Genomic DNA, 57,542 nt, shown 5'->3' with positions numbered 1-57,542 from the left:
AACGAAGGCGGAGGGATTCGGGATGGACCCTTCGAAATGAGGACAGCAGGCCCCGGAGCGGCGGCCTGCTGTCTGGTGCGGGGTGTCACTAACCGGTCAGGCGCAAGCGACCAATCGCGCGGCGTTCGCAGTCACGTCGTCGGCGGCGGCGTTGGCGGCGAGTTCAGCGTGAACGCGGTCGCGGTAGCGCGCGAGCTCGCGGTCGGTGTCCGCGGCATCCCAGCCGAGGTGCGGCCCGATCAGCCAGGCGATCTCGGGGGCCGCGGCGAGGCCGCGATCCTTGGATTCGATGGAGATGCGGGTGCGGCGGGTGAGCACGTCGTCGAGATGCAGTGCGCCCTCGTGGGTTACGGCGTAGACGATCTCTGCGGCGAGGTATTCGTCCGCGCCGGCGACAGGTTTGCCGAGCGCGGCATCGGCGGCGATCAGGTCGAACAGATCAGAGATCGCGGAGCCGTAGCGGCCCAGTAGTCGTTCGACGGTCGCGACGGACAGTCCGGCACGTTGTGCGACGCTGGCCACCTCGGCGGCCAGTTCCTGATAGCCGACCGCGCCGAGCAGCGGCAAGTGCTCGGTCACCGACGGCGCCGCGCCGCGACCGAGGCCCTCGACCGCGGCATCGACGACGTCGGCGGCCATCACTCGATAAGTGGTGTACTTACCGCCCGCGATCACCAGCAGGCCCGGAACCGGTTCGGCCACAGCGTGTTCACGTGACAACGTGGCGGTGTCGCTGGATGCGCCCGAGAGCAGTGGACGCAGCCCCGCGTAGGTGCCGACGATGTCCTCGCGGGTCAGCGGCTCGCGCAGCACCGCGTTGATGTGGTCGAGCAGATACTGCACATCGGCGTTGCTTGCCGAGGGATGGTCCTTGTCCAACGACCAATCGGTATCGGTGGTGCCGATGATCCAGTGGTTGTCCCACGGGATCACGAACAGCACGCTCTTCTCGGTGCGCATGATCAGGCCGGTGTCCAGATCGAGGCGTTCGCGCGGAACCAGAATGTGCACGCCCTTGGATGTGCGGACGTGGAACGGGAATTCGACGCCGGTCAGCTTGTTCATCTCGTCGGTCCACACGCCGGTCGCGCTGATCACCCGGCGTGCGCGCACGGTGTATTCGCGACCGGATTCGAGATCGGTGACGTATGCGCCGGTCACGCGAGCGCCATCGCGCAGCAGACCGGTCACCGCGGTGCGGGTCAGCACCGTTGCGCCGTGTCGGGAGGCGGTGCGGGCGAGGGTCATGGTGTGGCGGGCATCGTCGACCTGTGCGTCGAAGTAGCGGATGGCGCCGGTCATCGCGTCGGCGCGCAGTGCGGGCGCCAATTCCAGTGCCCGCGTGCGCGACAGGTGCCGGTGCATCGGCAGCGCCCTCGCTCCACCCATCGTGTCGTAGAGCGCGACACCGGCACCGATGTAGGCGCGCTCCCACACCCGATGCTGTAGCGGCAGCAGGAACGACACCGGCCGGACCAGATGCGGTGCCAGTTTGCGCAGCAGCAGGCTGCGTTCCTTCAATGCTTCACGCACCAGCGCGAAGTCGAGCTGCTCGAGGTAGCGCAGCCCACCGTGGATGAGTTTGCTCGAGCGGCTCGATGTGCCCGCCGCGAAGTCCCTTGCCTCGACCAGGGTGACCGAAAGCCCGCGCGCGGCGGCGTCGAGGGCGGCGCCCGCGCCGACGACACCACCACCGATGACCAGGACGTCGATCTCATTGTCGCCCAACGTATTCAGTGCGGCTGTGCGGTAGGCGGGGTCCAAACGAGCGGACACAGCGGTTCTCCTTGATTCGGTGATATCCAGTAGTCGGTAGCGGATTGTCGCGACGTTTCAGTCCTCGATGTCGATCCAATCGAGGGTGCGCGAGACCGCCTTTTTCCAGCGGGCGTAGCCGCGCTCGCGCGCGTCCTCGGTCCAGGTCGGGTTCCAGCGCTTGTCCTCGTGCCAGTTCTGCACGAGTTCGTCTGTGCTGCTCCAGAATCCGACGGCGAGCCCGGCGGCGTAGGCGGCGCCGAGAGCTGTTGTTTCCGCGACCACCGGACGCGACACCGGAACGTCGAGGAAGTCGGCCTGCAACTGCATGCACAGTTCGTTGGCGGTGACGCCGCCGTCGACGCGCAGCACGTCGAGCCGCACCCCGGAGTCGGCTTCCATGGCCTCGACAACGTCGCGGGTCTGATAGCAAATGGATTCGAGGGTGGCGCGCGCGAGATGGGCATTGGTGCTGTAGCGCGACAGGCCGACGATCGCGCCGCGCGCGTCCGATCGCCAGTAGGGGGCGAACAGTCCGGAGAAGGCAGGCACGAAATACACGCCACCGTTGTCCTCGGCTTGGCGGGCCAGCGATTCGCTTTGTGACGCACCGGAAATGATGCCGAGTTGATCGCGCAGCCATTGCACGGCAGAGCCGGTGACCGCGATCGAGCCCTCCAATGCGTACACCGGCTTCTGATCACCGAATTGGTAGGCGACGGTGGTGAGCAGACCGTGTTTGGAGCGCACGATTTCGTGACCGGTGTTGAGCAGCAGGAAGTTTCCGGTGCCGTAGGTGTTCTTCGCCTCGCCGGGACGGAAACACACCTGGCCGACGGTGGCGGCCTGCTGATCGCCGAGCACACCCGCCAGTGCTACTGCGCCGCCGAACGGTCCATCGGCGCGTGTGGTGCCGAACAGTTCGGGATTGGAGGAGGGCACAATCGTGGGCAGCATCGCGCGCGGAACCCCGAACAGCGACAACAGCTCCTGATCCCAGTCGAGGGTTTCCAGGTCCATCAGCATGGTGCGGCTGGCATTGGTGGGATCGGTGACATGCACGCCGCCGTCGATGCCGCCGGTGAGATTCCACAGCAGCCAGCTGTCGGTGGTGCCGAAGATCGCCTCGCCCCGTTCGGCGTCGGCCGCGACACCGGCGACGTTGTCCAGGATCCAGCGCAGCTTGCCACCGGAGAAGTAGGTGGCCGGCGGCAGACCGGCCTTGCGGCGGATGACCTCACCGTGGCCCGCGCGTTCCAGTTCAGCGGCGATGCGGTCGGTGCGGGTGTCCTGCCAGACGATGGCATTGCAGTAGGGGCGGCCGGTCCTGCGGTTCCACACCACGGTGGTTTCGCGCTGATTGGTCACCCCGACCGCGGCGAAATCCTCAGCGCTCAGATCGGCCTTGGTGAGGGTGCTCTGAATGACCGCGCGTGTGCGTTCCCAGATCTCGGTCGGGTTGTGTTCCACCCAGCCCGGTTGCGGAAGGATCTGCTCGTGCTCGAGCTGGTGGCGGGCAATCTCGTTGCCGCTGTGGTCGAACACCATGAAGCGGGTGCTCGTGGTGCCTTGATCGATAGCGCCGACGTATTGGCTCATGACCGCGCCTCGCTGGAGCTCGGCTGGGTCATGCTCATGGGCGCTGAGTCGATGATGCGCTCGCTCATAGCCGTCCTTTCGGGGAAAAATGCTGGGAGAGAACCTATTCAGAACACGAATTGCGCGACAAGTCCGGCGAGTGCGCCACCTGCCAGTGGGCCGAATATCGGCACCCACGCGTAGGCCCAGTCGGAGTTCTTGCGACGGGGTTCGGCGGAGTGCTCGGAGACCAACTGTTCGTCGGTGTCGAGCGACGGGCGGTAGCCCGCGGCGACACCGGCCGGGACACGAGCGGGTTGCGCGGGTGCCGGTTTGTTGACGGGCAGTAGTGCGTGGGCGATGCGGGGGCCGAGGTCGCGGGCCGGATTGATGGCGTATCCGGTCGGGCCGCCGAGTGAGGCGCCGATGGCTACGACCAGCAGTGCCGCGGCGACCGGGCCCAATCCGGTCGGGGTATGGCCGAAGGCGAGGATCGTCAGGACGAGGGCGAAGGTGCCGATCACCTCGGTGGCGAAGTTCCACCGGTAGGCGCGGATCGCGGGTCCGGTGGCGAAGACTCCGAGCTTCTTCTCTTCGTCGGTCTCGGCGTCGAAGTGCCGTTTGTAGGCCAGATAGGCGAGATTGGCGCCGACGAACGCACCGAACAGTTGCGCGCTGAGGTAGGCGAGGGTGTTGATGGCGGTGACGTCGATACCCGGCGCGTACTCATCGGCGCCGCTGAACAGGATGCCTATGGTGACCGCGGGGTTCAGATGGCCGCCCGTCTTGTAGGCGAGGTACACCCCGGCCATGACTCCGAGTCCCCACCCCATGCTGATCAGCAGCCAGCCGCCATCGAATCCTTTGGACTTCGTCAGCAACACATTCGCCACTACACCGACTCCGAGCAGCACCAGCATTCCCGTGCCGAGTGCTTCACTCAGGAATATCGATCCGAAGTTCATCATTGAGCCTCCGTTCGCCGTCTCGGCCGCAGCCGCGACCGCCGATTCGACGCTACGCAGGGATTTCTCGAGCGCACATACTTCGCGTTCGACAATGCTGAACGGTCGCGGTGTCAGCGCAGCGCTCAGACGGCTACTGTTCGGCCGTCGAGGAGGTCTATATGGCGCAGGTCACAGCGGGTAGGGATGGTGTTGCCCCGCGATTACTGCGCGTTCGACATTGTCGAACCAGACGGTTCGGAGTTAAGTTTCCGGTTATGCCGGGCTCCATCCAATCGATCGAGCGAGCGGCGGCCATCCTGCGGCTGCTCGCTCGCGGTTCCGGCCGCCTCGGCGTCGGGGACATCGCGGGCGCGCTCGGTCTGGCCAAACCCACCGCGCACGGCATCCTGCGCACCCTGCACGGAGTCGGGTTCGTCGCACAGGACCCGGCCACCGGCAAATACCAACTCGGTGCCACGCTGCTGCACCTGGGCACCAGCTATCTCGATGCCAACGAACTGCGCTCACGGGCGATCAACTGGGCTGACGGGCTTGCCGCGCGCACGGGGGCGTCGGTGCGCATCGGCACCCCTGCCGAGGCGAAGGTGGTGGTCGTCCACCACGTCTTCCGTCCCGACCACACCGAACAGGCTCTCGAAGTCGGTGAACTGCTTCCTGCGCACGCGACCGCGCTCGGCAAAGTGCTGCTGGCCTACGACACTGACCTGGCCGCGGCGGTGCGCGCCAGCGATCTGCCGTCGCTCACCCGCAGGACCATCGTCGATCGCGCTACCCTCGCCCGTGCGCTTGCCGGGGTGCGGCGGGCCGGATGGGCCGGTGACACCGAGGAATTCAGACCCGGCGAGGCGGGCATCGCGGCACCGATCCGTGCCCACGGTGGCCTGGTGGTCGGTGCCATCGGCATCAGCGGCCCCGTTGATCGACTTTGCGACTCGCAGCTGCGGCCGCGGCCCGCACTGGTCGCCGATGTGCTCGACGCCGCGCACGCCGTCTCGCGTGATCTCGGTGCCGGACACTGAGCTCCCGGCGCGCGACCGCAAGTGGTTCACCGGCGGCGGTGATGCTCCGAATGCGCTCTGCTCGAACACAACCCGCGTACTCGGCAACCATCCTGACAGGAAGTAGCTGCGGATGACCCAACGTTTTGTGCTGGCGATCGATCAGGGCACCACCTCCACCCGGTGCATCCTGTTCGATCAGCGAGCCCGCCTCGTGGGTGTCGCGCAGCGTGAACATCAGCAGCACTATCCGCGGCCGGGCTGGGTCGAGCAGGACGCGATGGAGATCTGGCGCAATGTCGAGCGCATCGTGCCGCAAGCGTTGCGCGATTCCGGCATCACCGTCGATCAGATCGCGGCCATCGGCATCGCCAACCAGCGCGAGACCACCGTCGTATGGGATCGCCGCACCGGCATCCCGGTGTGGCGCGCCATCGTGTGGCAGGACGTGCGCACCGAAGAGCTCGTGGGTGACTTCGAGGCGAAACCCGGGTCCGACCGTATCCGCGAACTGTGCGGGCTGCCGCTGGCCACCTACTTCGCGGCACCACGCCTGCGCTGGCTGCTGGATGCCCTTCCGGGCCTACGCGAGCGCGCCGAACGCCGTGAAGTCCTCTTCGGCACCATGGAAACCTGGCTGATCTGGAACCTGACCGGTGGCATCGACGGCGGCAGCCATTTCACCGACGTCACCAACGCCAGCCGCACCCTGCTGATGAACCTCGCGACCCTCACCTGGGACAAGGAGTTGCTCGACTTCTTCGGTATCCCCGCGGCGATGCTGCCCGAGATCCAGCCCTCGACCGGCGACTACGGCAACACCCGCCGCGTCGTTCCCGGCATCCGCATCGCCGCCGCCCTCGGTGACCAGCACGCCGCCCTGTTCGGTCAAACCTGCTTCGCCCGTGGGGAAACCAAGTGCACCTACGGAACCGGCGGATTCCTGATGATGAACACCGGCACCGAAATGGTGCAATCCACCCACGGCCTGCTCACCACCATCGGCTACCAGATCGACCCCGAACCCGTCTACGCCCTGGAAGGCCCGATCGCCGTCACCGGCTCCCTTGTCCAATGGGTCCGCGACAATATCGGCCTGGTTGCCAGCGCCCCCGAAATCGAAACCCTCGCTCGCACAGTAGAAGACAACGGTGGCTGCTACATCGTCCCCGCCTTCTCCGGTCTCTACGCCCCGCACTGGCGCAGCGACGCCCGCGGCCTCATCATCGGGCTGACCTCCTACATCACCAAGGGGCACCTGGCCCGCGCCGTCCTGGAAGCCACCGCATGGCAGACCCGCGAAGTCGTGGACGCCATGAACGCCGACTCCGGCCTGCACGCGCGCACCCTGCGGGTAGACGGCGGCATGACCTCCGACAACCTGCTCATGCAAATCGTCGCCGATGTCCTCGACATCCCCGTGATGCGCCCCTTCGTTCCCGAAACCGTCTCTCTCGGAGCCGCTTACGCCGCAGGGCTCGCCGTCGGCTACTGGCCCGACCTGGAAGGTCTGCGCAACAACTGGCGCCTGGCAGGGCAGTGGGTGCCGCAGATGGATCCGGAATCGCGTGCAGAGGAATACGACAACTGGAAGCGCGCCGTGGCCCTCACCTTCGGCTGGTCGCGTTCGAAACGGGCCCGCGGCCTGCGGGAGTCCTGAACTGTCGTCGCGAGCACCGACGTGATCGGGCCGCGAGCAGGGCTACACCGAGGGCATCAAGGGCGGCGGGCAGTTCCCCTCCGGCAAGCAGGCATGGCTGTACGCCTGCCAGGAGGGTGTGCGTCAGCCAGGCTGATCGGCAGTCGCGGCGGATCGAGGCCGCGCGCACATGCGGTAGCCAGCCCGACGAAAGATACTGTTGGGCAACAGATTTGCCGTTGATGCTGTGATGGATGGGCGGGGCGGTCAGAATCAAGGGGTGACCGAATACCTACTATCGACTGCCCGGCGCGATGAACTCGCCGCACTTCTCGACGACGACATGCGGTTTCGGGCCGAGTATCCGGCGGTGGCGGACTACCTCGACACGGCTCCTCGGTTGTCGGGAAGCGGAGATGACGAGGCCGATCGCGAGTTCGACATTCGGCTGCTGCATTACATGACCGGCGGGCCCAGCGAAAACCCGTACTGGGACATCGTTGCACCCGCAATCACGGATGGCGCCTTGGCGAGCGCGTCCCGCCGAGTGGTGAACGGGGGCCGGGACAACGGGAGCGCTCGGCTGGGCTACGCGCAGACCGTTCTACAGGCTGCCTACGCCTACGCGATTCCCGCGCCGCAGACGCTGCGCTGGATCGTGGAGATGTGCGACGGGCGCCGCGTGCTCGAAGTCGGTGCGGGTCGCGGATACTGGGCCGATCAGATTGCTCGGACGGGGGGCGAGGTCGTGGCATTCGATGCCGAGCCGCCCGGCGCCGCCGACAACGTGTCCTTTCCAGTCGCCCCGGGACAGCCCGCCACCTGGTGTGACGTCGGTGACCTCGGCGAGCTGAAAGCACTGCGCGCCGCGGGCGAAGAAGGCGACGGCGCGCTGTTGTTGTGCTGGCCGCCTGGCTGGGGCAACACCATGGCCTCGGAAGCGCTCGCGTCCTACCAGCGGGCCGGCGGCGATCGCGTCATCTATATCGGTGAACCGCGCGGCGGGAAAACGGCGGACGACGCGTTCTTCGAGGCTCTCGATGCCGATTGGCAGTTGCTCGACCAGGATTCGGACTTCGTCGCATGGTGGAATCTGGACGACACCGCGCAGTGCTGGCGCCGGCACTCCTGATTTTCGGCGTTTCGGACCTGTGTATACACAGTGACCTATACACTCGGCTCACGTTGTTCGAAAGGATATCGCGATGCCGGAACCCGCATATGTCTCTATCGCCGGCGAGATCGCGAAGCAGATCAGGACCGGAAAGCTTTCGCCTGGTACCCAGCTGCACAGTTATTCGGAACTGGCGGAGCTGTATGGCGTCTCGGGTGTTGTCGTCCGTCAGGCGATCGCACTGCTGCTCAGTCAGGGGCTTGTCCGTACTGTTGCGCGCAAGGGAACTTTCGTGTCGGAGCGACCCGATCTGGTCCGGGTATCTCCCGAGCGACAGTTCGAAAGTGCGGAGGGTTCTTTCGGTAACGAGTCGGATCGTCCTGTCCGCGTAGATCGCGACGTTCGCAGGGTTCCAGCGGGCGGCTTCGCGGAGGTGCTCGGCATTGCTCCCCACGACGAGGTAACGCATGTGATCACCCGAGTCACCGAGGACGGGCGACCGATCTCGATCTCCGATACCTACCAACCGGTCGACCACGTCCAGAAGGCTCCCGCGTATCTGGAGGAGACGATCGCCGACCGCCATCCCGCCCCGGCGCACGCGAGGTGGCTCGGTACCGCCGCCGGTGAACTCGTCAAGACCGTGCACCAGAGATTTATCAATGCGGCCGATGAAGTGGTGATGATCTCGCATGTCAGCTACCCGCGGGATCGCTACAGCGCCTTCGTGTTCCGCATGAGACTCGATCACGACCCGGAGGTGGACGGCTTCACATAGCAGACCGATCAGGAGTGGGCCCACGATCGCTCCGGGCCTCGAAAAGAGTGGCTCCCGGTGGTTCCAGCCACCGGGGCCAAGACACCGAAGCGGTTCCAGCCGCTTCAGCCTCCACACACCTCAGAAGATTGGGCCCCCTGAAGCATGTCCAGCGTAGCTGGCCGGGATGCGATGAAACGCGCGATCGGTTTCCTCCGGCGCGACATCTCCGGCGACGACCGGGAGGTCGACGAGAAAGCGATCAACGATCTCGCGGCGGCGCAAGGCTACCGGGTCGACACTGTCCTGACCGTCGGCCCGGATGTCCCACACCCGTTCGGCCGGATCCTGGTGGCGGTCAGTAGAATCGACGCCGACGCGGTGATCACCCCGAGCCCCGCGCACGTGGCCGACTTCACCCGCGCGCTGCTCGTGGTGGCCGACCTCATCACCGTGACCCCGCAACAAACCCTGCGCCGCGGTGTCCGCCACAGCACCGAAACCGAACGTCCATGACGAGCTGGCAGTGGATCCTCGTCATGCTGGTCGGCATCGCGGTCACCGCCGTTGCCGCACTGATCGTGGCGTCGGTCCGCAGTGAACGCCAAGATGAGCCCAACCCCAACAAGTCTCGCGACCGATTCGACGGCGAGATGTTCTGCGCGCTCGGATGGCCGACGGCCGAGGTCGCGCTGTGGGACGCGGCCGAAGCCTTCAGTATCGACGAGGCACACACGCTGATGCGCGCACACCGAGACTGTCGGCTCGAATCATGCCCTTGGAAGCGAGTCGCCTTCCGGAACCTGGTGGCCGCGGGACGGATAAAGCCCGACCTCCGATCCGAGAGGTACGCGCGATGATGGCGCGCGCTACTCGGTGTCCTTGAACTGGAGCAGGCCGAGGGAGTTCTTGCTGGGGTCCTCGAACCATGCCGCGAGTGCGAAGCCGACATCGGCGACGCCGTCGACGGTGTTCAGGTCGGGGAACTCCAGGACCTCGACACCGCGGGCGCGCAGATCGGCGACCTCGGCGGCGATGTCCTCGACGCGCCACACCACCTTGGTCGCTTTATCCGCCGTTCCGACAATGCTTTTGGTGACGACCAGCCTGCTGTCACCACCGGACCGGAATGTGATGAATTGTGCGGGATCCTCGATGATGACCTCGAAACCCAACTGGCGACCGTAGAAATCTCTGGCGGCCTCGAGATCGGTCGCGAGCAACATAGGATCCACCGCGTGCTTATTGAGCATCACAAACCTTTACATCATTGTTCATCGGGTGTATTCATCGCCGCAACCAATCGCCGAGCCTAGCGGTCAGTGCCGGCATGACGATCCATGTCATGATCGGGATGGTAACGCTCATCGTCAGCGCCATCCCGAGCGGAAGCGGCCAACCGCTGGTCAGCGGTCGCAAACCGACGGTGAGACCGAGCACGACCGGATAGAGCACGCCGAAGGTGATCAGCGCCATCTTCCAGCGTTGCGGCGGTGCGGGCGGGGCATAGCCGGGATTGACGAACCAGCCCTCCCAGCCGTCGACCGAGCGCACGGTCGCCGTGGTGCCGTCGTCGAGCAGCTCATCGATTCGCGCGGCGATCAGCGTTCGCCGTTCGGAGCCCATCCACGCCGCGTGCTCGGCGTAGCCGCGATACCGGAAAATAACCTCATAGACCCCGCCGCCGTCGGGACGCAGCACATCGACGCCTAAATGGCCCTCGAATCCTCTTGCTGCCGTATTCATCTCATGCAGTAGAGCCTCGAACTGGTTCACCTTCTCCGCTGGCACCGTCCTGCTGATACGAGTGCTGACGGGCTCGGCGACCTCACCGCCCACCAAACTGAACCTCTCACCCATGAAGCATCGGCCGTGTTCAGGCCACGACCGCAATTAGACAGCAGAATCGAATCCGCAGACGGTTTTCTGCTCACGGCACAAGAGGCGGCTGCTTGCGGTCAAGGCGCCGCGCGCCGCCTACGCCGGGTAGGCCGCGATTTGTCCACCGGCGCATTCGAATCGAGTATGAACAGCTGCCGTTCGGTCACGACCGTGGCGTCGAATCTTGTGAAACCTGTACGAACTTCAGTGATGTTGTGACAGTGCGTGAGGTGCCCACGAGGTGTGTCAGTCCCCACGCCAGCAAGCCGGACGCAGCATAGAAGGCACCGAGCAGGCAGGAGGTCCACCATCCCCATGAGGTGTACGCCCAAGCGGTCGTGACCGCTCCGAGGGCGGACCCGAGGGAGTAGAAGGCCATGTAGGCGCCGATGACGCTGCTGGCGCGATCGGGATGCGCGGTGGTCAGCAACTGCTGGCTGCTGACGTGCACGGCTTGGACAGCGAAGTCGAGCACGATGATTCCGGCGATGAGCAGTACCAGAGTCGTCCCCGTCTGAGCGATGAGCAGCCAGGACACGGCGAGTATCAGCAGCGACCAACCACTGAGCGCCTGGGCATGACCGGTATCGGCCCATCTGCCCGCCCTGGCGGCACCGAGGGCTCCAGCGAGGCCCGCCAATCCGAAGAGCCCGATCTCGGTGGTACCGAGAGACCAGGGTTCGGCACCGAGCGGGAGCGCGAGGCCGCTCCAGAGAGTTCCGAAAGATGCGAAGAGGAAGAAGGTGATCACGCCCCGGCTCAGGAGCAGTCGATCCGTTGCCACCAGACGCCCCATCGACACCAGGATCTGCGCGTAGCGCTCGTCGGAGGTTCTGACGTCCGGGCGCAGGCCCGCCCGGACGATGACGGCGAGCGCCGCACACAGTATGGCGAGCAGCACGTAGACAGCTCGCCAGCCGACCGTGTCACCCAGCACCCCCGCGATGACGCGAACACCGAGGATTCCGATCACCACACCTGAGGTGACCGCGCCGATGTTGCGGCCGCGCTCATCGGGCGCGGACACGGCAGCGGCATAGGCGACCGTCACCTGCACGACGACCGCGAACACTCCGGCGACCGCAAGCCCCACCACCGCGACTACGCCGTTCGGCGCAGCGGCCGTGATCGCGGCCCCCACCGCGGTGAGCGCGAGAAGCCCGCCGATGAGCCGACGTCGGTTCAGCAGATCGCCGAGCGGCACCAGCAGAATCAGCCCGGCGAAGTAGCCGATCTGCCCGGCGGCGACCAGCCAGCCTAGCGACCGCGGCGGTAACCCCAGCTCGGCACCGGCCGTTTCCAAGATCGGCTGGATCGCATAGATCGCCGACACCGCCACGGCGCACACCGATGCCAGAACCAACCGCTGCGGTCGCGTGACCCGTGTCGTCATCACATCTCCAAAATGGTAGCAAAATGAAACCAATTTATAGAGTAGGCAATAATGGTTTCGAATTGCAACCCAAAAGGAGGCGGCCCATGACGCCCACGTCCAGCGCCGACCGCGAGTGGACCGACCCCACCTGCCCGGTCGCTCGAACCGTCGACCTGGTGGGTGACCGGTGGAGCCTGCTCATCGTTCGCGACGCCATGGATGGACCGGCGTCATTCACCGACTTCCGGCGGCGACTCGGGATCGCCCGCAACATCCTCACCGACCGTCTGCGCCGGCTCGTCGAGCACGGCATCCTCACCACCAGCGCCACTCCGAGCGGCAAACGGCACGTCTACGAGCTGACCCGCGCCGGCCAGGATCTGTTCACCACCATCGTGGCCTTGCGGCAGTGGGGCGAGCGCCACGCCTTCGCAGACGGTGAGCCGCACTCGACACTCGTGGGCCGCGACGGTGAACGCATTGCCGAGTTGCATCCCCAAAGCGCGACCGGTGCGCGGGTCACGGCCGAAACCACGAACGTGCGGCGAGCGGGCTGAGATGAAGCCTGGTCGGAGACGCTCCTCGGCGAGGCACATCGGCGCACCGGGCGCGCGTCCGAAACGGGCGGCGTCGGTGAAAGTGGTTCAGCGACAATAGAAGTCGCAAGGCGCCAGTGACAAAGTCGAGTTGGTGGCGTCGCATCCCGCGGCGAGCTGCCGGGGAGTGGGCGGGCCAAAGCTCAGATCGGGGTCTGTTTCGCGGTCGTCAGCTCGGCGGAGCGATGCAACCGGGGTTCGACGGTGGCCGGGGTGGTTCCTTCGGCTTTCAGGCCCATCAGATGCGCGCGTAGTTCGGAATATGGTCCTGATGCAGGGATTTCCCATACGTCGGTCGTCGAAGCACGCATAGGTAGTTCGCGATATCGGCTCGGGTGCGCGATCCGGCGGCGAACTACCTCGCGTAGCACCGCCTGCTCGTCTCGGGCTGTGAGCACGCCGAACGCGATCCCGGCTAGCAGCGCGATCGCCATCGCCGCCAAGAGCGCTACCACCGTCATGGGTTCACCTTTTTCTTCGCGCCGCAAACCCCTGAGCATGCCCGATTGGGCGCAGTAGTTCGGCCGGTCGTCGGCGAGGAACCGCGATCGGTCGGGTTGCGCAAAAGCTCTAGGGTGACACTCTTTTCATCACGATCGACCGTGCCGGTGTTACGGGTTCGCTGCGACGATTTCGCGCGATACGGGATCAATTCCCCTTAGTGCCGCGCAGTGCGGAACGAGGGATGATGTGTTCATGTCATCGGATCTCGCCACGTTCATTCGGGGCCTGCCCAAGGCCGAGTTGCACCTGCACTTGGAAGGCACGCTGGAACCGGAGCTGAAATTTCTGCTGGCTCAGCGCAACGGCATCGAACTGGCCGAGAAGACCGTCGACGAGGTCAAACAGACCTACAAGTTCCACGACCTCACTTCGTTCCTCCAGGTCTACTACCCGGCCATGCGGGTGCTGCAACAATCGCAGGACTTCCACGACCTTGCCTTCGACTACCTGACCCGCGCGCACGCCGACGGGATCCGGCATGTAGAGATGTTCTTCGATCCGCAGGCGCACACCGGCCGCGGCGTCGCCTTCGCCACCGTGATCACCGGATACCGGTCGGCCATCATGCGGGCGCGCCGCGAGTTCGGAATCTCCGCCGAGCTGATCCTGTGTTTCCTGCGCGACCACTCCGCCGAGTACGCGATGGCGACACTGCTCGAAGCGCTGCCCTACAAGGACTGGATCATCGGAGTCGGTCTGGACTCCGATGAGCGCGGCAACCCGCCGAGCAAATTCGCCGCTGTCTTCGCCCGCGCCCGTCGCGAAGGCTTCCTGCTCACCATGCATTGCGACATCGACCAGACCGACTCGATCGAGCACATCCGCCAAGCCATGGAAGACATCGGCGTCGATCGCATCGACCACGGCACCAACATCATCGAAGACGACCGCCTCGTCGAACTCGCCAAGTCCAAAGGCATCGGCCTTACCTGCTGCCCGGTCTCCAATTCGTTCGTCACCGAACAAATGAAGTCGACCGAAATCCTCACCCTGCTCGACCGCGGCCTGACCGTCACCATCAACAGCGACGACCCCTCGTACTTCGACGCCTACGCGGCGGACAACTACCTCGCCCTCGCCGCGCACGCCGGTCTGGACACCGACCGATTGGTCGAGCTGGCAAAGAACTCCTTCCGGGCGTCGTGGATTACACCCGCCCGGTTGGAGGAATTCCTGCGCGAGATCGACGCTTACGTAGCGAGTAGCCACGACTCCTGACGCCTGTACCCATGGGGGCGCAGTCAGCTTCAGCACCTACTCGCCGTCCGCTTCGGCGATCCACGCCTGATTCTCGGCACCGTGCCATCTAGCCACGAATTTCTATACACCACACCCGGTTTCATTATTTACCACACGCGTATGACGTTAGTGAAGACGATCAGTGCTGAGCTGACGATCACCTCCGCGACTTTCGATTTGTTGTGACCTCGACGTCAGGTTAGAAATTCGAGCGAGGAAGGCTTGCCGTCACGCAAAGCTTCGGTGTGCTCAGCGACGTTGAGGCCGTCGCTCAGGTGCGATCCCGCGTTCAAGCGGGCGATGACGGTGGCTTCGGCTTCCTTGATGGCGGCTGCTGAGTCGAGCAGGGCTTCGGCTCGCGTGGGGTCGAGGACGATGATGCCTTCGTCGTCGGCGAGGATCAGGTCGCCGGGGGCAATCGGGACGCCGCCGCAGATTATCGGAATTCGGAGGTCGCCGAGGGCGGCGGTGGAGCCTGCCATGGGGGTGATGAAGCGGCTGTAGATCGGGAGTTCGCAGGAGCGGACGTAGGTGATGTCGCGGTAGCCGGCGTCGATGATGATGCCGCCCAGGTTTCTGGCCAGCGCGCCTCGGGCGAACAACTCGCCTGCGAGGGCGATTTCTTTGCTGCCGCCGTCTACCACGATGACGTCACCGGGGGCCGCGGATTCGATGGCTCGTAGGACCGCGAAGAAGTCGTCGCGGCAGCGGACGGTGTATGCGGGTCCGCAGATTCTGGTGGTGGCGGAGCGGGCGCGAATTGCGCTGTCCAGCACGCGCGTTGCCTTGTCGGCGTCGCAGAGGGCGGTGGTGTCGACGGAAAGGAACTTCGTCGCGAGTTGGTCGGACGGCATCGGCAACTCCCTTTCGGGACTGGAAGTGTGTGGTCCAAGCGCCGCCAGCGCGGGCGGCGCGGACTCCGCCAAAGCCGCACCGGCCGTGGTCAATACGACGCTACGCGTGTTACGAACCAGCAGGCTCGTACCGAGTTCCGCCTCCAATCGGCGCATCCGGGCACTGAGTGCGGGCTGCGCGATACCGATCCGTGCGGCCGCGCGGGTGAAGTTCAACTCCTGCGCCAGCACCAGGAAGTACCGCAGGCTCACCGTATCCGGCGCCACGTGCCCTCCTTGTCGATTGATAACGATCCGTTCTGAGCCTATCCCGTCCCGGTCTTTCCCTCGACCACACATCAAGCCCTAACCTGCGCATATGACGATTCAACCGACCGAATCCCGTACCTAGCGATGCAGGAGGCAGTCATGCATAAGTTATTGGTCCTGTATCCCAAGCCCGCCGATCCTGACCACTTCCGCGACTACTACGTGACCAACCACCTTCCACTGGTCATGAAGTGGCCCGGCCTGCTTGCCTGGCGCTACAGCTTCGACGTGGCGGCGACCAACGGAGAAGCGCCATATTTCGCGGTCTTCGAAGCCGACTTCGCTGACGCCGCCGCCATGGCCGCGGCACGGTCGTCGCCGCAAGGCCAGCGCGTGTCCGCCGATGTCGTCAACTACGCCACCGGCGGTGTGGTCGTCATCCACTATCCGGTGCAGGACGGCATCGGCTGAGGCAGGACGGTACGCTCCGGGACGCGTTCGGTCGGCCGTTGCGGGCCAGGTCCGGCTATCGGCGGGACACCGTTCGCGGTTGCGAGCTGCGGCGGGCAAGCCGAGGGCGTTGTTTTGCTGATCCGATCCGATCCGATGAGATCGCACGGGCAGCTCTTCAAGCTGCCCGAGACTCGAGCAGCGGAATTACGCGGTTTGCACGGGCTGATGCCGAACACGGCGTCGGGCCCTTCGCTCGTCGATCCGAGGATGCAGCCCAAGGACTTTCCAACGCCGACAAGGGGTTTCGCCATGATTTCGACGAATCCGGGTCCGCACCACCACATGGGAACAATGCTCCGGGCGGCTCCGGTTCCGGCGGTGGCCCACTCGACACCGGAATGCCAGGAGGGCAAGAGCATCCTGGAGAATTCGTCGTCACCCTCCCGGACGGACACAGGTTGCAGTGCCGGGTCGAAGGACCGGAAGACGGGACACCGATATTTCAACTACACGGCGTGCCGGGCAGCCGCGTGGACACCGCCCCACCTGAGCTCCTCGATCGAGTAGGGGTACGACTGATCACCTACGACCGCCCGGGCTATAGCGGATCCGACCCACAGCAGGGTCTGAGGGTTGCCGATGTCGCCAAGCATGTCGAAGCGATCGCCGACCGTCTCGGGATCGATGAATTCGCCGTTGTGGGCCGATCCGGCGGGACGCCCTACGCGGCGGCAGTGGCGGCCGAACTACCAGGTCGGCTCACCAGGCTTGGGCTTCTCGTCCCCATTGCGTCCCCTGCTTTGATGAAGAACGAATTCTATGCGGGCATGACCCGGCAAGCACCCGGGTTGGCTGAGTCATTCGAGACAGTGACCGCGCAGAAATTCGCGAACTTCACCGCGAGTCCCACCGATCCGATGGGGATCATCGGTATTCCGTGGGACAGACTCGGCAGCGTCGATCGGGAAATCGTGGCCAAACACCCGGAAAATCTCTGCAATTCATACGCTGAAGGTTTGAGAAACGGGTACGGAGGCTGGGTCGAGGACTTGGAAACTTATAGGAGGGACAGACCTTGGGGGCTTGAAATCGGCGACATCGAATGTCCGACGACTGTTTGGACTGCGAGCGGGGACGGATTCACGCCCTCGGCGCATGCCGAAACAATCGCCGGACAGCTTTCGTCCGGGCAGGGTCGGCTGTATATGGTTCCCGGCGAGGAAGTGGGGCATTTCGGTGCACAGGAGATAAAGCCCGGTGTGTACGCGTGGCTGGCCGGAAGGGAGGATTTGACGCTATTCCCGACCGACCTACCCCCGAATCATCCACCTGGAGTGCCTGTCCGTACCGCACTCGAACACTGGACGAACCTCGCCGACCCGAGCGCCGGATGACCGGTTCCCGCGCTGCAAGCGGTCCACGACGCCCAAGTTGTGGAACCCGACTCGGATCAGCACAACGTGCGGCGTCCGATCCGATCGCACACGGTTCGCCGCGCCGTCGACCGAGCGCACATCATGCTTGCTCTCGGCGCCGTCGACCGTGCACATCGGCACTTGCCGCTGGGGACTGCTGCGCTGCCAGGCTCCCTTTCACGGGACCGCGGTGCGCACGAAGCCCTTCGTTTCCACGAGCAGCGTGCGTGCGGCCGCCGCGTCGACCCCGGCGAGCTGCATGACGATGGCGGTCTTCGGGTGCCCGCCAGCGGCATCCAGAAGGGCTGCGGCAGTGGGTAAATCGATACCAGTGGCCTCCGCGACGATACGACGGGCGCGGTCGACGAGCTTGGCGTTGGTCGGGTTCACATCGACCATCAGGTTGCCGTAGACCTTGCCGAGCTGAACCATGGTCGCGGTCGAAAGCATGTTGCAGACCATCTTCTGTGCTGTGCCCGCTTTGAGCCGGGTGGAACCCGTCAGTACCTCTGGGCCGGTCTCGATCTCAATGCCCACGTCGGCGTGCGCAGTCGATTCGGCGTTGCGGTTACACGAAATCGCGATCGTCGCAGCGCCGACCGTCCTTCCATACCGTAACGCCCCGATGGCGTAGGGGGTTCGACCGCTCGCTGCCAGCGCGACGACGACGTCGGCGGCGGTGAGGTTCGCCGCGGACAGGTCCTGTTCGGCGCGGACCGGATCATCTTCCGCGCCTTCGACCGCCTTCGAGAACGCGTCGGGGCCGCCCGCGATGATGCCGAGTACCTCACCCGGATCGACGCCGAAGGTCGGCGGGCATTCGACCGCGTCGAGCATACCGAGCCTGCCGCTGGTACCGGCACCGATATAGATCAACCGGCCTCCGTGCCTTCGCGCATCGACAATGAGGGCGACGGCGCGCGCGATCTCTGGAATCGCCTGGGCGACAGCCGAGGCCACGCCCGCGTCTTCGGCGTTCATAGTGCGCAGCAACTCCTCGACCGGCATCGAGTCGAATGCGGTGGTGCGCGGGTTGGAAAGCTCCGTGGTCAGTGATCCGATCGTGTTCACTTCGCCTCCTATGTGTCGCGAGAGTTGATCTGAGCCTGGCGAATACGGCTCACCGGACCTCCTTCGTTCGACGATCCGCGACCGCGTCATACGTGCGACGCAGCGCGGCGGGCGCGGACGGTGTGCGTTGCAGGACACTGACGTAGAGGGTGTCGACGATCAAGAGTTGGCTCATTCGACTCGCCATGGCCGCGGAGCGGAAACCGTCCTCCCGCCCGGCCACGAGAACTATGTGCGCTGCCGAACGTGCCAGTCGCGACTGGACTCCGGCCGTCACGGCGACCGTTGTCGACCGCGCGCTCGCCGCGCGCTCGACCGCTTCGACTACTCCAGCGGTCTCACCGGAATGGGAGAAGGCGACGGTGACGTCACCCGCCTCCAGCAGACTCGCCTGCATGAGCGCATCGTCCTCTGATGTGCAAGCGCTGCACCACATTCCGATACGAGTGAGCTTCTGCGCCATGTCCATCGCGACCAGTCCGGACGCGCCGATGCCGATGAGTTGCACGCGCCGCGCCCCGACCAGCGCGTCGACGACCGCCTCCATGGTCGCGGGGTCGGCGAGTTCCGCGGTCGCCAACATCCCCTCGGTCTCGAAGGCGGTCAGCTTGTGCAGCACCTTCGACAACTCGTCGTCGGCGTCGATGTCGGTCGCGAATACCGGCGATCTGTCCTCGGTACCCGCGGCGGCCAGCGCGAGGCGCAGCTGTGGATAGCCGTCGTAGCCGAGCATTTTGGCCAGCCGGACGACCGCGGAGGTGCTCGTCGAGGACCGTTCCGCGAGCTGGGTCACCGTCAGCTGCGCGGCACCCGACGGGTCGTGCTGGATCACGCGTGCGACCTTCAGCCCGCTCGGGGTCGCCCGCGGGATCGCCGCGAGGAGCCGGGTGCGGATGTCATCACCCTCTGCCATGTTTCATCCCGTCAGCGTGAGTCGTTGCGGAGGAGTCTTCGGCACCGACGGAAAGGCGAATCCGGCGGCACCGGGTGTGAGGGAGCCGAGCACCGTAGCGTGCGCCGCTCCCGTGCATGCGGCGTAGCTGCCCGCGAGGCCGTGCGCGGTGAGGAAACCGAGCACGGCGAAGGCCGTCGCCTCCTTGGCCGCCGAGGGCAGGCCGAGTTCGTCGGAGGTGCGCAGCTTTGCGGTGCGCAACCGCTCGCTCAACATCGCCATCAATGTCGGGTTGCGAGTTCCGCCGCCCGAGGTGATGACCTCGGTGGGCGCGAAAGGGCGGAGCGCGTCGGCGATGGTGTGTGCGGTAAGCGCGGTCACCGTGGCGACGATATCGTCGGGCGCGAGCGGTCGGCTCCGCAACACGCGCTCGAGGTAGGTGCGATTGAACAGCTCTTTACCGGTGGTCTTGGGCGGCGGTGCGTCGTAATAGGGCTCTGCGAGAAGGGTTTCCAGCAGATAGTCGTCGACCATTCCGCGTGCGGCGCGGATACCCGCGCGATCGAAGTGCTCGGCGCCGCCGGTGGCGAGTGCGACCGCCGCATCGATCAGCGCGTTACCTGGTCCGGTGTCGAATGCCGACGGCGGATCGCCGGTGACGGTCACATTGGCGATGCCGCCGATATTGAGCGCTGCCGAGCGGCCAGGACGCCCCGCCAGCCACAGCACGTCGAACAGGCCGACCAGTGGTGCGCCCTGTCCGCCCGCCGCGATATCGCGGGAGCGGAAGTCGCTGACCACCGGCAGGCCGGTCCGCTCGGCGATCCAGGCCGGTTGGCCGAGCTGGAGAGTACCGTGCGTCGTGCCCTCGGACACCCAGTGGTAAACCGTCTGACCGTGCGATGCGACGAGATCGGCTGTGCCGTCGAAGAACTCGGCCACCGCGGACTCGGCGGCGGCCGCGAATGCCTGTCCGATCGCGGTATCCAGACGGCACACTGTGGCCATGTCGACCGACCCCGGCGGCAACGCGGCGATCAGTTCCGAGCGTAACCACTCGGGATACGGTCGGCTGAGCAGACCGGCGATACGAATCTGAATGGCGCCCTCCCGCAGGGCGATGTCCGCGCCGACGGCGTCGATCGCGTCGTGCGAAGTTCCCGACATCAACCCGATGACGCGCATTACGCCACCGCCTCCACCGGTTCTGGCTCCGGTTCCGGCTCCGGCCCGGTGGGTGCGGGCGCAGGGTGGAAGCGACTGGTGATCCCGCCGAACACGAGCGTGACGATCACGCCGATGGGCACGAGCCACTGGGCGGCGATGCCCTTCTCGGTCACCTTGCCCGCCACCGTGACGTCGATCTTGATCACCCGCACCACGAACGTCATCACGATCACGGTGACCACGAACGCGACGACCGCATCGAACTGGTTGGCACGCTTGATGAGTCGGCCGAGTAGGAACGCACCGAGCAATGCGCCGTAGGTGTATCCGGCGATAGTGAGCGCGGTGAGGTACACGTTGCCGGTCGTCGCGCTGAAGCCCATCGCGAACAACGCCATCAGCACCGCCCACACCAGCGTCATGATGCGAGCGAGGCGCAGCATCGCCTCATCGGATATCACCGTGCGACTGAAGCTACGGATGATGTCCGCGACGGTCGAATTCGCCATCGAATTCAGTGCCGAGGAGAGCGATCCCATGGCCGCACCGAGTATTCCGGCGACCAGCAGTCCGGATATCACCACTGGCAGCCCGTGCAGGATGAAGTCGGGGTAGAGGCCGTCCGCGCTGGAAAGGCCGAGTTCCTTCGGCGTCTTGCCGCCGTTGTAGGACCACAGCAGCGCGCCGACCAAGGAGAAGGCCGCGAACTGCACGGCAACGAAGACGCCGGAGGCGATCATCGCCTTCTGGCTGTCGCGCAGTGATCTCGTCGCGAGGATGCGCTGCACGATCAGCTGGTCGGAGCCGTGCGAGGCCATCGCGAAGATCGCACCGCCCAGGATCGCGGTCGGCAGCGCGAAGCTGTTGGTGAGGATGTGCGCGAGGTCGAAATCGGTATCGAATACGCGGAACTTGCCCGCGTGCAACGCATCCGACCAGCCGTCGGCTCCGACGTGACCGGTGAGGACGCAGATCGCGATGATCGCACCGGTGAGATAGAGGCCCATCTGGAGTGCGTCGGTCCAGATGACCGCCTTGATACCGCCGAGGTAGGTGTACACCACCGTAAGCAGCGTCAGCGCGACGATGATGACGTCGTAGCCGACGTTCAGGCCGAACTCGCTGAGCAGCAACTTGATCGGGATGGCGGAGGCGAACAGTCGCACGCCCTCGGCGAGCAGCCGGGTGAAGACGAACGTCATCGACGCGACACCCTGTAGGTAGCGGCCGAACCGCAGCTCGAGGTATTGGTAGGCGCTGACGAACCCGCCGCGTTTGTACAACGGGATCAGCGCGACCGCGACGATCGTGCGGCCGATGATGTAGCCCAGTGCCAACTCGACATTGCCGAAGCCCTGGTCGGTGTAGGCGCCGCCAGGGACGGAGATGACGGTGAGCACGCTGGTCTCGGTCGCGACGACCGAGAAGCACACTGTCCACCATGGCATTCGGCCATCGCCGACGAAGTAGTCGGTACTGGATTTCTGCTTGCCGGACAGGCGTAGGCCGATCCACGCGACGGTGACGAGGTAGATGACGATGACGGCGAGATTGAGTGCGTTCATCGCAGCTCCCCAGTGACGCGGCGGATCAATTGCAACTAAGTGTCATCTGCCGCGCTTGTGGTGTCAATATTTGTCAGAGGATTCGTGTGACCAATGCTTCGAGGGCGGTTGCCGTGTCGGTGGCCAGCAGTGCGGCACCGTCGATCGGATCGCCGAGGGGAGTACGACGGTCGATGGCGTGTGCGATCGACCGATCAAGCGGGTCCAGCAGCGGCGCACCGAGCTTGACCAGGCCACCGGTGATCGCGCATGCCACCGGTGGACGCAGACCGGATCGCTCGATCGCGGCGAGGACAGACCGAGCGAGTGCGTGGCCAGCGGCTGTCATGATGGCGGCGGCTGTCTCGTCGGCGGCGGCGACCGCGGCGACAGAGGGGGCGAAACGTGCGGCGATCAGAGCTGGATTGTCTTGTTGCCCCAAATATTTCGGCAGCTGGTCCAGGGTTATGCCATAGCGTTCGCCGACGGCGGCAACCAGAGCCGTGCGTGGTCCACGGCCGTCGTGCGCGCGCAGTGCGGCACGCAAACCTTCGATGCCGATCCACCCGCCGCTACCCTCATCGCCCAGCAGCGGGCCCCAGCCGTCGACCCGGGTAAAGCGCCCCATGTCGTCGACCGCTGTCGCGACGGCTCCGGTGCCCGCAGCGAGGACGACGCCGGGCGATCCGCCGAGTGCCCCGGCGTGGGCGGTGACGGCGTCGGAGGTTACCGCGACCGAGGACGCACCGGGTAGGCCGGCCAGGTGTCGGGCAAGAACCGCGGCAGCCTCCGGCGCTGACGCGGCACCCGCGGCGCCGACAGACAGCGTGAAAGCCGTGGTCGGTCCTATCTGGTCGATGATGCTACGAATCGCGTGCTCCGCGGCGGCGATGCCACCGGCGTTCGCGAGGCCGGGGGTCCCTTGCCCTTCGGCGTAGAGCGTCTGGTGCCCGGTGAACCGGAGAGAGCCTCGACAGCCGGTTTTGCCGAGGTCGATCGCTAGGACGTGGCTGGTCATGATCGACCATCCTCGGAAAAGGCAAGTTTCAATCCGAATGCCAACAGCACCGAGCCGGTCACCGCTTCCATCGCTCGTTCGACCGAAGGGCGGGCAACCCAGGTTCTGGTGTACCGCACGCCGAAGATCAGCACGCTGAACCACAGCATCCCCTCGATATCGTGGACCACCGCGAGCGCCACACCCATCGCCAGCTGTGGCGCCTCCGGTGGGATGAACTGGGGCAGCATCGCGATGTAGAAGACACCGATCTTCGGGTTGAGCAGGTTGGTTGCCGCGCCGCGCGCCCATGCGCGCAGCAGCCCGCCACTCGCATCCCCGTCTTCGGCGGCCTCGACGGATGCACGACCGTGCCAGAGAGCGACCAAGGTCTTGACGCCCAGCCAGACCAGATACGCCGCACCCGCGATACGCAACACGGTGTAAGCCAGCTGCGACGTAGTCAGCAATGCCGACAGCCCGCAGGCCGCCGCCGCACCCCAGACCAGCACACCGGTCCCGACGCCGAGCGCGGTGGCAAAGGCATGGCGGGTGCCTCGGACAATGGCGGCGCGCAGCACGAGCGCGGTGTCGACACCGGGAACCAGCGTGAGCAGCCCTGCTACGGCAGCGAAGGAAACCAGGCCGATCCAGACACTCATGGGCCCAACTTACGTGCCCCATCGGATCTTCCACGAGCGCAATATCTACTGGCAATCGCCGATCGTGTGCTGATGGGTCACGCGGACGACCGGGGTGACCGGTGGACCGTCCATATTGTCGAGCACTGCGATGGTCACGGATCCGGTAAGGATCAGCCCGGCGGTGGCGAGTATGAGCGTCGAGCGCTTCATCATCTACCTCCCCTACCACGGGTGCTGAATAGTCCAATCCAACGTCCGCGTATCAGCGGTGTCCACTCTTCGCGCAGGCAGGGCAACTCCTGATGGGTGTCGACACTTCCCAGTGGCAGCACCAATCGACGCGCTCATGGCTGGTCGGCGCGCGGATTACGTGGTGTCGGAGATTTCGGGTCGGTATCGGGTCGATGCGGCGACCAGGAGCGTCAGTGCGACGGCGATCAGCGTGTGCGCGGCCCAGAGTGTCAGCCATGGCAGCAGGAAACCCTCATCGGTGAACTGGCCACGGTCGCCGACGCAATAGAGCGTGTAGTTGGTTCCGGTGCCTTCGGAATCGACGAAGGTGTCCGAGACGACGATCGGCTGGTTGTATGGCTGCGCGCAGAACAGGGGCGCGGTCAGCTCGGCCTCGCCGGGCCAGATCGCAATATCCAGCAGGCATCCGAGGATAGCGGTCGATGCGGCGATCCCGGCGAAGATCGCCACCAGTCTTCCGAGGTTCATGCGCGCTGCACCCGAATGAATGCCCCCGTGCTGTCGAACTGGGCGATCGCCTCGGCACGCGGTGATATGACATTGACCGTGATCAGGACGTCTCGACCGAACCGGTTCACCAAAATCACCGACACATAGCCATTGTCGAGGCCGCTGCGGGCGATCGCGGTATCGACGATTTCCTCGACGCGCGACAAGCCGGTCACTTCGCTGACCGCGAAGCTCTCGCCGTCCAGATCGTCGGAGGCTGCCACCCGCACCGGTGACGGCGTGCTCAGCGCGCCATGGGCGAAGCTGTAGTCGTCGAGCTGCTCTGGTTGCTGCGGGACCCGAATACGCATGCGCGCCACCGCCTGCGGGCCCGCGAAGTCATGTTTTCCGTCCAGGAATCGGGTGAGTTGATCGGGTTGATCGGGCACGACCAATCGAAATTGTGACGAGTTCGGCGCGGTCAGCATGATGACGCCGACCTGGAAGTCGTTCACGCTCAGGCGTTCCCGTAGGGCGGCGATCGCCTCGTTGGGCAGCGTGCTGACCAACCCGCCGCCCCGTTCGTGCACGATGTCCTCGAAGTCACCGCGATCGACCGCGCCGATGCATCCGGTGGCGGTCATCACGATCACGCAGGCTCCCAAGACCGACGTGCGCCATCTTCGGCTCTGCGTCATGGGATGGAATGTTAATCGGCGACGGTCTCGGGTGCCGTCCTGAAGTCAGGGGCCGTGCAGAAGTTGGGTGGATGGCCCAGCTTCGGCGAGCTCGGGACTAAACCGTGCTCGGATGGTCGTGGAGAAACTTCGGCACCACCATTCGCCAGGCATCGATGACGAGTTCGCGCATCTCGGGCTCGTCGATCGCGGCCATCCGGCCCTCGACCCAGTTGTAGCGCTGATCGGAAAGTCGCGGCATCAGGAACTTCTCCGGTTCGGCGGCGATGAGTGCGGCGCGCTCTTGTTTGGGGAACGCGAAGCCCATGATGGATTCATCTGGGGAGAAGTCGATATAGACGATCCGCCCGACGCGGAATTTGATGCGGTCCCGCACGATCGCCTCGTAGGAGCGGGGGAGCGCGAGTGCTAGTCCACGCACGTCTTCGACGGTGACCATTCGCCGATAGTGCCACTGCGCACCGACAACTTTTCATTTCGCATTCCTGCCGGGCCACGCGGCGGTATCGTCCGTGATCTGAGGCCCTGGCTTCACCCGGAACCGCCGTCACAGTCGAGGAGGTCGCAATGCCGCGACACATCGCAGGCCGCACGTTGTGGCGCCACCTGCTGCGTGGGCTGATCCTCTGTGGAGTGTGCGCCGGCGGGTCGGCTCGATGCTACGTGGAGTGGGCTCGTGAGAACCCTGTCGACCCGCAGCCCGCCGAGTGCTGGGATTGGAATATTCCAGACCAGTGGTACGACGTGGCACATCGGCGTTGATCAACGGTTGACCTGAACCCCGCTCGAGGTATCAGACTGGCGACATGAACCAACCTGCCGAATTCTGGAATTCCGTCTATGACAATGGCTCGGCACCATGGGTGATCGGGGAGCCGCAGCCTGCGATAGTGGAACTTACCGCACAGGGCCTAGTGCGCGGAGCGGTGCTCGATGTCGGGTGTGGGGCCGGTGAGCACACCATTCATCTGGCCGGGCTCGGCTATGACGTGCTGGGGGTGGACCTGTCGCCGAGCGCGGTCGCCTACGCCAGGTCCAACGCCGAGGAACACGGCGTCGCCGCGCGTTTCGAGGTGGCCGACGCACTGGATCTCGGTCCAGAACCCTTGTACGACACCATTATCGACAGCGCCCTGTTCCACGTCTTCGCGCATGACAATGGCGACCCGAGCGAGTACGTCCGCAGCCTCGGCCGGGTATGCAAACCCGGCGGGCTCGTCCATGTCCTCGCGCTCTCCACCGCCGAACCGGGTTTCGGCCCGCGCATCGACCGAGCGGCCATTTCGGACGCGTTCGGCGAAGGCTGGGTACTGGAAGAGTTGCAGCCTGCCCGTTATCGCGGTCGCGTCACCGAGGTGGTAATCGAGGCCGAACAGCTCGGACTCGCGCCGGGCAGCGTGGTCGACGAAGCGGCCTGGTTGGCTCGGGCGCGCCGAGTGCGGGGCTGAACCGGGCTCGAGGACCAGGTGGTCGCGGCGGCGTCGAAGGCCGAACCGGATCGACTGGAACCTGGGATTCCACAGCGCGATCGCCACCGAGCGGCGCGCGGTCGACCCGTCGACTTCATGGTAGGCGAATCCTGTTGAGGCAGTAGATATCCACTGGAGGGATGGCGCAATGCGCGCCGCTTCGGTCGCCGCCGATACTGTGGGGCCAGGCGGCGGCGGTCGACGTTGCGCTGTAGCACCGGGCAGTGGAGGTAGACGTGAATTCCATTTCCTCGACGGATGGTTCGTCGAAGATCGCAGTGACCGATGTTCGGGTGTTCGACGGTCGCGAGCTCACGATGCCGACAACGGTGGTTATCGACGGCGCGGTCATCGGCACCGATCCCAGCGGAGCGGAATTCGTTGACGCGGGCGGCGCGATCCTGTTGCCCGGCCTGATCGATGCCCATATCCACCTCAACGGTCCGGAGACGCTCGACCAGCTCGCCGCATACGGGGTGACGACCGGACTCGACATGGCGACATGGCCACCTGAACGGCTGGCCGCGCTGCGAAAGGAGTCCGGCGCCAGCGATATTCGCAGCGCGGGCACACCGGTGATCGGCGCGGGCGGCCTGCATGCCAAGGTGCCCGGCATGGCCGCCGACGCCGTCATCACCGATCCGGGCCAGGCCGACCGCATGGTGGCCGAGCGCGCCGAAGCCGGTTCGGACTACGTGAAGCTCGTGCTCGAGGCACCCGGCGCGGGCGGCCCCGATCCCGCCGCGGCCGAGGCGGTCGTTGCGGCGGCGCACGCGCGTGGCCTGCGGGTCGTCGCGCACACGTCGTCACATGGCGCCTATCTCATCGCCATCGACGTGGGCGTCGATATCGTCACACATGTGCCGATGGACGCCGAACTGTCCGCGCTGGAGGTCACGCGTATGGCCGAGCAGGGCCGCGTCGCTGTGCCCACCCTCGCCATGATGGAGGGAATCGCAACGACTCGCGGCATTCCCGGAGCCATCGACAGGTGTCTCGCGACGGTCGGTGCACTACACGCGGCGGGCGTGCCGATCCTGGCGGGCAGCGATGCAAACTCCCAGCCCGGTGTCCCGTTCCATCCCGAGCACGGAGCCGCTCTGCACCATGAACTCGAACTGCTTGTGGCGGCGGGGCTGACTCCCGCCGAGGCGTTGCGTGCGGCAACCATTCTGCCCGCCAAGCATTTCGGGCTGACAGACCGCGGCGAGATCGCCCCTGGATCACGTGCCGATCTGGTCCTTGTCGAGGGCGATCCACTCGCCGATATCAGTGCCACCCGCGCTATCGCCCGTGTCTGGTGCGCTGGGGTCGAGCAGCGGCGGTCGCCCGGCGCCGCATAGATCACATGAGGAGGTACAGCGTGAGCGCAAAGACGATGCTACCGACGACCGGACTGGCAACCTCCACGGCAAGGTAGCGGATCGAGTGTGCGCCCTGCATCCAGAGGGCCCACACGGGGCCGCAGACCCGCAATGCCGCGAAAAGCAACGCGAGCAAAAGCGCCCCGGTCATTCCGTTCAACGGGAGCAGAGGATGTAACCAGACATATCCGATTGTCATGATGTACACCTCGATTTGGGTGCCAAGGGACTGGAACGCAAAGTAGTGACGTCGGGGTCGCCCGCTCGGCGCGGCAGAATTCGACCCACCGTGGTCGGCGTGAATCCGGGCCACCCACGGATTTCCGTACAGGACAACCATTGTGGCCGAGTAGATGAGTCCACCGACCAAGCCCCACACGAGTATCTTCAGCGCAATCATTTCCCTCGTTCCGACAATCCGCAACGTGACCGACGCCTATCCGCGGCCGCGCTGTATCGTCCACCGCGCCCGGACGCGGAGGTCGTTGGTCGGTTCTGCTGGACAACAAGGACATTCGATATGGCCGGGCAATAATAGTATGGAGCACAGCTCTAGGAGGTGCTCGACAGACCATGGGTGACTACTTCGAACGGATCGTCGACATCGAGGTGCCCGCTGTGGAGGCGGACGCGGTGGCGGCCAGGATGCTGGACTGGATGATTTCTCGGCGGCTGCTCTCGTGGGAGACGTCCGGCGACGCGATGTATAGCCTCGAGGTGGACGAAGGCTATGTGCCGGGACCGGATTGGGCGCAGGTCAGCGAGAAATGGGGCGACGATTGGATCCCCGGTCCGGTAGCTGTGATCGTCGGCCGCGATGCCCATCATGGTGGGCAGGGCGAAGTCGAGCCGGAGTCGGCCGTGTGCCCACGCTGCCACACGAAGACCGTGATCATCGACTACCCGCAGCAATGGGAGGCCGATCCCGAGATCTGGCGACCATTCCAGACCGGCATCGATGCGTGGAAGCAGTCCGGCGTCGGTACCGTCGCCTGCAATTGCTGCGGTGCCGCAGCCCTTGTCACCGAGTGGGAGTGGCCATCCGGGTTCGCGCTCGGCGCACTCGCTTTCGATTTCTGGGGCTGGCCGCCACTCACCGACGCCTTCATCACGGAGTTCAGCGCTCAACTGGGACACCGCATCGAGCATCACACCGGAAAATTCTGATGGAACCGTAGGTCCTACCTTGCCCCGTTGTCCACCGGCTGAGGCACGACACGGTGTCCGAACGCGAGCAGTTCTCCACCCGCAGCACTGAATAGTCCGCACCACCGGACGGGCTACCTCCGATGAGGTTCACGGACTGATACGCGAGCATCGACAGTGTCGATCGCCCAATGGTGAAATGTTCGGGAGTTCGGGATCAACCGAGATTTCCTGCCGACCGGGCTCGGCCGATCTGCAACCTTCGTGATGAGTGGCTCGCTTCCCGGCAGTTCATATGCGTAGTGTCGGCCGAGATCTTGTTCGATCGTGGGCGTTGGAGATTATGTCGAGATTCGCGAAGTTACTGTTGGTCGCTGTGGGAGTAGTCGGTCTGTCGTTGACGGCGCTACCGGTGCATGCTCAGGAGGGGGAGCAGGCGTTTGCGCCGACGATGCTGGTATTGGACGCGTCGGGGTCGATGAAGGCCGCGGATCCCGGCGGCGGGTCGAAAATGGATTCCGCCAAGGCGGCGGTGCGGAGCTTCGTAGGTGCGGCGCCGGCCGAGTCGAAGGTCGGTTTGACCGTGTACGGGACGGGCACTGGTTCGTCCGATGCGGAGAAGGCGGCCGGATGTCGGGATGTCAGTGTCCTGCGGGGTGCCGAGACCATCAATAGGGACGCGTTGACGTCAGCGGTGGACGGGATCGTGGCGAGTGGCTATACGCCTATCGGCGCCTCGCTGCGCAAGGCGGCGGCGGCGTTGCCGCAGTCGGGTCCTCGGTCGATCGTACTGGTGTCCGATGGTGAAGACACCTGTGCGCCGCCGGATCCGTGTGAGGTGGCGCGCGAGTTGAATAAACAGGGCGTCAAGGTTGTCGTCCACGCGATCGGGTTCGGGGTGGATACGAAGTCTCGCGCACAATTGACCTGCATCGCGCAGACGACCGGCGGCACCTATACCGATGCCGCGGATGGCGCGGCCCTCGAGCGGGTCCTGCCCCGGGTGAGCCAGGCGGCGTTGCGTACCTACAAGCCGGTGGGCACGCCTATCACCGGCACCGCGACCTATGACGACGCTCCGGTGGCCACGCCGGGTCAGTACCTGGACACAATCGGCCAGAAGGAAAAGCGGTACTACGCAGTGGATGTGCCGCAGGGCGCGACCGCCTATTTCAGTGGCACCCTGTCCTTTCCCCGGGTACCCCACGACAAGCCGAACGGCGACACCAGCTCGCTCAACGTGCGCGTCTACGGTGCCGACGGCAAGGACTGCAACGAATTCGAATTCGAGTCGGTCGTCAATTCCAGTCACGGCGCAGCCCTGACTGTGTCCAAGGCTTGGGACGGTGCGACCAAGGCGAAGTCCGGCGACAGCGCCGGCGACAAGTGCCGCGGCGGCGGCCGCTACTACTTCGCGCCCGAATGGAGCGGCATTGCCGACAACATGCCGGAACGGATGCCGATCGAGCTCCTCATCGGGATCGAGCCCGCGGTGACCGACGCCGGGCCCCCGGCCGCCACCATAAAGACGGCCTTCACCGAACCCGCCGGCGGCAGCGTGGCAGCGAACGCCGGTGGCTCGTTCAATGTGGCAGGCGCTCTCGACGGCTCCGGCAGCTACACCGACACCCTCCAGCGCGGCGAGTTCGTCTTCTATCGCGTCAAGCTCGACTGGGGCCAGGGCCTGGCCTACCGCGTGCACTACGGAGAGATCGGCAGTCACGGCATCGACGGCCTCTCGACGATCACGACCACGTTGTACTCGCCGTTCCGTGAAGAGATCGATAATGACTTCACCTCCTACAACGGGGAGGCGTCGGTATTGCCAACGAGTAAGCCCGCGCTCGCGACCGTTCCGGTGCGATACAACAACCGCAAGGCCACGGAGGCCAGGGATCGCAACCAGAGTGTCGCCGGCTGGTATTACATCGCCGTGAAGCTCGGTCCGGCCCACACGGAAGGAGCGGGTGGTCCGGTGCCGATCCGCCTCGACCTCACGGTGGCAGGCAACGCCGACTCGGGCCCGCACTACGAGGCGGCCCCAGCAGGCGGGGTCTTCGGTGAGAATGCCACGCATTCGACGAACGGGCAGCCATCCGCGACCAACGCCGAAGAGAGCTCGGCCGCCGAGAACAGCAGCGGGATCTCCTCGACCGTCTCGGCGGTGCTCATCACGGGCGGGCTGGTCGCCCTGGGCTCGGTCGTCGGCGGCCTGATGGTGTGGCGGCGCCGGAGCACCACGCGACGATAGCCGGAAGGTGATTCACGCGAGAGCGGAGTCTTCGATGGGGTAAGCGACATCGAAGACTCCGCTCTCGCAGTTCACAGCCGCAGTTGGCCATCGTCAGCGTGATCTCCACACGGCATATCCCTGGTAAGGGCTGTTTCGTCGCGACTAGATTTTCGTGCGGGCCCCGGCCGAGCGATTCGATCGAGTGAATGTCGCATGAAGACGGCTCAGTAGGGGGTTGAGGGGTCGTGGGTCGCTGTCGTGGAGTGCCTCGGTCATCAGGAGGACGGGTTCGGTGCACGAGGCGTAGCGGGCGTCGGGGTCTTTTGCGAGCGAGCGGTGCAGGATCGCGTCTACCTCGTGCGGGATCCAACGCTTGCGCTCGGAGACGTCCGGGGGTGGGTCGTGCAGTTGCGCCTGCGCAGTGGCCATGAGGTTTGTGCGGGGAAACGGCGGGCGGCCGGTGAGCAACTCGATCGCCGAGCATGCCAGCGCGTACTGGTCTGTCGCCGGGGACACCGTGCCCGCCCGCAGCAGTTCCGGCGCGGCGTACGGCACCGATACGACCACGAAACCGTTGGTGGCCAGGGGTGGTTCGGGCCGGTGCAGCCACCGGGCCTGATCGAAGTCCGAGATCTTCACCGCGGCTGACTCATCCGCGCCGACCAAGACGTTCGCCGGTTTGACGTCGAGATGGACAACATTGTTTGCGTGCGCGAAATCCAATCCGGCCGCGACGTGAGCCAGGACGTGCAGCACCCGCCGCAAATCAGGGCGTTGATGCGGCATCCGCACCAACGCCGCCCCCGTCGCGCCTGGCACGTACTCACGCGCCGACCACAGCCTGCCGTCGGATTCACCGTGTGTGTATATCCGCACTATGTCGGGGTGCCGCAGTGCGGACAGGATGTCGAACTCATGCACAAACCGCGCACGCGCCTCGGGTGATCGACTGTCGTTCGGCCCCAGAATCTTCAGTGAAACAGGCTGCGATCGTTCCGGATCATCGACCAGGTACACCTCGCTGCTGCCGCCATGGCCGAGCCGGGCCCGCACAACGAATCCCGCAAACTGGTCACCTGGTTCGAGCGCCACCGCGTCACCATAGTTCGCCGGGCGTCCGCCTTGACACCGATACTCGCCCCTCGTGGGAAGCGATATCGGCACAGGGTGCGAACGGAGCGGCGACAACCTTCCTCGAAGTGCTCGGATTGCCGTGTCCGGCATGCCGCTGCTCCGAGATCGCGGCGAGCCAGGGTTTAGCTTCACGTTCGCGGGGAAGGCAGGAGACGAGAAAGGACGGTGAGCCATGATGATCAGCAACAGCGTGCGGCTCATTCGGGTCGGCGAGATGACCGGGACAGATCTGTGAGCGAAATCCGAGGCGAGCCCGCCGAGCGGCGCAAGGTGACCATGACACGCAACGGTCCCGCCCTGATCGAAGGACCTGTCGAATTGGTCACCAGCGATGGCACCGTCGTGTGCTCGGACAGGTTCCTCGTCGCGATATGCACGTGTCGGCGTTCGAAGAACTTCCCGCTCTGCGACGCCAGCCATCGCAGGCGACGTCGGCGCAAACCTCAAACGGATTGAACAGTGCTCTCGGGCAAGGGAGTCCGGCCGGACAATGATGTTCGTCCGCTCCGCCATGCGCCGAGCACGTCATCGGTGAATCGGTCCTCCAACAGGCTGGTGGCCTGGATGCCGAGGACGACCGAGCCCGTCAACGCAGGCTCGCGCGTCAGTAGATCGCCGAGCACGTCGTGGCGCAGTACCTGCTCGTGTACAGCGTCCGCCTCCACGTGCTCGGCGAAGAAGTGCACGCAAGCCGGATCGGCCCGCAAACGCTCGAGGACCTCGACGGTGCGGCGCGCACTCGGCGAGGTGGTGATCTCCGTAGCAGCGAAATGTCCGACCAACGCTCCACGCAGCGCGCGATGCAGACCGAAGAGCGACATCATGTTGACGATGGCGATCATGGAGGCAGGGACTTCGTCCATATAGTGCAGGTACTCGGTATTCAGGCCCGCTGCGGCCAGCAGGTCGACAAACAGTTGCGAGTGCATACGGTCGCCGTGTCCGCCGCCGTACTCGTCGAACTCCACCGCGACGAGAGAGGCCTTGGCCTGCCCGTTCAGCCGCGGAATGACCCATGCGTGCGGATCGGCTTCTTTGTGATGATAGATCGACCGGTGCACGAAATACTCACGCATATGCCACCATTCGCCTTCATCGAGGAGATAGCGGCTGATGCCGGTGCCGCCGACCGGCTCGACCAGCAGTGCGTCGAGTGCACGGTTGAGGGCTTTGCCGCCTGTTATGCCGCCGCGTATGGCGTCGAGGAACCGTTCTTCCAGGGTGCTCCGGAATTGCAGTAGGTCGGTCTGCCACTCCCACTCGGGATCGACACCGTCGAATCCTCGGTAGTGCAGTTCGTAACAGGTATGCAGGGCCAGTTGCAGGTCGAGGCCGTAGGGATCCTGCCCGTCGGGCTTCGGAAGAGAGTCGACCCGGGTTCGGTCGCCGCGCAAGGCGGTGACCACTGCGTTGGACAATTCGCCGCGGGGCGTCGGCAACGACGGCGCCACGGGTCCGAGACTGGGAAGGCTCACTCGCGGCGAGTACCCGATTCGGGCCGGCTGACACGAACACGAGCGTCATTCGACGTTGAGTCGCATGGCTACCGATCGCCGCCGCTCGACGGCGGTCCGAGAGCGACGGCGGTGGCGTAAGCCTGGACTACGGCGTGTTGGTCGATGAGGTGCCTCCCGTCACAGCCGAACATCTATACGCACCCGTACATTTGAGCTAGCGTCTTATATACGCAACCGTATACAAGAAGTCGAGGTACTCGAAATGACCACTGACCACCCGGATCACAGGATCGAAGAACCATCTGAGCAGGTCGTCTTGCAACAGCATCAGATCTCCGAGTCGACCCGCACGCACAGCACGATCATCGATCCCGAATACGTCGACCAGTTCATACTCGCGACGAACGCCGCCGCGGTCGGCTCACCGGAACAGTGGGCACGCGCGGCACTCGAAGGTGTCGCGGGCGTCATGGGGCAGATTGTCTGGCGGGGTTTGCTCGGCCTACGGCTCGAATGGAAATCCGCCCCCGGTCAGGTGGCCCACTGGCCGATCGTCGATCGCGGTGACACCTGGGTCACCCTCGGGGCCCGCTCCTGGATGCTCAGCTGCAATCTCGTCATCGAGGTCGACGACGAACACGCGTCACTGGCTACATTCATTCGGTTCGAACGCCCGATAGGTGAGCGTGTCTGGAAAACCGTGTCGGCCAGGCACCGAAGCCTGGCACCCAGCCTGCTCCGTGGCGCATGGAACCTGCGGAGGGCGACATGAAACCGCACACCCCCCACGATGGCGCATCAGAGATGCGTCCCACGCTATGAGATCGGCCCGCCGGGAACATCCGTCACGCCGGAGGTGAACATCCGCACCGATGGGCGGGATCCGGTTCGATGAAGCCGACTTCTCCGGTCGATAGGTGAGCGTTCCCCGCCCCCGCCCCCGCCCCCGCCCCCGTGCGCTTACGATGCCCTGTGTGCAGGACTCTCTCGCTTCGGTTTTCGTTGGTCGTGATGCCGAGGTCGAGCGGGCGGTGGCGCTCGGGCGCAAGGCAGCCGCAGGTCAGGTGACAGTGCTGCTCGTCGACGGCGAGCCGGGCATCGGCAAGACCGCACTGCTCGACGCGGTCGCGGCGCGATACGTGACCGACGGTCTGCGGGTATGCCGGGGCGCCGCGAAGGAACTGCAGCAGGATGTGCCGTTCGCGGCGGTCTGCTCCTGGCTGGATATCGACAGCGGCGCCGCCGATAAGCGATCGGATCCGGTGCGTACGCTGTTGCGCAGTGGGGACCGCGCCGGCGATGGCGCGTCACACGAGTTCGCGATCACCGAGGCGATCCTCGATCTGGTCGACACCTGGTGCGCCGCCGACCCGGTCGCGTTGATCATCGATGATGTCCATTGGGCAGATCGCCAGAGCGTATCGGTGCTGCACCGGCTCTGCACCGCCCTGGACAATCTGCCGCTGCTGCTGATTCTCGCGGCGCGTCCGCTGCCACGGGACAAGGCGTTTGCCGCGTTGTCGGCCGAACTCGCCGAACGCAATGCCGATTCGATCCGGCTCGGCGCACTGCCCGATTCGGCGGCCGAGCTGTTGGTGCGTCAACTGGTCGGCGCCGCACCCGGACTCGGCCTGATGCGCAAGGTGGCCGGCGCGGGTGGAAATCCGCTGTACATCACGGAATTGGTGGGCGCACTGGTGCGCGAGGACGCCCTCACGATCGTGGCCGACACCGTCGACCCGATGGTCGCCGACAGCACCGGTCTCCCCGTCTCACTTGCGCAGGCAATCACCCAGCGGCTGGTATTCCTGTCCCGATCAACCCGGCACATCCTGCTGATGGCCGCGACGCTGGGACCGACCATCGACGTCGCTGAACTGGCGGCGGTCCTGGACAGCCCGATCCTGGAGATCTGGAGTGCGGTCACCGAGGCGACCGACGGCGGGTTGCTCTCACGTGCCGATTCCGAAGTGGTCTTCAGGCATGACCTGATCCGCCAAGTGCTGGCCGAACAACTACCCGCTTCACTGCGCGACGGGCTGCTGCGCCGGGCTGGACAGATCCTGCTGGCGACCGACGCGCCCATCGAGCGTGTCGGTCACTACCTGCTGGCGGACGAGAACGACCTGGACCCAACCACTCTCGACTGGTTGGTCGCAGTGGCCGACAAGCTGATCGTGCGTGCGCCGGAGATCGCCGTGAAACTGTTGAACCGAGCGGCTAGGGCCCCTGATCTCGACAGCGCGATACGCCCGGCGGTGGTGCGGTTGCAGGCCCGGGCCCTGCTGTGTGACGGCCGCCCGGCCGAGGCGGACGTGATTGTCCGAACAGCACTGCGGAACCGACCGGCATACCGGGATGAGGTCGAACTGCGGTGGCTGCTGACGCAGACCTATCATGCCCAGGGACAATTGCAGGACGCGGTGACCGAGGCCGAAACGGCGCTGGCCACTGGGGATCTCGCGTTAGAGGACGCGGGCCGATTCTATGGTCTGGCCGGACTGGACAATTTCTTCCTCGGCCGCCTCGACGCCGCGGCGGCGGCGGCCGAGCAGGCGTTGTGGCTGGGGGAGACCACCGAGAACCCGCTCGCCACCGGATACGGCCTCATGGCGCGGGGGGCCGTGCGCTACACCCGCGGCTATCTCGACGAGGCGCTGGAGCTGAGCAGCCGCATCCTGGCCGTCTTCGACAATGGTTTCGGCTCGGACCAATTCGATCCGTATATGCTCTACGCCCACTGTTTGATCGAGTTGGATCGGTTCGCCGACGCCGAGGCAGCCCTGGACCAGGCCATCGAGCACAACCGGAGGATCCACGGTGTGTTCCTGGCTGCGAACATGGTCGCGAAGGCGCGGTTGTACTGGTTGGACGGTCGCTGGGATGAGGCGCTGGTCGAATGCGCCTCGGCGGCGATGGCCGTACCCGACGTCTTCGGTTACACCCCGGTCCTGCACAGTCTGGCCGCGTTGATCGGCATCCACCGCGGCACTTTCCTGCCGGATCCAGACGCCATTCCAGCACCGAACGACCAGCCGGGCAGCAACAAATACGCCCAGTTCTATCCGTGGGTGAAGGCGCTGCTGCTCGAGGCCCGCGGCGACCAACGTGGCGCGTTGGACCTGCTGGTCAACGCCCAACACCGACTCGCCGACGGATTGACCGCGCCGACGCTCTACTGCATCTTCCCAGATATCGCCCGGCTGGCCGCCGATGTCGGTGACCAGGACGCGGCCTGGTCGGTGGTGGCGGACGCGGACGCGTTGGCGGCGCGCCAGCCGACCGCCGCTAGAACCGGCGTCGCCCTGGCATGCCGTGGCCTTGCCCACGGTGAACCAGTCGCCCTGCTCACCGCCGCCGCGGCGTTCCGCCTGGCCGGTCGACCGCTCGACCAGGCGCAATCCTATGAGAACGCTGCCGCGCTATTCGCCGCCGATGGCGACGTTGTCACCGCCCGCCGTGCCCTGGACGCCGCTATCAATCTCTACACCGGTCTCGGCGCGTCCTGGGACGTCGCGCGTGCGGTGGCGCGCGTGCGGCCCTACGGCATTCGGCGCGGTGTCCGCGGACCGCGTAACCGCCCCAAATCCGGCCGGTCCGCACTGACCGCTACCGAGCTGAAGGTTGCCGCCTTGGTAGCCGAAGGTCATTCGAATTCCGATATCGCGGCCCAGATGTTCGTGTCCCGTCGGACAATTCATTCCCACGTCTCCAACACCCTGGCGAAACTCGGCCTGCGCTCGCGCCGCGAGATCGCTGCGGCGATCGCGGAATAGCAGGGCAGCCCCCGGCATCATCCGGTCGCTGCCATGTCCGCGGCGATCTCACGGCGCGAGCGCAGGTCGAGTTTTGCGAGGATGCTCGAAACGTGGGATTGAATTGTGCGGCGCGACAAGTACATTTGCGCAGCGATACTGGAGTTGGAGTAGCCCTCGGTGATCAGCGCGGCGACCTTACGTTCGGTGTCGGTCAGCGCCGCCCAGCCGGTTTTGGGGCGGTTGCGCGGTCCGCGGACACCGAGCCGAATCCCGTACGGCCGCACGCGTGAGACCGTACGGGCGGCGTCCCACGACGCGCCCATTCGGCTGTAGAGCCGGGTCGCGTCGGCCAGCGCGCGTCGGGCGTCGGTCTTGCGTCCCACGTCGGCCAGCAGCACGGCGGCATTCTCGTGTGCGTGCGCTTCGAACAGTGGCCGCCCGGCCCGCCGGAACGCTTCGGCGGCCGCCCAGAGGTCGTCGGGGTTGTGGTCGGCCAGACCACGACACAGCAGCGCCGTCCCATTCCTGGAGGCGGTCGGTTGTCGCGCCGCGAGCTCGTCCGCGCTCACGGTCACCGACCGAGCGGCAGCTGTGTCACCGACCTCGGCGGCCAGCCGGGCGATGTCCGGGAAGGTGTAGTACAGCGTCGCCGCTGCCAAACCGCCGGCCAGTCGTTGCTGGGCGTCGACGAGCAGTTTCAATGCCAGGTCCGGGCGGCCGCGGGTCTCGTGTAGCAGCGCATCGACCCAGGCGTGGACGTAGGCGTAGCCGGTGTGGCCCAATCGGTCGTCCGGCGCGGGAATGGTGTCCGGATTGAATGTGCCGCGGTGAATTCCGATGAGCGCCGTCATGCTGTGCGCGACCGATGCGTACCCGAGCGAGTTGGGCAACTCCGTACTCGCCGCGCATTCGGCGAGCGCATCATCCCAGCGACCGCCCAGCAGGTGCAGCCGCGCTTTGGCGACCAGATTCGAGGATAGGTACACACCCTGGATCCGGCGGTTGTGCGCTATCGCCTGTTTCAGTACGTCTTCGGCGTCGGTCGGGCGATCGAGCTCGATCAGACAGAGCGCTCGCAGCGCATACGGATCGAACTGGTCCGGTCCGGTACCGTCGGCCAAGGTGCTGGAGATCCGAGTGCTCAGCTCCAGTGCGTCGTCGAGATGGCCTCTGGTGTATCGCAGCGCCCCCAATGCGGTGAGACCGTATCCCGTGGTGAGGAGATCCCCACTGGATTCCCCCATCGCGACCGCCTGTTGGCCGGCCCGTTCCGCCGCATCGAACCGCTCGAGGAAGAAATTGTGCACTGTGCACATGCGTTGGAATCGGGCGGCCTGCTCGACGCTGAGATCCATTGTAGTAAGCGCTTTTTCGGCGATCGCGACGGAATCGGTGATCCGGCCCTGGGCCTGGCAGGCTTGGGCCAGCAGCCAGTGCATTTCGACGTCGTCGCCATTCTCCGGCCGTCTCGACATCGCAACGCGCACCTCGGCCTCGGCCTCGGCCGCTGCGCCGTTCCACAGCAGCGCTGTGGCGTATAAACGGATCAGCACCGAACGTGGTCCGCTGCCGAACTCCGTGCCCGTCACCGCCCGCCGCAACAGTTGCACCGCCAGTTCGGGCGCTCGAATGACCAGTTTGTCGGCTACGGCGACCAGCCAGGCGACGCTTGTCCGGTCCAGTTCGTGGTCACCGACCGTCAGGTAGTAGGCGATCCGCTCGATCGGCGCGTTGGTGGTCTGGAGGATCTGTCCTGCCCGTCGCAGCAGCGCCGAGCGTAGTGAGGCGGGCACCTGATCGGCCAAGACGCGGCGGATCAGATCGTGGCGGAACACCAGATCGGAGTTCACCACGGCAAGTATTCCGCTCTCCCTGGCCTCGGCGACGGCGGTCCAGATATCCGCGATGGGACTGTGCAGTACCGCCGCCAACTCCGCGACGTCGATGGCCGGTCCCAGTGCGGCGGCCATCGGCAGTACATTCCGCGTTCGGCGAGACAGAAAACCCAGCCGCCGCGAAATAGCCTCCGCCAGTGATGCGGACGGGCGCTCCCCGGCGACCGAACCAGTTGCGACGGCGGTGTCGGATACGACTGCGATCGCCTGCTCACGTATCAGCGCCGCCACCAATTCGGTGATGTAGAGGGGATTTCCGTTGGCGCTGCCCACCTCGCCCAGCAAACTCGGGGCCGCAGCGGCACCGACCATGTGTCGTACCAATTCCGCCACCGCCGCATCGGGGATCGCACCGAGCTGGACCACCGGAGCGCGGCGTTCGACGAGGTCGGCCGCCAGTGCGGTGAGCGCCTGGCCCCGAGGCAGCGGACGGGCCGCGAGTAGAACCAGCAGCGCCATATCGTCGAGGACCGAGCAGAGTCGGCGCAACACCGACAGACTCGATGTATCGGCCCAGTGGACGTCGTCCATGATCAGCGCCACCGGTCCGGTCGCGCACCACACGTCGACGCGATCCAGAATCGCCTCGGTGACGGCGATTTCATGGGTTGCCGCGACGTCGCCTGCCTGATCCCCGCCGCGTAGCAGTTCGCAGATCGGATCCGACCGCGGCCTGGACACGGTAGCGTCGACATCCAGCCATGGGCGCATTGCGGCGAATGGCACATCTTGCTGGAGTTCCTTGGCGGCGCCGAGACGAACATGCAAGCCCCCTGCCGCCAGCTGGACCCTGGCCGCTTCGAGCAACGATGATTTTCCGATACCGGGCTCGCCCTCTACGAGCACGACAGCGCCCTGCCCGGCCGCGACGCGATCAGCGAGCGCCGCCAGCGTTTCGATCTCGGCGTCACGACCGAGGAAGATCGGCGCGGTGGACTCCTTCATGAAGGTGAGCCTAACCACATCGAGCGAGGGCGGCCGGTCCGACCATTCGAGCTGGAACCGCTCGCAATGCTGACCGTGCCGACGGGTTCGACGCACAATCCGCGAACCCACGCGTTGCGAGGTCGCTACCGGGAACTCGGACGCCGCTCGGGCGCAACGCAATTGACGGGTCGTCATGTCAACGGTACGGGTATTCCCGTTCGACCTGACGGATGTTTCGGTCCGTGGCAACACCTTAACGTTGATGACATCGGACCGGGACAAGCACGGATTTCGTCCGGCCACCGAGACTGCCTGCGATGCAACCGATCTCAGGCTGATTGAAAGAGGAAGGAACCCTCGATGACAAATATTGTCCCACCACCCCACAAGTTGGTCCCCCCGCCCTGTGCGGTCGTTCCGCCCCCCGGCTTCCCACCGCCGGGCAGGATTCTCCCGCCGCCGCGTTTCATCGGATAGCGGCTGAGGCCGATCTGCCGACTTCGATGCTTACCGTCGTAGTCGGCAGATTTCTTATGCCGCGGACTTGCAGGTCGACGACCGGTCCCCGCCTTCCGTCGGCAGATACAATGTCCGAGGACCGACGGTGCGGATGTTTCCGTTCGATCCGACGGATGTTCCTTCTGCGGCGAGGCCTTAGCGTCCCTGACGTGAGAACATGTCCCAGGACCTCATCCCAAAACAACGGATAGGGATATAGGTTGATGGCTGCAAGAGAGAACAAAGTCCCACCGATGCCCGTGGTCAGGTTCGTCGAGTGGTTCCGCGGCGCATTGACGGCACTGAACCGCAAACTCGCGCCACCGCCGATCGCCTTGTTCGAGATGTTCACCGCCGCCGCCGGGGCCCAAGCCGTCTGCGCGGCCGCCCAACTCGGCATCGCCGACGCGCTGGCAGCAGGTCCGCGCGGTCTTTCGGAATTGGCGGCCGATATCGGCGCCGATCCCGGCTATCTACGGCGACTCATGCGCTGGCTGATCAGTCAGGGGATTTTCACCCAGCATCCGGACCAAACGTATGCGCTGACCCCGCTCGCCGAACCGCTGCGCACAGACGCGCCGGTTTCTCTGCACAGTTTCGCGCGGTTTATCGGATCCGCACAGCATCGACAATACTGGTCCTATCTCAGTGACGCGGTGCGCAACGGCACGGTGGTCATCCCCGAGGCCATGGGTGGTCTGCCGTTCTTCGACTATGTCCGCAAAGACCGTGAATTCGGCGCAATATTCGACGACGCCATGACCAGTATTTCGGAACTGATGCTCGAACCGATGTTGGCGGCAGGCAATTTCGGTCAGTACGGAACGATCGTTGATATCGGGGGCGGCCGGGGTCGCCTGCTCGCCGAGATACTCGCGCGCGCGCCCGAAACGCGCGGCATTCTGTTCGATCTGCCGGAAGTCGTCGCCGATGTCCCCGTAGTGGACCGATGCACCGTCGTCGCGGGTTCCTTCTTCGAAGCGGTCCCCGAGGGCGGAGACGCCTACATCCTCAAACATATCGTGCACGACTGGCCTGACGACCTGGCCGAGAAGATCCTGCGCACCGTGCACGACGCCATGACCGACTCCGCGCGTCTGCTGTTGCTGGAAATCGTTCTGCCGGAAGGCAATCGGCCACACCGCGGCAATTTTCTCGACCTGGAGATGATGGTCAGCGCGGGCGGACGTGAACGTACCGAGCACGAATTTCGTGAGCTCTTGGCCGCCGCGGGATTCGACTTGGTTCGCGTTATCCCCACCATCACACCGGACAGCATCGTGGAGGCCAGGAAGGTGATCGACAATACTCCGCCGCTACCGCGCCGGGATCTTGGAGAAGTTGAATGACGTCGACGGCCGAGAGCCATGTGTGATCGTCATCGGGGCCGACTGCGCCTCCCGCACGACCGATCCACAGGCGCGCACCACGCGGCTGTTCTTCGGTGACGCGGCCGCGCTGACTCATCGTTCAACGTTATACGGCCCCAGTTGTTTTCGGTTCCGGTTGATCGAGCAGTTCGATGAGCAACCGCTGGGCGAGGGCGGTGGGGGTTTCGGCCTCGAACAGGGGGATCGGCGGTAGTGCGAGGCCGGTGATCTGGGACAGGGTGTCGTGTAGCTCCATTGCCGTCAGGGAGTCGAATCCGATGTCGAGGAAGTTGTGATCGGCCGCTATCGCATAGGGGTCGTGGTGCCCGAGCACCGCGGCGGCGCGGGCTCGCACCAGGTCCTCGACCAGTCGTACTTGTTCGGCGCGGCCGAGCGCGGCGAGTTGGTCGCGCAGCGAATTCGATACCACAACAACGGTTCCCGACTCGGCTTCGGTCTCCTTCGGGTGCTGGTATGCGATCCTGCTCGGCCGCGTCGTCCGGTCGAGCCAGTATCGGCGGCGTTGGAACGGATAGGTGGGCAGGTCGACCTGCCGTGCACCTGATCCCTCGAAGAACTTCGCCCAATCGACCGGTAATCCCCGCACATACCCACGTGCCAGCGCGGTTGCGAACTGATCCATACCGCCGTGCCTCCGCCGGATGCTCCCGATGGACAAGCAGCCGTCGCCGGCAGTCGCGGCCACCATGGTGGCCAGCACCGGATGGGGCCCGACCTCGATGAAGGAGTTGAATCCCGCCGCCGCAAGTGTCGCGACCGTTTGTGTGAACCGTACGGGCCTGCGCAGGTTGTCGTACCAATAGTCGCCGTCGGCTTCGGTCATCAATTGCCCGGTGACCGTGGAGTACCAGGGAATTCTGGTCGGCTGCTGGCGTATCCCAGATAGCTCAGCCAGCAGCCGGTCGCGAATCGGCTCGACATGGATCGAGTGCGACGCGAAGCCGATCTGCACGAAATGGGCGGGCACACCCGCGTCGCGGTACTCGGTCATCAACGCGGTAATGGTGTCGGTGTCTCCAGCCAATACCGTGGTGTTCGGGCCGTTGTACGCGGCGATGCTCACGCTGCTGTATTCGGAGATCCGTTGCGAGACCGTCGCGGCGGGTGCTTCGACCGACAGCATCCGACCGTCGAGACCGGCGCAGAGCGCGCCACGTCGGACGACGATTCGTGCGGCATCGCGCAGCGATAGCACACCAGCGACGTGCGCGGCCGCGATCTCGCCGAAGGAATGGCCGATGACAGCGTCGGGGATGACGCCGTGCCACTGCCAAAGCCGGGCCAGCGATACCGTGACGGCGAATACCGCGGGCTGTACGACTTCCGGTTGGCGCAAGACGGATTCGTCCGCGATGGCCTCGGTCAGAGACCAGTCGACGAACTCGCTCAGTACCGTCTCGCATTCGGCCATCGCCGCCGCGAAGACCGGAGCGGAGTCGAGCAATTCGGCCGCCATACCCGCCCATTGGGCGCCGTGGCCGGGGAACACGAACGCAGTCCGGCCGTGCGGATCTGCCCGCCCGGTTACCGCGTAACCGGATCTGCCCGAGGCCAAAGCGGCCAGATCGTCACGGTCGGCACCGAATACGACCGCCCGATGTTCCAGCCGCGCGCGAGTGGTGGCCAGGGAATAGCCCATATCGGCGGGGTCGGTTCCAGCGTCCAGGCAGGACAACAAGCGTCCTGCCTGTGCCGCGAGCGCCGTTGTCGTCGCTGCTGAGAAGGTCAGGGGGATCAGCGCAGCCGGCTTCGCCGCGGCGGCGGAAACCTCCTCTTCCCGCGGAGCCTCTTCGAGGATGACGTGTGCGTTCGTACCGCTTATTCCGAACGCGGACACACCGGCCCGTCGCGGGCGGTCGCGCCGTGGCCACGAGGTGGCGTCAGTGGCCAGACGCACCGCTCCGGCCGTCCAGCTCGCGTGAGCGGTTGGCTCATCGACATGTAATGTCTTGGGCACCAACCCATTCTGCATCGATAGCAGCATCTTGATCGTCCCGAGAATACCGGCGGCGGCCTGCGTATGCCCGATATTCGACTTCAAGGAACCGAGCAGCAGCGTGTCGTCGCGATCGCGCCCGTAGGTCGCCAGGATGGCGTTCGCTTCGATCGGGTCACCCAGTGTGGTCCCGGTGCCATGCGCCTCCACCACATCCACTTCCGACGGCGCGAGCCCGGCATCTGTCAGCGCCTGCCGGATGAGCCGCTGTTGTGCCAGTCCGTTGGGCGCGGTCAATCCATTCGACGCGCCATCGGAGTTCACGGCCGTACCGCGGATGATGCCGAGGATCCGGTGACCCGCTCGCCGTGCGTCGGACATTCGCTCCAGCACGAGCGCACCCACGCCTTCACCCCAGCCGGTCCCATCGGCGGCGGCCGCGAACGGCTTGCATCGACCATCGGCCGCGAGCCCGTTCTGCCGGGCGAATTCCACGAACGTTGTCGGCGTGGAAAGGATTGTGGCGCCCGCGACCACCGCGAGCGCACAGTCGCCGTAACGCAACGATCGGACCGCGAGGTGTACTGCCACCAGCGAGGAGGAACACGCCGTATCCACGGTCATGGCCGGGCCGTGCAGTCCGAGCACATAGGCGATCCGGCCGGAGGCGACACCGCCCGAATTACCTGTCATAGCACCGATATCGGCACCTTTGACCGCCTCGTAGTCGCGCGGCACGTAATCGGAGGCCATAACACCGACGAATACCCCGGTGTCGCTGTCGCGCAGCGATGTCGGATCGATCCGAGCGTGTTCTAGTGCCTCCCAAGTGGTTTCGAGGAGCAGTCGCTGTTGCGGGTCCATGGTGATGGCTTCGCGCATCGAGATCCCGAAGAATGTGGGATCGAATGCCGCGGCGTCGAGGAAACTGCCGCGCCGCGCGTAGGTGGCGTCGGGGTCGGTGTCCCAACCGCGATCAGTGGGGAAATCGGCGATCGTTTCGCGACCGGTCGCGAGCAGATCCCAGAATTCGTCCGGGGACGCGATATCGCCGGGTAACCGGCAACCAAGGCCGACGACAACCACCGGGTCGTCTTCGGTATGTTGCCGCCTGGTCGCGATGATCGGATCCGGGACCGGGGCCGCGACTATCGAGTCGACGAGATGGCGGGCGACCGTACGGGGGGTCGGCAGGTCGTAGGCGATGGTCGTCGGCAGGTCGATGCCGGTGGCTTCGACCAGTTCGGCGCGCAATCGGACGGCGGTCAGCGATGTCAGGCCGTAATCGGTGAACACCTGATCCGGCCCGATCGGCTCGGCGGCCTCGATCAGGGCGCGGACTCGCTCGCGCACCAGATCCAGCGCATGCCGCAGTCGCTGCGGCGCCGACAGTGCCTGCAATTCTCGCGCGAATGCCGAGAACATGTTCGTGCCATTGTCGTCGATTATCGCGCGGAGCCGACTGCGCGCGATTTTGCCGGTCGGGGTGTTCGGCATCTGCTCGAGCACGACCAGCTCGACCGGGATCTTATAGCTGGATACGCCTTTGACCGTCAGGTGTTCGGTGACGTTCGCCAGGGTGACGGTTGCGCCTGGACGCAGCGTGATGACCAGACACGGATACTCGCCGAGGCGGTCATCGGGACGGCCGACTACAGCGATCTGATCAAGACCCGCGACATCCTCGAGCATTGTCTCGATCTCCGGCGCGCTGAATTTCATCCCACCGACATTGATCACCTCGACGTCGCGGCCGCGAAAGGCAATGGTGCCGTCATCGTTGACGCACGCCCGGTCGCCGGTTCGCAGCCATTCGTCCGCGGTCAGCGCGGCCGCGGTCAGCTCCGGGTCCTCGAAATATTCGGTGAATCGAAAGGGGCTGTGCACCTGAAGTTCTCCGGTACCGCCGGTTTCGCATCGGCGGCCGTCGGCATCGACCACTCGTACTCGGGCGCCGGAAATCGGTCTTCCGACGCTGGTGGCCGCTGCCTGCTCGCGGTCATCCGGTCGCGTGAACAGGCCCGCTCCCAGCTCGGACATGCCCCATTGGACGATTACCCGGGCACCGAGCACGCGGTGACTGTCCGCGACGAGCGTCGCGGACACGACCGCGCCGCTGAGCCGGATCTCCCGCAACCGGATTCCGTCGGTCTCGGACGCATCCGGGCCGGACACGACATCGCGGATCTGCGCGGGCGCCGCGAACAGCACTGTTGCTTCGCTACCGCGCGCCACTCGACGGAATTGCGTGACGTCCCAGCCACTCAGCAATGCTTGACGGCCTCGGGTGACCAGACTGATGTGCACCGAGAGCAGGCCGAACAGGTGGGTCAAGAGGCTGCCGCTGAGAATCGTGTCGCTGCCGCGAGCACCCGCATCCGAGGCGACCGCGACCGCATTCGATATCAGGCTGTGGTGGGTGTGCACACAGATCTTCTGTCGCAACGAACTCGTGCCGGACGATGGAAGCAGAACGAACGCGTCGGCCGGTGTGACCACGACCGGCAGGGCCGCCGAACCCATCCACTGCCGCAGTAGGTCCTGATACGACTTCACCATGTTCGATACGTGGTCCACGTTCCCGACAACGAGCACATGCTTCGGTGGCCGGAAGTTTCCCGGCGGCGGCGTCCGCAACGTGCGATGGCGGTCGGCATCGACAACGACCACGGTGGCCCGGGTCCTGGTCACCAGCGAGTGCACCTCGTGTGTGCCCAACCCCATATGCAGTGGAAGCATTGTCGCGCCGGTGATCGCGACGGCGACGTGGACAACCAGGAACTCCCAGCAGTTGGGCAGGTGCACCCCGACGACATCGCCCTTTCCGATGCCGAGCTCCTGCAGTGCGCGGGCCAGCGCGTACGCCTCCGATCGCCACTGCGCCCAGGTCCGCCAGCCACCGTCGACATATACCGCGTGTTCGTCACCGCCTGCCGCGGCGGCCTCCTCGAAGAGGGAAACAAGTGTGTAGCCCATATGTACTCCCGACATCGATCTACGGAGTCCATCCGCCCACGGGGACGGTCATCGTGAAGACGCCGCAGCCGAAACTCAGGCCGAACGCGACAAGCAGGCCCTGCCCGGCCGGTCGCCGTACCGGCTCGGTCAGCATCAAGGGCACCGAGCAGCCGAGGGTATTGCCGTAATCGCGCAGCACCCGATACGACGAGACGACTTTGTCATCACCGGGATCGACACCGAACTCTCCGCACAACGCGTTCAGGATCCGCACACTGCCGGTGTGCACGAGCAGTACCGAGGCGTCGGCCGGAGTGGCCAATTGGCACGAGTCGTCCTTCAGCGCCATTCGGACGGTCTCTCTGGCGTAGAAAGCGCCTCGTGGTGTGACGAGGGGACTGAGTGTGTAGGCCCGACGCCCCTGCACAACCGGAAGATCCGAACCGCCGTCCGGAACGGTGCCGAGCTCGGCGTCTTCGGGCAGGTCGTTCGTCAGGTTCGCCACGGGACCGAAACTCGGCCCATCCCCGTCAGCCCCCAGCACCATCGCCACCGCCGCATCGGCGAATAGAAAGCCGTGCAGCGCATCGACGGACTGCTGGCGCTGGTCCGGCGGCACCTCGAGAAAATGCCGATAGAAACCGTTCAGCGGCGGGGACAGCGGTGTCGTCGCTTCGGCGAAGCAGACCAGGACCCGTTTGCCCGGGTTGCAGGTGAGATACCACCGTGCCGTGTCGATGGCCTTCGCCATCGCCGAGCAGCCCATGTATTCGATACTCAGGTTCTGCGCGGTCCTGGGCAGCTCCCGCATGCGCGCGAACATATCGCATACCAGGCTCGGTACCAGTCGGCCAGGACTACTGGACACTCCGAGCACCAAACCGATTGTCTCCACGGCAATCTCGGTCTTGGCGAGACATTTGCGAGCGGCCCGGACCGCGAGATCGACCACCGCGATGCCGAGTTCGGGTTCGGCGCCTCGAAAGAGCACATCCGGGTAGTTGGCGAGTACCGAGTGCCGGGTCCGGACGCCGAGACTGCCCAACATCTCCTCGAGCCGGTCGGACAGATGTCCTCGACCCGCGTCGAGTAACTCCTCGGTCGAGTATGCCGAGCGGGGGAGTTCGGCGGCTACACCGAGGAGATGGGGATCGAGGACTTTCATTCAGAGGATCCCGTCCGCTACGTCCATGCCCAGTTCGCCACGTCCGAAGTTCGCCAGTGCTCGCTCCGCGGCATTGGCCAAGTGCATGCTGCCCGTATGCACATCGCGCCAATGCCGTTCCAGCACTTGAGGAGTGCGCGCGGCACGGCCACCGGCGATCCGGAACAGCAGCTCGACCGCTTCGACCGCGCGTTCGGTGGCGAGGACCTGGTCGCGCCGGGCGCGTAAGCGCAGTTCGAGTGGAATGTCTTCGCCTGCTTCGGCGTAACGCAATTCCTCGGACAGGTTGTGGTCTATTTGCAGTATCGCCGCGTCGATCTCCGACGCGGCACGGGCCAATTGCACGGGGACACCGGGGTCGACGATCCGGTCGCTCATACGCTCCACGAACGCCGCGTACGCGCCCTGTGCGGCGCCGATCACGGGTGCGGCGACACCGCCGGGCAAGATGCTGGTGAACGGAAGACGGTACAGCGCAGGGATATCGGACACCACGGTGTCGGCATTGTGACGTTCGGCGTCGTGGACCCGGTGAGCGGGTACGAAAGCCTTATCGATCACCAGATCATGGCTTCCGGTGCCGGCCAGGCCCACCGCGTGCCACACGTCATCGATCACGTAGTCGCCACGAGGCACCAGCAATGTCAGGTGAACTCCCGGCGCACCATCGACGTCCGGTGCGAGCGCCCCCAGCATGACCCAGTCGGCATGATCACAACCGGAAGAGAACCCCCACCGGCCGGAGATTTCGAAGCCGCCGTCCACTGGCGTCAATGCCCCCGACGGCAGATAGGACGTGGCTATCAGGGCGTCCGGATTGTCATTCCAGATATCGTGCTGGGCTTCCGGCGGGAAAAGCGCCAATTGCCATGCGTGTGTGCCGAAGACCGATGCGACCCACCCGGTCGACGGACACGCCGCCGCGATGACCCGAACAATTTCGAAGAATTCCACGGGCGAGGACTCCGCGCCTCCGAAACCGCGCGGCTGCAACATGCGGAACAGGCCTGTTTCGGACAGTTCTCGAATTGTCTGCTCCGGTATGCGTCGCTCCCGCTCGGCATCTTCGGCTCGCTGTCTGATGTCCGGTACGAGATCCCGAATCCGGTCGAGTGTCTTGCGATGTGACATAGCCGTCCTGCTCGGTATCGAATCGGCTCTACAGGTGAGGATGCAGCCGTGTGTGGCCGAACCATACTGCGGCTGCTGTCAGTGTGCTCCCCGCCCAACTTCCCACCCTTGGGTAGATCATCTTCGGAGTGATAGGTGCACTGCCTGCGAGAATTTGCCCGCCAGATATCCCACGTCGGGTCGCGCGGGAATTGCTACCTTCGACTAGGTCTCGCCGTGATCGAACTACCAGGTATCGACGATGTCGACGCATCCGACAGCTGCAATACGACCGACAGTGCCCGGCTGAACCAGCTGATCGAATACGTCACCGCGAACCCTTCCCATGCCATTCTTACCGACCTCCTGGCAGCGGATCATATGGCGGGCGCGCGGGATCCGCTCTGGGAGCGATGTGTTTTCGATCACTGTGCGGTCATGCTGTTTCCAGCGAATACCGCAACATTGCACCGACAGTTGATAGCCGCAGGGCTTCAGGTGGGCGCGACAGTGCCGAGCGTTGTCGTGCAACAACGAGTATGCGCTCGCTACGAACTCGATCCCGACGCTTATCGTATTCACATCCTGCAGGCGTATCGCCGTGCACCGAACCCAGGTCGCGATCAGCGGATCGAAATATTCTTCCCCTCGACTTCTTCCCGTAATTCCCTCGTAATTCCGATGCGTTCACAGCGGGCCCGTGACGACGAACAGCGGCACAACCGCGAGACCCATTTCGCATTCGTCGTCCGGGACCTCGACCTGACCACTTACCTGACCATGCGGCACCATTTGGCGCAGGTGGCCGACATGATCCCGGACGGCGGCGGTTTCAACCCACACGATCGCAACCACGGCGCCGGCTGCTCCACCTTCTATTTCGCCGGTCCGGGCTCGGTAGGTGCGCATCCATGGCCACGTCGCCTCGAGCTCGTCTGCGGCGGTCGGCAGGATTCCGCGCTGCTCGCCCACCGCACCGAGGGGTGACCGGACCGCATCACGGCATCGACAGCGGCCGTCGACCTACGATCAATTCGGATGTGATGCATCTGGATGCATGCCCGCTGGCCGTTCGATATCGGCCCAGTCGCACGGAGATTCAGGTGGTGATGGCGGCGGCGGGTTCGAGGGGCTGATCGCCATCGTGCGGCAGCATCTCACCCTCAACTAGAGATTTAGATATACAAGGCACGCATCACGCACCATGTCCGCCGGAGAAATACCAGGTCCAAGCGCGATTTGGTCCACGCGCCCACATCCGATAACCTTGCTGAGCACCACCGGTCCGGGTGGCGGAATGGCAGACGCGCTAGCTTGAGGTGCTAGTGCCCTTTAACGGGCGTGGGGGTTCAAGTCCCCCTCCGGACACTCAATGACACGGTTCTGTGGCATATCTGCCACGGAACCGTGTATTTTTTGGTCTTTGGCAGGGTCCGGACACATTTAGCGGGGCAAAAATGCTGCGCGGTGGTGTCATTGAGAGGCCCGGACACCTTCCCGATGCCAGCGTCGGCTAGCACGGAGGGACCGTCGCCGCTTCGGGCGCGGGCCTGCGCCGGCTCCATGTGTCCGAACCGGGCCAAGTACCACTCGATGACCTGGGCACGAGTCATCAAGGTGAGTATCTTCAAGATCTTGACCGTGGCCAGGCGAGCGTCGGATGATGTGTACCTGACAGTGGTGATGGTCGCTGCGAGCCGTGAAGTATTTCCGGTTCGAGCCGGGGCGGTCGATCAATCGGTCCAGCGCATTCGGCGCTGGCGCTGTCGGTTTCCCGATTGTCTCGGAGCCGATGAACAGTGCCGTTCTGCAGGCGCCGTTCGTCGCGTCGTGTTAGGAGCACCGTGAGTTTCGGCGAAGTCCCCACGACACAACCTTCGGCTCATCGGCAACCGCCGATGCTCGACAGCCGCGCCGGCGATTTTGGCCGCTCACCGGCTGGTTCTCCTCGATTTCGTGAGTACATCGACCATCTGCGCACGAGGGTCGCGACGACCACGCTGGCGACCTATGAGTCGTCATGGCGTGCGATCAGCGAGGAGTGGGGTGACCGCGAGTTGCACGAGCCGACCACCAGGGAGATAGAAGAACTGATGGATGCGCATCAGATTCGTTCTCATGGTCGCGCCAATTCGCGTGGCGGACATGCAGCTGCGGAGAATCTGCTGTCGGCGTTGCGGCGCCTCTACAAGCACGCCGAGCGTGACAAGCTCATCGATCCCTCCAGCAATCCAGCGTCGGCGGCGAAGCTTCCATCCCGGCGTGCTAGCAAAGGCGACGTTCTCACCAGCGAGCAACTGCTGGAAGTTCATCGCGTTGCGTCCACCACCGGTGACGACCCCGAGTTGGACGAACTGATCGTCATGCTGCACATCCAAACAGCTTGCGGCCGGCAAGCTGTCATTGATCTCGCACTCCACGATCTCGACCAGGACAACTGCCTGGTGCGGCTACACACGCGGCGCGGCGGGTTTCACTGGCATCCGGTTTCTCCCCGCCTCATGACCGCGCTGGGAAGGCATGCCGCACGTCGGGGAGGTGAGACCATCACATATCGCGTGCTGCGCAAGCGCAACGGGCGGCCGATCACCCGCAGGCGCTACGACGGGCTTTGGGACCGCGTCCGCGAGAACCTGCCTTGGGCAAGGGAATTGGAGGTCACCACCTACTCGATCACCGAGACCGTGCGTGTCCACGTCCGGCAGCTGTTCGGCGAGACGGTCGAGCGGGTCTACGTCGGGCGGTACCACGAAGACACAGCTGTACTGACCCATCTCCGCGGCGATGTCATCGAAGCACTTATGACGATCACCGGCGAACCGCATCCACTCGCCAGGAGTAAACGGCCTCGGGGCTCACCCCGTCGGTAGGCGAACGCGATAGTGGACGCTGGCGAACCAACTTCGGGTGGGATCAAAGGTCTGACACCCTTCACGGAGCAAACTGTGCGCGTATGGGATGTAGCGACCGGCCGCCCGATCGGTAATGCTTTTCCTGGCGCCTCGGTGCGCCGTATCGTCGACAAGGACCTGCCGGCTTGTCCGTCATCTCTGACGGCAGTTATTCACGAATCTCGACGGCACCGCCAGTCCGCAGAAGGCAGTGTCCACGAACAACGACAGCGCCTGGCGGCCTCCAGCGAACGCCCGCCCAGCGGCATTATCGGACGTTTCAAGGCGAAGGCCCGCTCTATTCGTGACTGCGCGACAGGTGGCATGAGCGGACGTCGGATGCCGACCGCCGGAAGCCCGCGCGGAGAGGGCCCCGTTGCCGAGACCCCTCCGGCGAGCTGCTGAGCGTTACTTGGGTTCGGATACAGGTTCTTTCAACGCGTCGAAACAATTAGGCAAGATCCAGGCGCCAGATGAGCTCGGACGGATTTCAGCAGATTTTTCAGAGCCGGGGGCAGCGCACAGGAGCTTAATTGCGTTCAGTGCGGTGTCGTCGCCGAGCCCTTGCTCGGGTTCCGTCTTCAGTTTCATCCCCACCGCAAACTCGCCGGGTTGGCACTCGCCCCAGACACCCCAGCTCCCCCAGTTGGTGACGCGTGGGCTTTCTATCAGGTAGTTGGCGCGGGCGGTGCCTGCCATGTAGAGCGCGACGGGCTGACCTTGCGCGTCCACGATGTCGATGGTCAGCGGGATTGCTTGCCCTTCGGTCATCCGGAGCGTGGGCCGACCGTTCAGGTTCTCCAGCGTCAGCGTGGCCTTGCCCACTGCCGGAGTGTACGAGGCTGGGGCCGGGCCGTGGGAATTGCCTGCGGTCGGAGTGTATGTGGCTGGGGCCGGGCCGCGGGAATTGGACGAGCCGGTGCTCTTTGTCATGGGTCGCTCCTGTCGTTTGCGGACAACGGGTCGAATATCCTGTTACACAGAGCATCTGATGCGATCAACCTGCCAAGGATCGCACGGCCCCGTCATCCACGGTGGCGATTCCCGCAACAATCAAGCAAATGCCGCCACCCTTTAGGATCAGCGCGGCGTACCCGCCCCCACCATGCACGGTAATCGGCATTTCAGGGCGTCGCCAGTGCTGAGATGTGATCTCACTTCCGAACAATCTGGCTACGGTAGCGAGGACGTCGTCCTTGTCGTCGTCCCGAAGGATCTCGGCCAGTCGCTGGCTGTCATCGCGGACGCGATCAACAAACCAGTCCTGCAGCAGCCACACAAAGGCGCGTCGTAGTGCGGAGTTGAACGCGTCCACGCCAGCGGCTGCCCCTGCAGTATTGATGACATCTGCCAGAGACTGCACGTACCGGACACTGCCTCGTGATGTCCGTCCGCCTTCGCCCCGCACGTTCCTCGTCTCATCGTGGCCGGCGAGGATGGCCGTAACCTTTCTCCCGCTGGCACCTCTCACCTGACCGCCAGCGGCCATGTAATGGTCGGGGGTCAAGGGAAAAGCTTCGGCGAAGAACTCGGTGACGTACAGACCGAGATCAGTTCGGCGAATTCGTTCGGCTCGCTCAGCGACGTCGGCTGGTGTTGGCGGCTGCTCCGCGTCCCGCACGGCGGGATGCGGAGCGGCAACACTCACGACCGGTCAACGGAAGTCGGTGGCATGGTCTTTCGCCCACTGCGCGAACATGTGCGCGGGGCGGCCGGTGACCTCCTCGATGATCGTCGATACCTGCGGTGGTGTGGCTGCTCCGGCCTTCCATCCGGCCATGACGGCCTCGACGCCGATCGACGGCATGGTCTCGCCCAGTTCTGCACGCGCCTGGTCGACGGAGATCATCTCGAAGGCGATCTCGCGGCCGATTGCCGCACCGATATGCCGCACTGCTGCTGCAGGGTCAGTGACTCGGGGCCCACACGGCGTAGGCGTGGCTGTCGTGACCCGGCTCGGTCAGAGCGGTCACCGCGAGTGCTGCCAGGTCTTTCTCATGGATAGGCGCCGACAAACACCGGCGATGCGATCCGGGGCGAATTGTGTTTACGCTGCCCGCTTCTCGTAACCGTCTCGCCACGCCGATACCCGATCGACAACATCGTTCAGCGTGCCGTCCATTCGGTAGATCGGCTTCTCGAAGCCCGTTCGGTGGACAGAGAAGCGGATGGTTTTGTCGGTGGAATGCTGCAGGCGAAACAGGGTCCAGGTGAGGGCGTCGGCGATATCGGTCGAGGAGTACGTCTCAACGGTGACGACTCCCCAATGGATTTCGCTGGCTTCGTGCGAAATATGGGCTATGTATTGTGGATTGCGTCCCTGTAGGCGAAACCATTTCGCGGCATGCGGGCTGTAGGCCCAATGTGCTTCGATCAGGTTGGCCTTATTCGTTATCGTCGCCATCTCGAAGTGGTTGCTGGCGTGGGCGATCCTCGCCCGGAGCTTGCACCAGCGCACGAAATCGGGCTGCATAGATTGCCGGTGTTTGTGTCCCATCGCGATCACTCCTCTAGGGTTCACAAGTGAGTCTGATATAACATTCGACCCGAAAACTAGGTGAGTCAAACAAATTTCCTTCCCTACTGTGGGAAGTGAATTTGGTCAAACAGTTGGTTTCAGCTACCCCTCTCGATAGCGCCGAACCGGCTTTCGTGGACTTCAGGACCTCGTCGGCGTTCGTCCCGCTGTACTCGGATGCGATCGGGTTCGAATCCGTCCGTTGCGAACCACGCCGCCGACCAGCAGGACTAGCGGATCGTCCTAGAGGTGCAAATGCCCTGAGATGGTCTCGGGCAGTTGATCTTCAGCTAGGCCGCCTGGCCGCGTCGAACCGCGCGGGTCGCGGCATTACCGCTCACTCCCGCTGACTGAAGCCAGACCGAATAAGCCCGGGCATCCGACGTGAACGCTTTGCTGGTGATGAAAACCCCACGCGCCGCGCCCACGTGAGCACTGCGACCGGCCGCGCGCCGCAGTGCTCGCTTCTAGCAAACAGTCAGCAGGTACGTCGGCGCTGACCATAGGTTTCACCCTGCGCTCCGGTACCAATGCGGCGCAGGTGCGCGGACCCGCGCGCGATACGTGACATCGCCACCGTCGAGCGAGAGGAGCCCGGAGGGGGCGCTGCGGTGTCCGGGCCTACCACCGAAAGAGGTTGTCAGTAGGCGGCATTGACTCCGTAGTCGGCCTGGGCGCGCGTGAAGCCCTCGTACACCAACTGATCGATCAGTCCGGACCGAGAGAACGAGGTGTACTCGAGATACTGCTTGGCGCTCTTTGCTGCCTGCTCGTTCCAGTCCACATTCAGGCTGTCCACCGCGAACGTAGCGTCTGCGGTAGAGAAGCCTTCGTACTCGAGCTGGTGAATCAGACCGCTGCGGGAGAAGGCAGAGTAGTTGAGGTACTGCTGGGCAGACCGGATGGCGTTGCGCTGGCTGGAGGTGATGTCCTGCTTGGCCGGGGAGAATTTGACCGCAAGTGTCGATACGGGCGCCGCGATATCCAGCTGAGCGACGTCGGCCGCTGCCGGAGCGCTGTTCCATGCAGGTGCCGCCAGGACGAGAGCCAGTACCGGGGCACCGACCAGCCACACCCACTTCTTCGGCGAGCCCACGGCCGACAGGTAGCTGGGCTGTGGGGCGGGGAACGGCTCGGTCATCTGGTACTCCTGCTCTGCTCATTACGCCGGTATCGCCGTCCGCAAATGATTCGAGGCAACACCAGCAGAACGGACTGGGGACCAACACAAGACGACAACAACAAGTCTATGGACGAAGCGCCCCCGCCACAGTCATTCGAACAACCTACTCCGGTACAACCCCAACCAGTAGTGACACCGAAACCACCACACAGCACGCAAATCGGCAAACCCCGGAGGTTCAGCCCGATTGGGCAGGCCCGGACGGCGAGCCAGCCGAACGCACTCAACTCGGCACATGCGGACGTTCACGACCGCGCGCCCAGCGGCTACTTAAGACTGGCTATAGGACCGGTGCTCGGCCAAGCTCTGGTCCAGGTGCCCGGTGAGACGCTCCCCCTAGGGGATGACTACCGGCTGATCGTTGGTGACGAAGGTGTGGCAGTTCACCTCGACCGGGCTCTTGCCCGGACGCCAGGTCCGTCCGGGACGGTCGCGGTTGCCGATCCATTCCTTGGCCTTGGTATCGACACTGATGACCGGCTGCCCGGCGTCGAGGAAGGCGGTAGCGGTCGCGTTGACGTGCGCGAACTGCGCGTCGCGGTCTGGATGGCAGATCCCTTCGTGGGTCTTGGTCGTGCCCTGCAGACGGTATCCCAGTGCGTGCAGTAGATGCCCGACGGTCGTGGCGCTCACCGGGTGACCCTGGTCGGTCAGGGTCACCGCCACGGTGCGCAGCGACAGTGTGGTCCAGCGCAGCGGGGAAACCGGATCGCCGCGAGTGTGCGGCTCGATAAGTGCCTCCAGCGCTGGCAGCAGGCCGGTGTCGGTCATCACCAGTGGCTTGCGACCGGCGCCTGAAGCCCGGATGCGCCGGGTCGGTGTGGGAGTCGTAGTCAGTTCGCGGATACCGCGCGCGACGGTGGCGGTGCTGATGCCGGAGGCGGCGGCCACCGCACCGATCCCGCCGTGGCCCATCGCAATCGCCTCGCTGGCCAGATAGAGCCGACGACGGCGTTCATCCAGATGCGGCAGGAGCTGATCGAACTTGACCCCCAACTTGGCAACGGATACACAATTTCGGGCAGACACACACCCAAGCATCCCGCCGCCACCCGTCGAGCCGCCTCAAAGATCAACTTCGACAGTAATTTACGGACAAGCCCCGGCGTTGCCGGAGTACTGGCGGTGCACGCCAGCGGATTTGGTGCCCTTCTTCAGGAATCCGGTATCGGAATCCCCTTTGACGACGCGCGGGGCCTACGTAGCGACGGTAGCGATGCGGAGGTGGTCTTCGATATCGGCGGGTGAGCCGGTGTAGTGGAGAGTGCGCAGGCCGAGGCGTGCGGCAGCCTGGCAGTTGTCGGCACGATCGTCGACGAACAGGACGCGGCCGGGATCGTGAACCCCGGTCGCGGCGAGTGCGTTTCGATAGGTGTCGGGCTGCGGTTTGTTCATGCCTAGCCGGGCCGAGTAGAGCGCGTCGGTCATCAGAGTGCGCCA

51 protein-coding genes, 1 tRNA gene and 2 pseudogenes (1 of these 54 only partly in view) are annotated in these 57,542 nt (G+C 64.9%); 22 read left to right on the top strand and 32 right to left on the bottom strand.

The window, feature by feature from the left end; all coding sequences use genetic code 11:
* Positions 1-96 precede the first annotated feature (96 nt).
* From glpD to ACLMAJ_RS28840, 3 genes are all read right to left on the bottom strand, one after another.
* Positions 97-1,776, bottom strand: a complete 1,680-nt coding sequence (gene glpD / locus ACLMAJ_RS28850) for a glycerol-3-phosphate dehydrogenase (RefSeq protein WP_412016999.1) — start codon at positions 1,774-1,776, stop codon at positions 97-99.
* Between the two features lie 57 nt (positions 1,777-1,833).
* Positions 1,834-3,354, bottom strand: a complete 1,521-nt coding sequence (gene glpK, locus ACLMAJ_RS28845; RefSeq protein WP_412016998.1) for a glycerol kinase GlpK — start codon at positions 3,352-3,354, stop codon at positions 1,834-1,836.
* A 107-nt stretch (positions 3,355-3,461) separates the two neighbouring features.
* Positions 3,462-4,301, bottom strand: a complete 840-nt coding sequence (locus ACLMAJ_RS28840) for an MIP/aquaporin family protein (protein WP_412016997.1) — start codon at positions 4,299-4,301, stop codon at positions 3,462-3,464.
* Positions 4,302-4,555: 254 nt separating this feature from the next.
* Between ACLMAJ_RS28840 and ACLMAJ_RS28835 the strand changes: the two genes are divergently transcribed.
* The 6 genes from ACLMAJ_RS28835 (at position 4,556) to ACLMAJ_RS28810 (ending at position 9,669) form a co-directional block, all read left to right on the top strand.
* Entirely contained in the window at positions 4,556-5,320 is a 765-nt protein-coding gene (locus ACLMAJ_RS28835; RefSeq protein WP_412016996.1) for an IclR family transcriptional regulator, read from the top strand.
* Between the two features lie 112 nt (positions 5,321-5,432).
* Entirely contained in the window at positions 5,433-6,959 is a 1,527-nt protein-coding gene (glpK, locus tag ACLMAJ_RS28830; protein ID WP_412016995.1) for a glycerol kinase GlpK, read from the top strand.
* 259 nt (positions 6,960-7,218) lie between these two features.
* On the top strand, positions 7,219-8,070 hold the full coding sequence (locus tag ACLMAJ_RS28825) for a class I SAM-dependent methyltransferase (protein ID WP_412016994.1): 852 nt from the start codon (positions 7,219-7,221) through the stop codon (positions 8,068-8,070).
* Between the two features lie 73 nt (positions 8,071-8,143).
* Positions 8,144-8,830 carry a GntR family transcriptional regulator gene (locus ACLMAJ_RS28820; protein WP_412016993.1) on the top strand — a complete coding sequence of 229 codons (687 nt, stop codon included), beginning with the start codon at positions 8,144-8,146 and terminating at the stop codon, positions 8,828-8,830.
* 144 nt (positions 8,831-8,974) lie between these two features.
* The gene (locus ACLMAJ_RS28815) at positions 8,975-9,325 is read left to right on the top strand and encodes a hypothetical protein (protein ID WP_412016992.1); all 351 of its coding nucleotides are present in this window, start codon (positions 8,975-8,977) and stop codon (positions 9,323-9,325) included.
* Positions 9,322-9,669: a hypothetical protein gene (locus tag ACLMAJ_RS28810; RefSeq protein ID WP_412016991.1), complete on the top strand. Its 348-nt coding sequence runs from the start codon at positions 9,322-9,324 to the stop codon at positions 9,667-9,669. The genes ACLMAJ_RS28815 and ACLMAJ_RS28810 overlap by 4 nt, the downstream gene beginning before the upstream one ends.
* 9 nt (positions 9,670-9,678) lie before the next feature.
* Here ACLMAJ_RS28810 and ACLMAJ_RS28805 read toward each other — a convergent pair whose 3' ends face one another.
* The 3 genes from ACLMAJ_RS28805 to ACLMAJ_RS28795 all read right to left on the bottom strand — a co-directional run bounded on the left by ACLMAJ_RS28805 (position 9,679) and on the right by ACLMAJ_RS28795 (position 12,083).
* Positions 9,679-10,035, bottom strand: a complete 357-nt coding sequence (locus ACLMAJ_RS28805) for a VOC family protein (protein WP_412016990.1) — start codon at positions 10,033-10,035, stop codon at positions 9,679-9,681.
* 61 nt (positions 10,036-10,096) lie between these two features.
* Positions 10,097-10,648: an antibiotic biosynthesis monooxygenase gene (locus tag ACLMAJ_RS28800; RefSeq protein WP_412016989.1), complete on the bottom strand. Its 552-nt coding sequence runs from the start codon at positions 10,646-10,648 to the stop codon at positions 10,097-10,099.
* 205 nt (positions 10,649-10,853) lie between these two features.
* Positions 10,854-12,083 carry an MFS transporter gene (locus ACLMAJ_RS28795; protein ID WP_412016988.1) on the bottom strand — a complete coding sequence of 410 codons (1,230 nt, stop codon included), beginning with the start codon at positions 12,081-12,083 and terminating at the stop codon, positions 10,854-10,856.
* 86 nt (positions 12,084-12,169) lie between these two features.
* Here ACLMAJ_RS28795 and ACLMAJ_RS28790 point away from each other — a divergent pair, with 86 nt between their 5' ends.
* Positions 12,170-12,622 (top strand): winged helix-turn-helix transcriptional regulator, encoded by a 453-nt coding sequence (locus tag ACLMAJ_RS28790; RefSeq protein ID WP_412016987.1) that lies wholly within the window; start codon positions 12,170-12,172, stop codon positions 12,620-12,622.
* 182 nt (positions 12,623-12,804) lie between these two features.
* Here the strand turns inward: ACLMAJ_RS28790 and ACLMAJ_RS28785 are convergent, their stop codons facing one another.
* On the bottom strand, positions 12,805-13,122 hold the full coding sequence (locus tag ACLMAJ_RS28785; RefSeq protein ID WP_412016986.1) for a hypothetical protein: 318 nt from the start codon (positions 13,120-13,122) through the stop codon (positions 12,805-12,807).
* A gap of 235 nt (positions 13,123-13,357) precedes the next feature.
* On the opposite strand from ACLMAJ_RS28785, the gene add reads away from it, so the two are divergent.
* Entirely contained in the window at positions 13,358-14,383 is a 1,026-nt protein-coding gene (add, locus tag ACLMAJ_RS28780; RefSeq protein WP_412016985.1) for an adenosine deaminase, read from the top strand.
* Between the two features lie 215 nt (positions 14,384-14,598).
* Here add and ACLMAJ_RS28775 read toward each other — a convergent pair whose 3' ends face one another.
* Positions 14,599-15,525: an RraA family protein gene (locus ACLMAJ_RS28775; RefSeq protein ID WP_412016984.1), complete on the bottom strand. Its 927-nt coding sequence runs from the start codon at positions 15,523-15,525 to the stop codon at positions 14,599-14,601.
* Positions 15,526-15,666: 141 nt separating this feature from the next.
* Here ACLMAJ_RS28775 and ACLMAJ_RS28770 point away from each other — a divergent pair, with 141 nt between their 5' ends.
* On the top strand, positions 15,667-15,978 hold the full coding sequence (locus ACLMAJ_RS28770) for an EthD family reductase (protein WP_412016983.1): 312 nt from the start codon (positions 15,667-15,669) through the stop codon (positions 15,976-15,978).
* Positions 15,979-16,358: 380 nt separating this feature from the next.
* Positions 16,359-17,354 (top strand): alpha/beta fold hydrolase, encoded by a 996-nt coding sequence (locus ACLMAJ_RS28765; protein ID WP_412016982.1) that lies wholly within the window; start codon positions 16,359-16,361, stop codon positions 17,352-17,354.
* Between the two features lie 198 nt (positions 17,355-17,552).
* Here the strand turns inward: ACLMAJ_RS28765 and murQ are convergent, their stop codons facing one another.
* The 10 genes from murQ to ACLMAJ_RS28715 all read right to left on the bottom strand — a co-directional run bounded on the left by murQ (position 17,553) and on the right by ACLMAJ_RS28715 (position 25,508).
* Positions 17,553-18,446 (bottom strand): N-acetylmuramic acid 6-phosphate etherase, encoded by an 894-nt coding sequence (gene murQ, locus ACLMAJ_RS28760; RefSeq protein ID WP_412016981.1) that lies wholly within the window; start codon positions 18,444-18,446, stop codon positions 17,553-17,555.
* 49 nt (positions 18,447-18,495) lie between these two features.
* Entirely contained in the window at positions 18,496-19,359 is an 864-nt protein-coding gene (locus ACLMAJ_RS28755; RefSeq protein WP_412016980.1) for a MurR/RpiR family transcriptional regulator, read from the bottom strand.
* A gap of 3 nt (positions 19,360-19,362) precedes the next feature.
* Positions 19,363-20,523, bottom strand: coding sequence for an anhydro-N-acetylmuramic acid kinase (locus tag ACLMAJ_RS28750; RefSeq protein WP_412016979.1), 1,161 nt, complete (start codon positions 20,521-20,523; stop codon positions 19,363-19,365).
* A complete protein-coding gene (locus tag ACLMAJ_RS28745) occupies positions 20,523-22,070 on the bottom strand; it encodes a sodium:solute symporter (protein WP_412016978.1) in 1,548 nt (515 codons plus the stop codon). The genes ACLMAJ_RS28750 and ACLMAJ_RS28745 overlap by 1 nt, the downstream gene beginning before the upstream one ends.
* Before the next feature lie 73 nt (positions 22,071-22,143).
* On the bottom strand, positions 22,144-23,067 hold the full coding sequence (locus ACLMAJ_RS28740; protein WP_412016977.1) for an N-acetylglucosamine kinase: 924 nt from the start codon (positions 23,065-23,067) through the stop codon (positions 22,144-22,146).
* Positions 23,064-23,708: a LysE family translocator gene (locus ACLMAJ_RS28735; RefSeq protein ID WP_412016976.1), complete on the bottom strand. Its 645-nt coding sequence runs from the start codon at positions 23,706-23,708 to the stop codon at positions 23,064-23,066. The genes ACLMAJ_RS28740 and ACLMAJ_RS28735 overlap by 4 nt, the downstream gene beginning before the upstream one ends.
* A 45-nt stretch (positions 23,709-23,753) precedes the next feature.
* A complete protein-coding gene (locus ACLMAJ_RS28730; protein ID WP_412016975.1) occupies positions 23,754-23,903 on the bottom strand; it encodes a hypothetical protein in 150 nt (49 codons plus the stop codon).
* 153 nt (positions 23,904-24,056) lie between these two features.
* The gene (locus ACLMAJ_RS28725; protein WP_412016974.1) at positions 24,057-24,410 is read right to left on the bottom strand and encodes a hypothetical protein; all 354 of its coding nucleotides are present in this window, start codon (positions 24,408-24,410) and stop codon (positions 24,057-24,059) included.
* A complete protein-coding gene (locus tag ACLMAJ_RS28720) occupies positions 24,407-25,024 on the bottom strand; it encodes a hypothetical protein (RefSeq protein WP_412016973.1) in 618 nt (205 codons plus the stop codon). The genes ACLMAJ_RS28725 and ACLMAJ_RS28720 overlap by 4 nt, the downstream gene beginning before the upstream one ends.
* Before the next feature lie 142 nt (positions 25,025-25,166).
* Complete coding sequence (locus ACLMAJ_RS28715) at positions 25,167-25,508, bottom strand: MmcQ/YjbR family DNA-binding protein (RefSeq protein ID WP_412016972.1); 342 nt, start codon at positions 25,506-25,508, stop codon at positions 25,167-25,169.
* A 367-nt stretch (positions 25,509-25,875) separates the two neighbouring features.
* On the opposite strand from ACLMAJ_RS28715, the gene ACLMAJ_RS28710 reads away from it, so the two are divergent.
* Positions 25,876-26,517, top strand: coding sequence for a class I SAM-dependent methyltransferase (locus ACLMAJ_RS28710; RefSeq protein WP_412016971.1), 642 nt, complete (start codon positions 25,876-25,878; stop codon positions 26,515-26,517).
* Between the two features lie 257 nt (positions 26,518-26,774).
* Positions 26,775-27,881 (top strand): amidohydrolase family protein, encoded by a 1,107-nt coding sequence (locus ACLMAJ_RS28705; protein WP_412016970.1) that lies wholly within the window; start codon positions 26,775-26,777, stop codon positions 27,879-27,881.
* 1 nt (position 27,882) lies between these two features.
* Here ACLMAJ_RS28705 and ACLMAJ_RS28700 read toward each other — a convergent pair whose 3' ends face one another.
* Positions 27,883-28,101, bottom strand: coding sequence for a hypothetical protein (locus ACLMAJ_RS28700; RefSeq protein WP_412016969.1), 219 nt, complete (start codon positions 28,099-28,101; stop codon positions 27,883-27,885).
* 374 nt (positions 28,102-28,475) lie between these two features.
* Between ACLMAJ_RS28700 and ACLMAJ_RS28695 the strand changes: the two genes are divergently transcribed.
* Positions 28,476-29,069, top strand: coding sequence for a hypothetical protein (locus ACLMAJ_RS28695; protein WP_412016968.1), 594 nt, complete (start codon positions 28,476-28,478; stop codon positions 29,067-29,069).
* 355 nt (positions 29,070-29,424) lie between these two features.
* Positions 29,425-31,299 (top strand): vWA domain-containing protein, encoded by a 1,875-nt coding sequence (locus ACLMAJ_RS28690; RefSeq protein WP_412016967.1) that lies wholly within the window; start codon positions 29,425-29,427, stop codon positions 31,297-31,299.
* Positions 31,300-31,443: 144 nt separating this feature from the next.
* Here ACLMAJ_RS28690 and ACLMAJ_RS28685 read toward each other — a convergent pair whose 3' ends face one another.
* Positions 31,444-32,373 carry a serine/threonine-protein kinase gene (locus ACLMAJ_RS28685; RefSeq protein WP_412016966.1) on the bottom strand — a complete coding sequence of 310 codons (930 nt, stop codon included), beginning with the start codon at positions 32,371-32,373 and terminating at the stop codon, positions 31,444-31,446.
* A 318-nt stretch (positions 32,374-32,691) separates the two neighbouring features.
* Between ACLMAJ_RS28685 and ACLMAJ_RS28680 the strand changes: the two genes are divergently transcribed.
* A complete protein-coding gene (locus ACLMAJ_RS28680; RefSeq protein ID WP_412017093.1) occupies positions 32,692-32,871 on the top strand; it encodes a CDGSH iron-sulfur domain-containing protein in 180 nt (59 codons plus the stop codon).
* Here the strand turns inward: ACLMAJ_RS28680 and ACLMAJ_RS28675 are convergent.
* On the bottom strand, positions 32,859-33,890 hold the full coding sequence (locus ACLMAJ_RS28675; RefSeq protein WP_412016965.1) for an iron-containing redox enzyme family protein: 1,032 nt from the start codon (positions 33,888-33,890) through the stop codon (positions 32,859-32,861). The two genes, ACLMAJ_RS28680 and ACLMAJ_RS28675, sit on opposite strands and share 13 nt — an antisense overlap.
* Before the next feature lie 244 nt (positions 33,891-34,134).
* On the opposite strand from ACLMAJ_RS28675, the gene ACLMAJ_RS28670 reads away from it, so the two are divergent.
* Together ACLMAJ_RS28670 and ACLMAJ_RS28665 are read left to right on the top strand one after the other, a co-directional pair.
* Entirely contained in the window at positions 34,135-34,644 is a 510-nt protein-coding gene (locus tag ACLMAJ_RS28670) for a hypothetical protein (protein WP_412016964.1), read from the top strand.
* A 202-nt stretch (positions 34,645-34,846) separates the two neighbouring features.
* Complete coding sequence (locus ACLMAJ_RS28665; RefSeq protein ID WP_412016963.1) at positions 34,847-37,648, top strand: helix-turn-helix transcriptional regulator; 2,802 nt, start codon at positions 34,847-34,849, stop codon at positions 37,646-37,648.
* A 17-nt stretch (positions 37,649-37,665) separates the two neighbouring features.
* On the opposite strand, the gene ACLMAJ_RS28660 is transcribed toward ACLMAJ_RS28665, so the two are convergent.
* Positions 37,666-40,470 carry a helix-turn-helix transcriptional regulator gene (locus ACLMAJ_RS28660; RefSeq protein WP_412016962.1) on the bottom strand — a complete coding sequence of 935 codons (2,805 nt, stop codon included), beginning with the start codon at positions 40,468-40,470 and terminating at the stop codon, positions 37,666-37,668.
* Positions 40,471-41,204: 734 nt separating this feature from the next.
* Between ACLMAJ_RS28660 and ACLMAJ_RS28655 the strand changes: the two genes are divergently transcribed.
* Positions 41,205-42,299: a methyltransferase gene (locus ACLMAJ_RS28655; protein WP_412016961.1), complete on the top strand. Its 1,095-nt coding sequence runs from the start codon at positions 41,205-41,207 to the stop codon at positions 42,297-42,299.
* Between the two features lie 22 nt (positions 42,300-42,321).
* Positions 42,322-42,396 (top strand): annotated as a pseudogene (locus tag ACLMAJ_RS28650) (hypothetical protein); the annotation flags it as partial.
* 30 nt (positions 42,397-42,426) lie between these two features.
* On the opposite strand, the gene ACLMAJ_RS28645 reads toward ACLMAJ_RS28650, so the two are convergent.
* From ACLMAJ_RS28645 to hsaA, 3 genes are read right to left on the bottom strand one after another with little or no spacing between them, the layout of a single operon-like run.
* Positions 42,427-47,253: a type I polyketide synthase gene (locus tag ACLMAJ_RS28645; protein ID WP_412016960.1), complete on the bottom strand. Its 4,827-nt coding sequence runs from the start codon at positions 47,251-47,253 to the stop codon at positions 42,427-42,429.
* 19 nt (positions 47,254-47,272) lie between these two features.
* Positions 47,273-48,400, bottom strand: coding sequence for a 3-oxoacyl-[acyl-carrier-protein] synthase III C-terminal domain-containing protein (locus ACLMAJ_RS28640; RefSeq protein ID WP_412016959.1), 1,128 nt, complete (start codon positions 48,398-48,400; stop codon positions 47,273-47,275).
* A complete protein-coding gene (gene hsaA, locus ACLMAJ_RS28635; RefSeq protein WP_412016958.1) occupies positions 48,401-49,531 on the bottom strand; it encodes a 3-hydroxy-9,10-secoandrosta-1,3,5(10)-triene-9,17-dione monooxygenase oxygenase subunit in 1,131 nt (376 codons plus the stop codon). It abuts the gene before it with no gap.
* A 216-nt stretch (positions 49,532-49,747) separates the two neighbouring features.
* Here hsaA and ACLMAJ_RS28630 point away from each other — a divergent pair, with 216 nt between their 5' ends.
* The 3 genes from ACLMAJ_RS28630 to ACLMAJ_RS28620 all read left to right on the top strand — a co-directional run bounded on the left by ACLMAJ_RS28630 (position 49,748) and on the right by ACLMAJ_RS28620 (position 52,380).
* Complete coding sequence (locus tag ACLMAJ_RS28630; protein ID WP_412016957.1) at positions 49,748-50,497, top strand: hypothetical protein; 750 nt, start codon at positions 49,748-49,750, stop codon at positions 50,495-50,497.
* A 296-nt stretch (positions 50,498-50,793) separates the two neighbouring features.
* Positions 50,794-50,878: transfer RNA gene (locus ACLMAJ_RS28625), tRNA-Leu, on the top strand.
* Between the two features lie 476 nt (positions 50,879-51,354).
* A complete protein-coding gene (locus tag ACLMAJ_RS28620) occupies positions 51,355-52,380 on the top strand; it encodes a tyrosine-type recombinase/integrase (RefSeq protein ID WP_412016956.1) in 1,026 nt (341 codons plus the stop codon).
* A gap of 429 nt (positions 52,381-52,809) precedes the next feature.
* Here ACLMAJ_RS28620 and ACLMAJ_RS28615 read toward each other — a convergent pair whose 3' ends face one another.
* The 7 genes and pseudogenes from ACLMAJ_RS28615 to ACLMAJ_RS28585 form a co-directional block, all read right to left on the bottom strand.
* On the bottom strand, positions 52,810-53,226 hold the full coding sequence (locus tag ACLMAJ_RS28615) for a hypothetical protein (protein WP_412016955.1): 417 nt from the start codon (positions 53,224-53,226) through the stop codon (positions 52,810-52,812).
* A 172-nt stretch (positions 53,227-53,398) separates the two neighbouring features.
* On the bottom strand, positions 53,399-54,022 hold the full coding sequence (locus tag ACLMAJ_RS28610; RefSeq protein WP_412016954.1) for a DUF4928 family protein: 624 nt from the start codon (positions 54,020-54,022) through the stop codon (positions 53,399-53,401).
* 33 nt (positions 54,023-54,055) lie between these two features.
* Positions 54,056-54,295: a hypothetical protein gene (locus ACLMAJ_RS28605; protein ID WP_412016953.1), complete on the bottom strand. Its 240-nt coding sequence runs from the start codon at positions 54,293-54,295 to the stop codon at positions 54,056-54,058.
* 153 nt (positions 54,296-54,448) lie between these two features.
* Positions 54,449-54,898, bottom strand: coding sequence for a hypothetical protein (locus ACLMAJ_RS28600; RefSeq protein ID WP_412016952.1), 450 nt, complete (start codon positions 54,896-54,898; stop codon positions 54,449-54,451).
* Between the two features lie 661 nt (positions 54,899-55,559).
* Positions 55,560-56,060 (bottom strand): Ltp family lipoprotein, encoded by a 501-nt coding sequence (locus ACLMAJ_RS28595; protein WP_412016951.1) that lies wholly within the window; start codon positions 56,058-56,060, stop codon positions 55,560-55,562.
* A gap of 381 nt (positions 56,061-56,441) precedes the next feature.
* Positions 56,442-57,143 (bottom strand): annotated as a pseudogene (locus ACLMAJ_RS28590) (ISAzo13 family transposase); the annotation flags it as partial.
* A 156-nt stretch (positions 57,144-57,299) separates the two neighbouring features.
* Positions 57,300-57,542: the 3' portion of an HAD family hydrolase gene (locus ACLMAJ_RS28585; RefSeq protein WP_412016950.1), read on the bottom strand. The gene runs 402 nt beyond the window's last position; 243 of the gene's 645 nt are visible here — the last part of the coding sequence; the start codon falls outside the window, past its right edge — the gene reads right to left on this strand; it ends in the stop codon at positions 57,300-57,302.

This window comes from Nocardia arseniciresistens, assembly GCF_046764875.1.
Taxonomy (GTDB): Bacteria; Actinomycetota; Actinomycetes; order Mycobacteriales; family Mycobacteriaceae; genus Nocardia; species Nocardia arseniciresistens.
The sequence above is the reverse complement of the archived record's forward strand: the minus strand, read 5'-3'. Positions and strand labels throughout refer to the sequence as shown.

Coding starts and splice junctions, on each gene's coding strand:
- ACLMAJ_RS28820 (WP_412016993.1), top strand. CDS start 8,144: ATGCCGGAACCCGCATATGTCTCTATCGCCGGCGAGATCGCGAAGCAG.
- ACLMAJ_RS28730 (WP_412016975.1), bottom strand. CDS start 23,903: ATGATGAAGCGCTCGACGCTCATACTCGCCACCGCCGGGCTGATCCTT.
- hsaA (WP_412016958.1), bottom strand. CDS start 49,531: ATGTCACATCGCAAGACACTCGACCGGATTCGGGATCTCGTACCGGAC.
- ACLMAJ_RS28700 (WP_412016969.1), bottom strand. CDS start 28,101: ATGACAATCGGATATGTCTGGTTACATCCTCTGCTCCCGTTGAACGGA.
- ACLMAJ_RS28750 (WP_412016979.1), bottom strand. CDS start 20,523: ATGCGCGTCATCGGGTTGATGTCGGGAACTTCGCACGACGCGATCGAC.
- ACLMAJ_RS28710 (WP_412016971.1), top strand. CDS start 25,876: ATGAACCAACCTGCCGAATTCTGGAATTCCGTCTATGACAATGGCTCG.
- ACLMAJ_RS28755 (WP_412016980.1), bottom strand. CDS start 19,359: ATGGCAGAGGGTGATGACATCCGCACCCGGCTCCTCGCGGCGATCCCG.
- ACLMAJ_RS28680 (WP_412017093.1), top strand. CDS start 32,692: ATGACACGCAACGGTCCCGCCCTGATCGAAGGACCTGTCGAATTGGTC.
- ACLMAJ_RS28795 (WP_412016988.1), bottom strand. CDS start 12,083: ATGACGACACGGGTCACGCGACCGCAGCGGTTGGTTCTGGCATCGGTG.
- ACLMAJ_RS28840 (WP_412016997.1), bottom strand. CDS start 4,301: ATGATGAACTTCGGATCGATATTCCTGAGTGAAGCACTCGGCACGGGA.
- ACLMAJ_RS28770 (WP_412016983.1), top strand. CDS start 15,667: ATGCATAAGTTATTGGTCCTGTATCCCAAGCCCGCCGATCCTGACCAC.
- ACLMAJ_RS28785 (WP_412016986.1), bottom strand. CDS start 13,122: ATGACGGTGGTAGCGCTCTTGGCGGCGATGGCGATCGCGCTGCTAGCC.
- ACLMAJ_RS28695 (WP_412016968.1), top strand. CDS start 28,476: ATGGGTGACTACTTCGAACGGATCGTCGACATCGAGGTGCCCGCTGTG.
- ACLMAJ_RS28810 (WP_412016991.1), top strand. CDS start 9,322: ATGACGAGCTGGCAGTGGATCCTCGTCATGCTGGTCGGCATCGCGGTC.
- ACLMAJ_RS28670 (WP_412016964.1), top strand. CDS start 34,135: ATGACCACTGACCACCCGGATCACAGGATCGAAGAACCATCTGAGCAG.
- ACLMAJ_RS28640 (WP_412016959.1), bottom strand. CDS start 48,400: ATGAAAGTCCTCGATCCCCATCTCCTCGGTGTAGCCGCCGAACTCCCC.
- ACLMAJ_RS28835 (WP_412016996.1), top strand. CDS start 4,556: ATGCCGGGCTCCATCCAATCGATCGAGCGAGCGGCGGCCATCCTGCGG.
- ACLMAJ_RS28735 (WP_412016976.1), bottom strand. CDS start 23,708: ATGAGTGTCTGGATCGGCCTGGTTTCCTTCGCTGCCGTAGCAGGGCTG.
- glpK (WP_412016995.1), top strand. CDS start 5,433: ATGACCCAACGTTTTGTGCTGGCGATCGATCAGGGCACCACCTCCACC.
- ACLMAJ_RS28765 (WP_412016982.1), top strand. CDS start 16,359: ATGCCAGGAGGGCAAGAGCATCCTGGAGAATTCGTCGTCACCCTCCCG.
- ACLMAJ_RS28645 (WP_412016960.1), bottom strand. CDS start 47,253: ATGGGCTACACACTTGTTTCCCTCTTCGAGGAGGCCGCCGCGGCAGGC.
- ACLMAJ_RS28595 (WP_412016951.1), bottom strand. CDS start 56,060: ATGACCGAGCCGTTCCCCGCCCCACAGCCCAGCTACCTGTCGGCCGTG.
- ACLMAJ_RS28715 (WP_412016972.1), bottom strand. CDS start 25,508: ATGGTCACCGTCGAAGACGTGCGTGGACTAGCACTCGCGCTCCCCCGC.
- ACLMAJ_RS28790 (WP_412016987.1), top strand. CDS start 12,170: ATGACGCCCACGTCCAGCGCCGACCGCGAGTGGACCGACCCCACCTGC.
- add (WP_412016985.1), top strand. CDS start 13,358: ATGTCATCGGATCTCGCCACGTTCATTCGGGGCCTGCCCAAGGCCGAG.
- ACLMAJ_RS28815 (WP_412016992.1), top strand. CDS start 8,975: ATGTCCAGCGTAGCTGGCCGGGATGCGATGAAACGCGCGATCGGTTTC.
- ACLMAJ_RS28725 (WP_412016974.1), bottom strand. CDS start 24,410: ATGAACCTCGGAAGACTGGTGGCGATCTTCGCCGGGATCGCCGCATCG.
- ACLMAJ_RS28600 (WP_412016952.1), bottom strand. CDS start 54,898: ATGGGACACAAACACCGGCAATCTATGCAGCCCGATTTCGTGCGCTGG.
- ACLMAJ_RS28805 (WP_412016990.1), bottom strand. CDS start 10,035: ATGTTGCTCGCGACCGATCTCGAGGCCGCCAGAGATTTCTACGGTCGC.
- glpK (WP_412016998.1), bottom strand. CDS start 3,354: ATGAGCCAATACGTCGGCGCTATCGATCAAGGCACCACGAGCACCCGC.
- ACLMAJ_RS28740 (WP_412016977.1), bottom strand. CDS start 23,067: ATGACCAGCCACGTCCTAGCGATCGACCTCGGCAAAACCGGCTGTCGA.
- ACLMAJ_RS28745 (WP_412016978.1), bottom strand. CDS start 22,070: ATGAACGCACTCAATCTCGCCGTCATCGTCATCTACCTCGTCACCGTC.
- ACLMAJ_RS28655 (WP_412016961.1), top strand. CDS start 41,205: ATGCCCGTGGTCAGGTTCGTCGAGTGGTTCCGCGGCGCATTGACGGCA.
- ACLMAJ_RS28660 (WP_412016962.1), bottom strand. CDS start 40,470: ATGAAGGAGTCCACCGCGCCGATCTTCCTCGGTCGTGACGCCGAGATC.